The organism is Bradyrhizobium sp. ISRA442 (assembly GCF_038085055.1).
Taxonomy (GTDB): domain Bacteria; phylum Pseudomonadota; class Alphaproteobacteria; order Rhizobiales; family Xanthobacteraceae; genus Bradyrhizobium.
On record NZ_JALGCN010000037.1, the window covers coordinates 1 to 44,857 of the forward strand.

Annotated in this window: 35 protein-coding genes and 2 pseudogenes; 19 read left to right on the top strand and 18 right to left on the bottom strand. The window is 60.4% G+C overall.

Annotated elements, in window-relative coordinates; translation table 11 throughout:
- Nucleotides 1-263 precede the first annotated feature (263 nt).
- Nucleotides 264-617 (bottom strand): low affinity iron permease family protein, encoded by a 354-nt coding sequence (locus MTR72_RS38405; protein WP_280968588.1) that lies wholly within the window; start codon nt 615-617, stop codon nt 264-266.
- Between the two features lie 508 nt (nt 618-1,125).
- Between MTR72_RS38405 and MTR72_RS38410 the strand changes: the two genes are divergently transcribed.
- Genes MTR72_RS38410 through MTR72_RS38435 form a run of 6 tightly spaced genes read left to right on the top strand, consistent with a single transcriptional unit; the run spans nt 1,126 to nt 5,467 of the window.
- Complete coding sequence (locus MTR72_RS38410) at nt 1,126-1,467, top strand: Arm DNA-binding domain-containing protein (RefSeq protein WP_280968589.1); 342 nt, start codon at nt 1,126-1,128, stop codon at nt 1,465-1,467.
- Nucleotides 1,437-1,796: a phage integrase central domain-containing protein gene (locus tag MTR72_RS38415; protein WP_280968590.1), complete on the top strand. Its 360-nt coding sequence runs from the start codon at nt 1,437-1,439 to the stop codon at nt 1,794-1,796. The genes MTR72_RS38410 and MTR72_RS38415 overlap by 31 nt, the downstream gene beginning before the upstream one ends.
- 24 nt (nt 1,797-1,820) lie before the next feature.
- Complete coding sequence (gene nrfD, locus MTR72_RS38420) at nt 1,821-3,302, top strand: NrfD/PsrC family molybdoenzyme membrane anchor subunit (RefSeq protein ID WP_280968591.1); 1,482 nt, start codon at nt 1,821-1,823, stop codon at nt 3,300-3,302.
- Nucleotides 3,295-3,825 carry a DUF3341 domain-containing protein gene (locus tag MTR72_RS38425; RefSeq protein ID WP_280968592.1) on the top strand — a complete coding sequence of 177 codons (531 nt, stop codon included), beginning with the start codon at nt 3,295-3,297 and terminating at the stop codon, nt 3,823-3,825. Before nrfD ends, MTR72_RS38425 begins: the two co-directional genes overlap by 8 nt.
- Complete coding sequence (locus tag MTR72_RS38430) at nt 3,822-4,352, top strand: c-type cytochrome (protein ID WP_280968593.1); 531 nt, start codon at nt 3,822-3,824, stop codon at nt 4,350-4,352. The genes MTR72_RS38425 and MTR72_RS38430 overlap by 4 nt, the downstream gene beginning before the upstream one ends.
- Nucleotides 4,349-5,467, top strand: a complete 1,119-nt coding sequence (locus MTR72_RS38435) for a hypothetical protein (protein ID WP_341512204.1) — start codon at nt 4,349-4,351, stop codon at nt 5,465-5,467. The genes MTR72_RS38430 and MTR72_RS38435 overlap by 4 nt, the downstream gene beginning before the upstream one ends.
- On the opposite strand, the gene MTR72_RS38440 is transcribed toward MTR72_RS38435, so the two are convergent.
- Complete coding sequence (locus tag MTR72_RS38440; protein ID WP_280968595.1) at nt 5,403-6,290, bottom strand: SCO family protein; 888 nt, start codon at nt 6,288-6,290, stop codon at nt 5,403-5,405. The genes MTR72_RS38435 and MTR72_RS38440 overlap by 65 nt on opposite strands.
- Nucleotides 6,291-6,497: 207 nt before the next feature.
- Here MTR72_RS38440 and MTR72_RS38445 point away from each other — a divergent pair, with 207 nt between their 5' ends.
- Nucleotides 6,498-7,574 carry a flavodoxin family protein gene (locus tag MTR72_RS38445; protein ID WP_341512205.1) on the top strand — a complete coding sequence of 359 codons (1,077 nt, stop codon included), beginning with the start codon at nt 6,498-6,500 and terminating at the stop codon, nt 7,572-7,574.
- Nucleotides 7,575-7,617: 43 nt separating this feature from the next.
- Nucleotides 7,618-8,595, top strand: coding sequence for a cation diffusion facilitator family transporter (locus MTR72_RS38450; RefSeq protein WP_341512206.1), 978 nt, complete (start codon nt 7,618-7,620; stop codon nt 8,593-8,595).
- Between the two features lie 114 nt (nt 8,596-8,709).
- Here MTR72_RS38450 and MTR72_RS38455 read toward each other — a convergent pair whose 3' ends face one another.
- The gene (locus tag MTR72_RS38455) at nt 8,710-9,900 is read right to left on the bottom strand and encodes a cupin domain-containing protein (RefSeq protein WP_280968598.1); all 1,191 of its coding nucleotides are present in this window, start codon (nt 9,898-9,900) and stop codon (nt 8,710-8,712) included.
- A gap of 13 nt (nt 9,901-9,913) precedes the next feature.
- On the bottom strand, nt 9,914-10,705 hold the full coding sequence (locus MTR72_RS38460) for an NADP-dependent oxidoreductase (protein ID WP_280970854.1): 792 nt from the start codon (nt 10,703-10,705) through the stop codon (nt 9,914-9,916).
- Between MTR72_RS38460 and MTR72_RS38465 the strand changes: the two genes are divergently transcribed.
- The 3 genes and pseudogenes from MTR72_RS38465 to MTR72_RS38475 all read left to right on the top strand — a co-directional run bounded on the left by MTR72_RS38465 (nt 10,595) and on the right by MTR72_RS38475 (nt 12,642).
- Nucleotides 10,595-10,858, top strand: coding sequence for a hypothetical protein (locus MTR72_RS38465; RefSeq protein WP_280971192.1), 264 nt, complete (start codon nt 10,595-10,597; stop codon nt 10,856-10,858). The genes MTR72_RS38460 and MTR72_RS38465 overlap by 111 nt on opposite strands.
- A 455-nt stretch (nt 10,859-11,313) precedes the next feature.
- A complete protein-coding gene (locus tag MTR72_RS38470) occupies nt 11,314-11,538 on the top strand; it encodes a hypothetical protein (protein ID WP_445819686.1) in 225 nt (74 codons plus the stop codon).
- A 187-nt stretch (nt 11,539-11,725) separates the two neighbouring features.
- Nucleotides 11,726-12,642, top strand: a pseudogene (locus MTR72_RS38475) (c-type cytochrome).
- A gap of 11 nt (nt 12,643-12,653) precedes the next feature.
- Here the strand turns inward: MTR72_RS38475 and MTR72_RS38480 are convergent.
- The 8 genes and pseudogenes from MTR72_RS38480 to MTR72_RS38515 all read right to left on the bottom strand — a co-directional run.
- The gene (locus MTR72_RS38480; RefSeq protein WP_280968600.1) at nt 12,654-13,061 is read right to left on the bottom strand and encodes a c-type cytochrome; all 408 of its coding nucleotides are present in this window, start codon (nt 13,059-13,061) and stop codon (nt 12,654-12,656) included.
- On the bottom strand, nt 13,045-13,914 hold the full coding sequence (locus tag MTR72_RS38485; RefSeq protein ID WP_341512207.1) for a cytochrome c oxidase assembly protein: 870 nt from the start codon (nt 13,912-13,914) through the stop codon (nt 13,045-13,047). The genes MTR72_RS38480 and MTR72_RS38485 overlap by 17 nt, the downstream gene beginning before the upstream one ends.
- Nucleotides 13,915-13,922: 8 nt before the next feature.
- Complete coding sequence (locus tag MTR72_RS38490; protein WP_280971193.1) at nt 13,923-14,261, bottom strand: hypothetical protein; 339 nt, start codon at nt 14,259-14,261, stop codon at nt 13,923-13,925.
- Between the two features lie 2 nt (nt 14,262-14,263).
- Complete coding sequence (locus MTR72_RS38495) at nt 14,264-14,866, bottom strand: cytochrome c oxidase subunit 3 (protein ID WP_280968601.1); 603 nt, start codon at nt 14,864-14,866, stop codon at nt 14,264-14,266.
- Nucleotides 14,863-16,776 carry a cytochrome c oxidase subunit I gene (gene ctaD, locus MTR72_RS38500; RefSeq protein ID WP_280968602.1) on the bottom strand — a complete coding sequence of 638 codons (1,914 nt, stop codon included), beginning with the start codon at nt 16,774-16,776 and terminating at the stop codon, nt 14,863-14,865. Before ctaD ends, MTR72_RS38495 begins: the two co-directional genes overlap by 4 nt.
- Nucleotides 16,773-17,780, bottom strand: a complete 1,008-nt coding sequence (gene coxB, locus MTR72_RS38505) for a cytochrome c oxidase subunit II (protein ID WP_280968603.1) — start codon at nt 17,778-17,780, stop codon at nt 16,773-16,775. The genes ctaD and coxB overlap by 4 nt, the downstream gene beginning before the upstream one ends.
- Entirely contained in the window at nt 17,777-18,334 is a 558-nt protein-coding gene (locus MTR72_RS38510) for a c-type cytochrome (protein WP_280968604.1), read from the bottom strand. The genes coxB and MTR72_RS38510 overlap by 4 nt, the downstream gene beginning before the upstream one ends.
- A 193-nt stretch (nt 18,335-18,527) precedes the next feature.
- Nucleotides 18,528-18,599: pseudogene (locus MTR72_RS38515) on the bottom strand (hypothetical protein); the annotation flags it as partial.
- 697 nt (nt 18,600-19,296) lie between these two features.
- Here MTR72_RS38515 and MTR72_RS38520 point away from each other — a divergent pair.
- From MTR72_RS38520 to MTR72_RS38530, 3 genes are all read left to right on the top strand, one after another.
- Nucleotides 19,297-19,584, top strand: coding sequence for a hypothetical protein (locus MTR72_RS38520; RefSeq protein ID WP_280968605.1), 288 nt, complete (start codon nt 19,297-19,299; stop codon nt 19,582-19,584).
- Nucleotides 19,585-19,892: 308 nt separating this feature from the next.
- A complete protein-coding gene (locus MTR72_RS38525) occupies nt 19,893-20,045 on the top strand; it encodes a hypothetical protein (RefSeq protein ID WP_341512208.1) in 153 nt (50 codons plus the stop codon).
- Nucleotides 20,046-20,178: 133 nt separating this feature from the next.
- Nucleotides 20,179-20,985, top strand: a complete 807-nt coding sequence (locus MTR72_RS38530; RefSeq protein ID WP_280968607.1) for a hypothetical protein — start codon at nt 20,179-20,181, stop codon at nt 20,983-20,985.
- Nucleotides 20,986-21,444: 459 nt separating this feature from the next.
- On the opposite strand, the gene MTR72_RS38535 is transcribed toward MTR72_RS38530, so the two are convergent.
- The 3 genes from MTR72_RS38535 to MTR72_RS38545 form a co-directional block, all read right to left on the bottom strand.
- Entirely contained in the window at nt 21,445-23,169 is a 1,725-nt protein-coding gene (locus tag MTR72_RS38535) for a hypothetical protein (RefSeq protein WP_280968608.1), read from the bottom strand.
- Between the two features lie 165 nt (nt 23,170-23,334).
- Entirely contained in the window at nt 23,335-24,996 is a 1,662-nt protein-coding gene (locus MTR72_RS38540) for a recombinase family protein (protein ID WP_341512209.1), read from the bottom strand.
- Nucleotides 24,997-26,074: 1,078 nt separating this feature from the next.
- Entirely contained in the window at nt 26,075-26,296 is a 222-nt protein-coding gene (locus tag MTR72_RS38545) for a hypothetical protein (RefSeq protein ID WP_341512210.1), read from the bottom strand.
- A gap of 982 nt (nt 26,297-27,278) precedes the next feature.
- Here MTR72_RS38545 and MTR72_RS38550 point away from each other — a divergent pair.
- On the top strand, nt 27,279-30,383 hold the full coding sequence (locus MTR72_RS38550) for an efflux RND transporter permease subunit (RefSeq protein ID WP_280968609.1): 3,105 nt from the start codon (nt 27,279-27,281) through the stop codon (nt 30,381-30,383).
- A gap of 2,394 nt (nt 30,384-32,777) precedes the next feature.
- Complete coding sequence (locus MTR72_RS38555; protein ID WP_341512216.1) at nt 32,778-33,917, top strand: MFS transporter; 1,140 nt, start codon at nt 32,778-32,780, stop codon at nt 33,915-33,917.
- A 312-nt stretch (nt 33,918-34,229) separates the two neighbouring features.
- Here MTR72_RS38555 and fcl read toward each other — a convergent pair whose 3' ends face one another.
- Both fcl and gmd read right to left on the bottom strand, forming a co-directional pair.
- Nucleotides 34,230-35,207 carry a GDP-L-fucose synthase gene (gene fcl, locus MTR72_RS38560; protein WP_341512211.1) on the bottom strand — a complete coding sequence of 326 codons (978 nt, stop codon included), beginning with the start codon at nt 35,205-35,207 and terminating at the stop codon, nt 34,230-34,232.
- Nucleotides 35,188-36,273 carry a GDP-mannose 4,6-dehydratase gene (gene gmd / locus MTR72_RS38565; RefSeq protein WP_341512212.1) on the bottom strand — a complete coding sequence of 362 codons (1,086 nt, stop codon included), beginning with the start codon at nt 36,271-36,273 and terminating at the stop codon, nt 35,188-35,190. Before gmd ends, fcl begins: the two co-directional genes overlap by 20 nt.
- A 1,028-nt stretch (nt 36,274-37,301) precedes the next feature.
- Here gmd and glmS point away from each other — a divergent pair.
- From glmS to MTR72_RS38580, 3 genes are all read left to right on the top strand, one after another.
- Complete coding sequence (gene glmS, locus MTR72_RS38570) at nt 37,302-39,128, top strand: glutamine--fructose-6-phosphate transaminase (isomerizing) (RefSeq protein ID WP_341512213.1); 1,827 nt, start codon at nt 37,302-37,304, stop codon at nt 39,126-39,128.
- Between the two features lie 1,117 nt (nt 39,129-40,245).
- Nucleotides 40,246-42,210: a glycoside hydrolase family 127 protein gene (locus MTR72_RS38575; protein WP_341512214.1), complete on the top strand. Its 1,965-nt coding sequence runs from the start codon at nt 40,246-40,248 to the stop codon at nt 42,208-42,210.
- 453 nt (nt 42,211-42,663) lie between these two features.
- Entirely contained in the window at nt 42,664-43,491 is an 828-nt protein-coding gene (locus tag MTR72_RS38580; protein ID WP_341512215.1) for an Effector protein NopP, read from the top strand.
- Nucleotides 43,492-44,411: 920 nt separating this feature from the next.
- Here the strand turns inward: MTR72_RS38580 and MTR72_RS38585 are convergent.
- Nucleotides 44,412-44,837 (bottom strand): response regulator transcription factor, encoded by a 426-nt coding sequence (locus MTR72_RS38585; protein WP_341512217.1) that lies wholly within the window; start codon nt 44,835-44,837, stop codon nt 44,412-44,414.
- Nucleotides 44,838-44,857 lie beyond the last annotated feature (20 nt).

The following is a 44,857-nucleotide window of genomic DNA, read 5'->3' on the forward strand; positions in this document are numbered from 1 at the left end:
CAATTGCTTGGCCCGCCCAAAGGGCCAAGCACCTCCAAGCGGCCCCGGCCTCCCACCTCCTACCCAGGAAACCCCAAGGCCGGGGCCCATTCTTTGGTCGCTAATTGCATGGCGGCATCCCGCAGCCCCAGTCCGGAGAGGTCGCTTCGTGTGGGAATGCTCGACGAAGCCTTTGATGCGCTGCATCCGATCGGCTTTGGTCCAAACCCCTCCCGGCAGATATCAGGACAGGTCGCGCCCGAGGCGAGCGAACGGAAGCAATTCTATTTGCCTGCTACTTCTTTCCGCACCGACTTCAACTCAGGTTCGGGCTTCTCTTCGATTCCGATGACATCTCTCGGCGAGTTAGTGGATTTGATCAGCTCGTCTAACTTCAGTTGAAGTGCTTCACTATCTCTGTTTTGCGCGTTCTGAATGAGGAACACCATCAAGAATGTGACGATGCTGCTCAGGGTGTTCATCACCAACTGCCAAGTATCGGAAAAGCGAAACACTGGACCAGAGATCAGCCAAACCAACACGAACGCGGCCGCCAATGCGAACGCCCACGGGCGCCCGGCTTGCGTCGCGGTTTCGCGTGCAAGTCGGGAAAAGCGATATTCGTTCTGGCGTCGCATCTGCTGCTAGCGTTCTACAATACCTCCTCAATACGAAGACCCAAATTCGGTTCCATTACGGAGGCCTCTTGGTGCATCGTATCATTCTCACCGCGGCCTCGGCGCCTCAGCCAACTCTGATTTCGGCAGCCGGATGAACGTCCCGCTTTCATGCAGATCAAGCCAGCCCCGTTCGACAGCATGGCTTATGCCGCGCCGACCGGCTCTATGCTCTCTGCGAGCTCCACCAGCTTGCGGGCCGCGGCCTCCGGGTTCGCGTGTGGACGTTCGCCTGTCAGTTTCATTCGTTAGCGTTCTCCAGGCCACCAATGCGAGGCCGGATCGCTGACTGAGATCTTGGTGGCCCGCAAGGCGACCAAGTGGCTGCGCTTGAAAGGATAGCCCTGTAGTTCCGAGTATTGCCGGCAGCGCAAGTGCCGCTCAAGTTCGTGGACAGGAGTGCTCGGAGCGATCCACACTATGCCGGTGTGCAGATCCAAACCCCAGACCCCCGGGATCGGAGACAAGGATGAACACGAAACGGCTGGACGCCAAGAACCTGCATCTGCTCGCCAAGGGCAAGGAGCACAATGACGGCGGCGGCCTCGGGCTGCAGATCACGCCCAAGGGCTCGATGTGCTGGAAGTTTAAGTTCACCTATGGCGGCAAGGCCGAGAAGATGGGGCTCGGCGGCATCGGGGCGCGCTCGATCCACGAGGCCCGGGAGCTGGCCGCCAAGTATGGCCGGCTGGTGCGCGACGGCCACGACCCAGCAACGACCGCCCCGACGGCGTCACCGGCAATGGCCGCTCCTCGCCGCTGTTCAAGGACTTTGCCCAAATGGTGTGCGACGCCGCCTGCAAGGGCATGAAGAACGCCAAGGCCAAGGAGAAGTGGCAGCTCAACGTCACCGCCTATTTCGCGCCGCTGCACCATAAGCAGGTCCACGAGATCACCACGCAGGACGTCCTCGACGTGCTGCTGGCGATCTGGCTGTCCATCCCGTTCGCGGCCGGCGAGGCGCGCGGGCGGCTCCAGAAGATTTTTGACACTGCCGCCGCGCTCGGCCACCGCCCCAAGAACGAGCGCAACATCGCCGAGCTGGCGCTCTTGAAGCCGCTGCTGCCGAAGCAGCCGAAGAAGGGCAAGGTGCGCGGCGCGCACCCCGCGCTGCCGTTCAAGCTGCTACCGGCGTTCTGAGTCGAGCTGCGCAAGATCAACACCATGGTGTCCAAGACCCTGCAGATGGTCATTCTGACCTGCGTGCGCGCCGACGAGGGCCAGCATGTGTCGTTTGACCAGATCAAGCCCGCCGACGATGGCGGCATGCGCTGGGTGATCCCGGGCAAGGTGATGAAGAACAACCTTGAGGCCGACGTGCCGCTGACCGCGACGGCGCTCAAGCTGCTCGACGACATGCGCGAGCTGAACGCCCAGTTGTCGGGCGGCAAGGAGACGCTGGTGTTCCCTGGCGAGAGCCGCCCCGGCGTCTACGGCGTCACGCAGTCGGAGAACACGCTGCGCAAGCTGATCCAGACCCAGATGGGCTATGACGGCGGCGACAAGCCGAAGGCGACCACGCACGGCTTCCGCACCACCTTCCGCTCATGGGGCACACTGATCTCGGCCCTCTTGCTCCTGACAGGCAGCGAGTGGCGCAACTCGCTCAACCGCTTTGCCGAGACGATGACGTTGTTTGCCGTGGTTTGCGCGGGCATCTACCCGATCCTGCATCTTGGGCGGCCTTGGTACGTCTACTGGATGTTTCCATATCCAGCCACCATGGGCGTGTGGCCGCAATTCCGCAGCCCGCTCGAATGGGATATCTGGGCGGTGCTGACCTACCTGACGGTCTCGCTGGCATTCTGGTATACCGGCCTGATCCCCGACCTCGCCGCGGCGCGCGACCGAGCAACTCGTCGCGGCTGGCAGATCTTCTTCGGCATCACGGCACTCGGATGGCGCGGCTCGGCCAGGCATTGGCTGCGCTGGTCACAGGCGTACCGGCTGACAGCAGCCCTTGCCGTGCCGCTGGTCGTATCCGTCCACAGCGAGGTGTCGCTGCTGTTCGCGGTGGGACAGATCCCGGGTTGGCACTCGACAATTTTTCCACCCTACTTCGTGCTGGGGGCTGCCTTTTCCGGCTTTGCCATCGTTTCCATCATCGCCGTGGCGCTGCGCTCGTGGTTCGGGCTCGAGAACCTTGTAACCGACGATCATCTCGATGTGCTCGGAAAGGTCCTGCTCGCGACCGGCCTGATGACGGGGTATGGCTATGTCTTCGAAGTGTTCGACGCCGTTTATTCCGGGGAGGCTCATGAGCTCCAGACGCTGGCGGATCGTTTCGCCGGCGCTTACGCCTGGACCTATTGGAGCGCGGTCGTCTTCAACTTCATTCCGCTTCAGGCGTTGTGGTTGCGCACGGTACGACGAAGCGGATGGATGCTGCTGCTGATCTCCGTGTCTGTCGCGATTGGAATGTGGCTCGAGCGCTACATGATCCTGGTCACCAGTCTCTATCGCGACTTTCTCGTCTCGTCCTGGAGCCACTTCACGCCGACCTTTTGGGACTGGTCGACCTATTTCGGCACGATCGGGCTTTTCCTCGTGCCATTCCTCATCGCTATCAGGCTCATTCCCATGATCTCGATCTTCGAGAGCAAGGAGCTTCTCTACGAAGAGAAAGAGGAGCAGCAGCATGGCTGAGCCGCTCTACGGCGCACTGGCGGAGTTCAGGAGCCCTGACGATCTGCTGGCGGCCACGCGGAAGACGAGGGAAGCCGGCTACCGCCTTCTCGACGCCTTTACGCCCTTCCCGGTCGAGGGATTGGACCGCATGCTGCGGCTTCCGCGCCCCACCGTCTCGTTCGTCGGCCTGGCAGGAGCCATCGCCGGAGCGGGGACAGCGCTCATCCTGCAGTTCTATGTCAACTATGACTACCCGCTCAACGTTGGCGGCCGACCCATCTACGCGATCTCGGCATTCGCTGTCGTGACATTCGAGCTGACGATACTGTTTTCGGCGCTCGCCATGCTGATCGGGATGCTATGGCAGAACGGCTTACCGCGGCTCAACTATCCCGTGTTCGGCACCGGGCGATTTCACCGTGCCAGCAAGGATCGTTTCTTCCTTTGTGTGAGCGCGGACGACGCGATGTTCGAGGCGGGTAACACCCTGGCATTCCTGAGCGACGCGGGCGCGTTGTCGGTGGAGCTTGTGCCGGGATGAGCAGGGTGCTTCTCATTGTTGCGCTTGCAACTCTGCTCGCCGCCTGCGACCAGAACATGGACGTGCAACCCAGCTATAGCGAATACTCGAGCGCACCGTCGTTTCGTGGTAGCGTGCTGCGCCGGCCGCCGGCGAACACCGTGGCTCGTGATGATCTCGAACGGGAGAAGGTTGCCACCGCGAAGCCGGCGCTCTCGGCTCAACTGTTGGCGCGGGGACGACAGCGTTTCAGCATTTTCTGCTCGCCATGTCATGGCGCCGGCGGGGACGGGACCGGCATCATCGTCCAGCGCGGCATGCCGCGCCCGACGAGCTATCACAACGATCGGCTGCTTGCCGCGGACGACCAATACTTTTTTGATGTGATCACCAACGGCCATGGCGCGATGTATTCCTATGCCGCGCGTGTGCAGCCGGCAGATCGCTGGGCAATCGTCGCCTATATCCGTGCACTCCAGCTCAGCCGTCACGCGTCGCTCGACGACGTGCCGTCGGACGAGCGCGCCAAGCTCGAGAGCTCGCCATGAGAGTGCGTAGCGGCATAAGAGGCGGGGTGGCGGTGGTGTCGGGCCTGGTCCTGATCGCCGGATTTGTCGTCGACGCGCGGTCGGCCGTTGCCGCCTATCTCGTCGCTTGGATTGCCTGGGGCGCCGTTCCAATCGGCGCGCTGATTATCTTCATGACCAGCTATCTGGTGCGGCGACGCTGGACCGAGGCGTTGCATCCTATCTTCGTCGCGGCCATCGGCATTCTGCCGGTTGTCGCGCTGACGTTCATTCCGGTCCTTCTCTTCCTGAAGGATATCTATCCGGCCATCGCCGATGCGGCGTCATTGCCGCCATTCAAGGCGCGCTGGCTTGTGCCTTGGTTTTTCGTTTTGCGGACCGTGTTCTACTTCGTGGTCTGGATCGGGCTGGCCGAATGGCTACGGCGAGCCTGGCGCAATGACGAAGCCATGGTGCGTGCGGCATCGATCGGATCGATCGTGTGGACCCTAACCGTCTCATTCGCCGGGATCGACTGGATGGAATCGCTGGAGCCCGAATTTCACTCCTCGATCTATGGATTGATCTATCTCAGTTTCGTGCTGACGAATGGAACGGCCTTCGTCATCGGTGCCAGCCTGCTGTCGATGCGAAGGATCGGTCCGAGCCGCAGCTATAGCGGCCTGCTGCTCTCGGTTCTCCTGCTCTGGTGCTATCTCCACGCCATGCAGTACATCGTCATCTGGTCGGGAAACATCCCCAAGGAAGTCACCTGGTCTCTGGCGCGATCGGAAGGCGGCTGGCAGTTCGTGCTGGCGGCGCTCTCTTTCGGGCAGTTCGTGTTCCCATTCTGCGCGATGTTGAGCGCGAGGGTGCGATCGGACCCGTATTGGCTCTTGGCCTTGTGCGGGCTGACGCTGGCGATGCGGTGGCTCGAATCAGCGATCCTCATCCTGCCGGCAATTCGGGGGCTTTCCGTCGCCATGACCGGCGCAATGCTGATCGCCGCGGCGCTCTTTCTTGGCGCGGTGTTGTGGCTGGCGTTCGATGCTGCGCTCGTCGGGAAGGCGGAGGAGAGGGCGCCGACCGGCACTATCTGGTGGCGCACTCGCGCCGAAGCAGAAGCCAAATCAGCACAGCAAGAACGATCACGCTGATCGAGGAGGCAGCGAACAGCAGCCGCCGTGCCGCGAGCGTATAGGTGCCGCTCGTGGGATCGAAGCCGTAGCAGAGCAGGTGGACTTGGTCGGTCCAGCGCCCGATATGTCCTTGGCCCGCTTCGACCACGGCCAGACGCAGGCTCGTGGCATCGACCGCGAGAGCCGAGAGTGTGCGCGAGATCCGCCCGTCAGGCGTGACCACGAAGGCGGCGGCAGGATGGGCGAATTGGTCATGCTCGCGATCGCAGATCGTCCGAACTCCAAACGCGTCGGTCAACGAACTAACGTCCGTTGCTGCCGCCCGCAGGAAATAGCTCTGCCCGGGCAGGCCGCACCTTGTGCTGAGTTGCGCATTCTTCATGACGAGCGCTTGAGCGACGGTGTCCTTGGGATCAAGGCCGGCGACGATGAGCCGAAAGTCCTCGCCTGCTCTCAGGCCCGTATCGGCCAGGGCGTTCGACACGATCGATATCGCCGGCCCGCAAAGCGTTTCGCAGGTGTAGTCGGCGAGGATCCAGACGGTCGGGATGCCTGCAAGCCAGCTTTGCAGCGGCGCGGTGCGACCGTCCAAATCGTTCATTAGGGTCGAAAGTGGCAGTTGCGCGTTGTCGCGGGGCACGAGCGCGACTTGCTCAAGCTGCGAGGCGGTGACGGCCGCCTGCGCCATTAAAGGCATCGTGATGCAAAACATAAGGGTAGTGAGCCACCCCGCGACCAGAACGCGAGGTCGTTTTGCGGATGCATCAATCGATGGTTGGACGAGCAAGGGGGGCGCACGACGTCCAACCATCCCGCAATGCTCCGCCGCGCTCTGAAGCAAGCAGATAATCCCGCGACTGCTCGCTTCGCGGACGCGCTCGGCTGCGCTAGGGAGGGCCATGGCGAGGTCGCTTCGGTGTTTGCTGAGGAAATGGATATCAAACTCATCGCGCGATCGCGTGTTCCTCGGGGCGCCGGCTGGGCCTGAGGAACCGCGGCCGGACGCGGCACGTTGGTGCAACGAATACATGACCCCTCAGGAGAGACTATGGGGAAACCGGACATTCGCAAGGGCATGCCGCCCGTCAGACTGTCGCGCGGCGAGTTCGAAAGCCGCTACCGGAGCCAGTTCATCGATCCCGTTTTCGCGCCACTGAAGTGCGAACTTGATGCAATCGTTGCCGCCGCCTGGGACGCCTACAGCGATTCGCGCAAGGCGCCGGTGACGAGAAAGGCGGGCGCCGGCTTTGCCGATCCCGACTACAATCTCGCGGTGGACTGGCTCGACGCGCGCGCCGCGGTCCTCGAGGCACAGCGGCGGCACGACGATGCGGACGCCCCGCCGCGCATCCTGATCATCAATGGCTCGGCTCGCAGCGAGCACACCTGTCCCGGCGAGATGTCAAAGACCTGGCGGATCGTGAAACTCGCCGAGCCTGTGTTCGCCGAGATGGGTTTCGTTGTCGATATTCTTAATCTCTCCAGGCTGGCCTCGGAGTTCGGCAAGGCCATCCACCCCTGCAAATCCTGCGTCGCGACCTCGGTGACGCTCTGCCACTGGCCGTGCAGTTGCTATCCGAACTATGCGTTGGGACAGAGCGCAGATTGGATGAACGAGATCTATCCGCTCTGGGTGGCCGCGCACGGCATCCTGATCGTGACACCGGTGAACTGGTATCACGTGCCGGGCGGGCTCAAGGCGATGATGGATCGCCTGGTCTGCGCCGACGGCGGCAATCCTGATCCGACGTCGACGCACGGCAAGAGGGCCGACGAAGCCAAAGCGCTGGAGCTGAAGGGCTGGCCCTATCCGCGTCATCTCGCCGGCCGTCACTTCGGCTTAATCGTCCACGGCGACAGCGTCGGCGTCGAAGGCGTCCGCCGGACGTTGTCGGACTGGCTGACGGACATGCGCCTGATCTCGGCCGGCCGCTTCGCCGAGCTCGACGGTTATGTCGGCTATATGGAGCCGTACGCCACATCGCACCAGGCGCTGGACCATGATCGCGAGTTTCAGCAGGAGGTGACCAATACGGCCCGCGCGCTGGGCCGCGCCGTGAAGCTCGCGCGAAGCGGACGGTTTGAGGATCCGGGAGCAGGCCTTTCGGATCCGACTCCGAAGTGAGAAAGTGCAAAGCCGGTATGATCGTCGCGGCACAGGTTCGTCGATGCGAAGCGAGATCTCGGTGAGAGCGGCGGCACAAGGATCGTCGAAGACCATCGTCCGTGCTGCGCTCATCGGCAACATGCTTGTCGCGGCTACGAAGACTGCCGCCGCTTTCTGGACGGGCAGCTCGGCGATGATGAGCGAGGCCGTGCACTCGGTGGTCGATACCAGCAATGAGGTGCTGCTGCTCTATGGCTACCATCGTGCAAGCCGCCCGCCCGACGAATCCCACCCGCTCGGCTATGGGCGCGAGCTGTATTTCTGGAGTTTCATCGTCGCGCTGCTGATCTTCGCGCTCGGCTCCGGCGTCTCGCTTTATCAGGGATTGCTGCACGTCGCCGCACCCGAGCCGATTGAGGATCCCATCGTCAGCTTTGTCGTGCTCGGGCTCTCGTTCCTGTTCGAAGGTGCATCGTGGCTTTTCGCCCTGCGCCGCTTCCGCTCGGAGAGCGAGCGGTTTGGCTATTACCAGGCCTTCGTCCGCAGCAAGGATCCTCCAGCCTTTATGGTGCTGCTCGAGGACAGCGCGGCGCTGGTTGGCATCGCCATTGCGGCCGGAGCCACTGCGGCGGCGGTGTGGCTGGCCCAACCGGTCTGGGATGGTGTCGGCTCGATCCTGATCGGCATTCTCCTCGGAATTGCATCGATCGGACTCGCCCGCGAAAGCAAGAGTCTCCTGATCGGCGAGCCGGCGCATCCCGAGCTCGCGCGATCGATCCTCGCCATCGCGCGACGCTCACCCGGCGTGCTTCAGGCCAATGGCCTCCTGACGGCACAACTGTCGCCATCCGAGGTCGTCGCAGCGCTGAGCGTCGAGTTTGCGGACGACAAGCGCGCCGACGACATTGAGCAGTGCGTGATCTCGATCGAGACCGAGATCCGCAAGCAACATCCGAGCGTCGCGGCCCTTTTCATCAAGCCGCAAACCGACGCGCGCTACCGTACCGTTCGCGGCAGGCGCTTGGGCCTCTGGTCGTAGCGCATGAGCGGCTCCTTCTCCGGAGCGGATGACCATTGCCGATAGATTGGAGCCGAGGAGAAGGGCAGTACCATAGGCGACGTTCAGACTAACGATCGAACCTGAACGCCAAAGCTAAACGATCGGCCGCTTGTCCTTGCGCAATTGCTCAAGCACACTGCGATCGATGTCCAGGTGCGCCGCGACCAGCTCAGGCGGCGTCAGTGCCATCCATTGCGCGAGGGAAACGTCGATGAAGCGTGGCGCCTTGAACAGCTCGAGGAACCGCAGCGGCTCGCTGCCGGTGTTCTCGATGAAATGGCTCATCGACATCGGCACGTAGCCGACGTCGCCCGCCCGGTAGTCGAATGTCCGCGCCCGCGCCTCGGCCGCGAATACGGTCATTCTCGCCTGGCCGGAGATGTAGTACTGCCACTCGCAGTGCAGTTCACGCATGTGGCCGGGGTTGACCTCGAGCAATGCCGCAGCAACATCGGTCGAAATGGGAAAGTTGCGGGTATCGGCGATGCGGACGTTGCCGCCAGGCGACTGGGTCGGAGGCTGCTGCATCAGCCTGAAGACCATATCGAGCGGCACTCCGCCAAGGGGATTGCGAACAGCGTCCGCCTGTAGCTGTAGCGGCGGTGGTTCGGCTTGAAAGATGAAGCGTTCTTGCTTCGGAATGCGGTCGAGCGCCTTGACGTCGACGGCCAGATTTCTTGCCAGCACTTCGCGCTCATTGTGTGCGAATAAGTCGGTGATGGCAAAAGTGCTATCTTCCGAGAACTCGCCGTCCGGAAACGCCAGCAGGAACTCGCAGCCGTCGTCGGGCAGCCCTTGAATCGAGTGCGGAATGCCTGAGGGGAAGTACCAGAGGTCGCCCGGGCCAACATCGGCGATGAAATTGTGACCATCGTTGTCGACCGCCGTGATGCGCGCCTTGCCGGCCAGCATGAAAGCCCATTCGGCCTGCTTGTGCCAGTGCAACTCGCGGACACCGCCGGAAGTGAGGCGCATGTTCACACCGGCCATTGTGGTCGAGAACGCGAGTTCGCGCTGAGTGACTTCGCGCGACCAGCCGCTTTCGCGGATCTTCATGTGGGCATCTGCAAACGAGGACCGGAGGTTTGGCAGCGAACCATGGTCGGTGGACGGCGGTCGCAGGATATCTGGATTCTGACGCTCCCGGTCCGGGTTACGGGGGCCGATGATCGGAGCGCCCTTGCTGCCGGACACGGGCTCATTGCCTTGTTGCGCCGAGGCGGCCGCGGTAGCGCCAAGTGCGGCTGCGGCGGCCAGCAAAAATCGTCGGTTCGGAGAGTTCATGGCGTGATTCTCCTCAACCGCAAATCAGCACGATCTTGCCGGCGGTGTGGCCTTGCTCCACGGTGGCCAGAGCCTGCTTCGCCTGCTCAAGAGGGAATGTGGTCTGGATATGCGGCTTCAGCTTGCCGGCATCCACCAGTCGTCCAATCTCGGCCAACTCCTCGCCGTCGGGCTCGACAGTGTAGCGCATGGCGGTCACGCCGAGCGCATTCGCCCGATCTCGCGACGGCTCGGTCAATGTGGAGATCAGGCGTCCGCCCTTTCTGAGCAGCGCCCAGGAGCGTTCGCGTGTCTTTCCATCGATCAAGTCGAAGACCATATCGAGATCTGTGGCGACTTCTTCGAAGCGCTGGGTCTTGTAGTCGATGACAACGTCGGCGCCGAGCGTTCGCGCGAGATCGACATGTTCTGTGGAAACGGTTGTCAGCACACGGGCGCCCTTTGCCTTGGCGAACTGAATCGCGAAATGGCCGACGCCGCCCGAGCCGCCGTGGATCAGAACGGACTCTCCCGCTTTCAGCTTGCCGTATCGGAATAGGCCTTGATGCGCCGTTTGTCCCGCCAGCGGGACCGCCGCCGCATGGACATGATCAAGCCCGGCCGGCTTAGAGGCGACCGCTCGCTCTTCCAGGACCACCTGCTCGGCGTAGCCGCCGCCGAACACCGGAACCATTCCGAAGACCTCGTCGCCCGCTTGAAAGCGCGTTACTTGGGCGCCGCACCTCTCCACGATGCCGGAGACGTCTCTGCCAGGAGTGTAGGGCAGGCGATCCTCCTTCACGGAGGGATACTTGCCCGACCTGATCTTGAAATCGACGGGATTGACGCTTGCCGCACGGACCGAGACAAGGATCTGACGCGCGTCGGGGCCGGACTGTTCGAGGCGATCGACGCCGAGCGCGTCATTGTTGCCGAAATGATGAAATCGGATTTTGATGAGCTTTGCCATATCGGCTGACGCATCAGGGCGGAGCGCGTTCCTATTTGTGCAGCCGCGGGTATCATCTTTTCGAGAGGATAGATAAAGCAACCGCGGAGGTCGCGCTCATGCTCAACAGTCGGTCCCAGATGTTCGACTCTTGCCTCAAATGACACACTCGCTCCCAGGACGACCGTTGCCCAACAGGCGTCCAGCCAAGCGTCTTCATTCCAGGTGGCGTTCACTTCTTCTCGCATCAACTGTCGGTTGAGAGTTGCGATGAACAAGTTGGATGCTCGACGTTTGATGCGGTGGCCGCGCGGGGGGCGGTGCAAGAACAAATCCTGCTGGCCGGCGTTTCATGGCAAATAGCCCGACAATGGCGGACGCCGTTGTTCCACCTTTCCAGCGAGGGAGGAGCCAATGAGCGCAAGCCGCACCAGAACTAGCGACACCGAGGCGCAAGCGACCACCAGCCACGATATCATCCGCAAATGGGCGGAGGAGCGCGGCGTAAGCCTGCGACCGTCAAGGCAACAGTGGACGACGGTCATGCCGGCATCTTGCGTTTCGACTTTGATCGCAAAGACGAAGGGCTCGACCGGATCAGTTGGGACCAGTTCTTCCAAAAATTCGACGAGACCGGCATCGCGTTCCTTCATCAGGACCGCACCAAGGACGGTAAATTGAGCCGGTTCCACAAGTTCATGCGGCGCTAGGCAGGTCGCGGACAGGCGGCCGGGGCCGACGGCCGGACCGATGCAATGCATGTCGGCGATTTCCAGCGCGCTGTTACCGGCGGCCAGCGAGCGCGTCCGGTTGAGCCGGGAACGGCCAGCCGAAGGAACAGTGACGAACGCTGCCTGTTAGTCCGGTTGGGCAGGCTGTCGAGGAAAAAGCAAGTGGATGCGCGGCTGGGTCTGGGCGATGACCGGAGTTGGATCGGCCGCGCTGATCGCCGGCGTCATCTGGATGATCACCGCGCCCGATCTTTTCGCGAACGCTGATCTCAGCGGGATTTTCGAGGGCGCGGGCAACGCGGAAAGAGGCAAGCTCGTCTTTGCGGCCGGCGACTGCTCGTCCTGTCATGCCTCCCCAGGACAACCGGACCGTTTGCATCTCGGCGGAGGGCTGGCGCTCGCCTCTCCTTACGGAACGTTTCGCGCGCCGAACATTTCGATGGATCCCATCGATGGGATCGGCACGTGGACGACCAGAGATCTCGCCAACGCGCTCCTGAACGGTGTCTCGCCAGATGGAAGCCACTACTATCCGGTATTTCCATATGCGAGTTTCACGCATATGAGCGCCGCGGACGTGGAGGATTTGATGGCCTACTTGCGGACACTCGCGGTGGTGAGGGGCCGTCCTCCGGAACACGAGCTCAATCCGGTGTTCGGCATTCGCCGCTTTGTCGGTTTCTGGAAACTTCTCTACTTCAAGCCCGGTCCGCTTTCGCGGGACGCTGCGCGTGACGAGAAATGGAATCGCGGGCGCTATCTGAGCGAGGCGCTCGCCCATTGCGCCGAGTGCCACTCATCGCGCGACACGTTCGGCGGCATCGCATCAGCAACGCGCTACGCAGGTGGGCAGGATCCCGAAGGCGCGGGCTTCTACCCAATATCACGCCCGAGCGCATCGGTGACTGGTCGGAGCAGCAATTGGCGAACATGCTGAAAACCGGCACCACGCCGAACCACGGGCGCGTCGGCTCGTCGATGGCCGATGTGGTCACGAACACGGCCATGCTGCCGCAGAGCGATCGCGAGGCGATCGCAATGTTCATCAAATCACTGCCATCTCGGCCGACTGCCGCACCCTGAGCGCCTCGGCGCTATTGCGCATAGAGGTAGGCTGCAATGTCACGCGCCTCGGACTCGCTGATCCCGGTCACCGGCATGGCCGTTCGCGGCGAAAAGGTTTGCGGTGCGACGATCCATTGCACGAGATTGTCGGGCGAGTTGGTCGTGACGCCGGCGATATAGACGCGCCCCCGAATGCCGGAGAGCGAGCTGCCGACCTGCCCGTTCCCGCCGGGAACGCCGGGGATCGTATGGCACCCCACGCAGCCGTAGCGGCGCATGAGTACCGGTGCGCGGGATGGATCGCCCCCGGTGATGGCGCGGGCAACGCGATCGGCCTGCACTCGGGACTTCCAAGCGAAGCCACCGGCGCCAGCCGCAGCGATCAGGAGTCCGGCCACAGCGACGACTGAGCCACGCTTCCTAGACAACAAGGGCATCGGCTTGCTCGCGGTGTTTGCTGGCTCGCCTGATCCACAGCGCAATCAGCGCCAGGGCGGCGCCGGCATAGATCGTTCCCGCCGGCACCCACATGATGATGCCGGCCATCTGCTGGTCTTCGAGCGGCGTCAGGCCCCAGGCGGCCGCCGCAGCCACCTGCTCCTGATAGAGCAGGCGCGGCGCCAGCGCCATCAGGGCGCCCAGGATGGTCGTGTGCAGCATGGTCACGAACACGTGCCAGGCGGCCGTACCGGTCTCGCTGCGCCGAAATACAGACCACCAGAACAGGACAGCCGTCAGGAAGAAACTCAGATGCTGCAGTCGATGCATGGTGACATTGGTGATCGCTGCATCGAACAGGGGCGGAGCATGCCAGGTCCAGATCGCAACTGCATGCAGGAGTGTGGCATTGCGGCCAGCGCTTAGGAAGGACCAGGCTGCATCGATGGCCGAAAATCGCATCCAACGGCCGATCCGCACCCGCGCGCAGCGGGGCATGGACCAGAGCAAGATTCCGACCGGTCGTGCGATCACGATCAATGGCGCAGACACCGCCAGCAGGATCTCGTGTTCGATCATGTGAAAGCTGAGCAGCCGCTCGCCGAGCCAGTGCAGCGGCGAGGCCAGCGCCGCGATCAGAGACAACCAACCGGCCCAGCAGGCGGCAATCTGCCATATCCGGGCCGCGACGATTTGCGCCCGCCGTTTCAGCAGCACCAGCGCACCCATGCTGTACATCAGTCCGAACGCGAGGAGGGGGACGACGATCCATGGATCAAACGTCCAGCTTGGGCGCAACAGCTCTTGCGCGGGCCCATGCGCGTGCGCCGGACTCGCCAGCAGCAGGATCATCGTCGCCGCTATTTTTCGCATCCGCTCAGCACCATCGCGGCAATTCCCTGCATCAGGAGTGCAAAGGTGAAGATCGTGGCGGAGAGGGCACTGACCCCGCCTCCGAAGGAAACTGTGTTCGGCCTGGAGGAGGCGTCCGCCCCTAGTCGCCCCGCGCATCGCCATGAGACTATGCCGGACAGACTCGTGATGGCGGCTCCGAGAAACGACGTGATCGCCGCCGCATGCAGCGAGCGGCGGCAGTCGGTGTAGGGCAGGACCTGCCCTAGCTGCATGTTCACGGCCCAGATGAGCGGCGCAAGCCAAAGTCCGGCCCAGATCAGGAGGTGTGCGAGAGGTTTTGACATGCTCATAGCCGTGCGAGCCAATAGATGCAGCCATAGATCGGAAGCCAGGTCGCGACGACAAAGTTCCAATACATCGCGCTATCCTGGACGTCGCCGAGCCGCCGCGGATTGCGGCCGTGCCGCGTGAACATCAGCGCCGCGAGAACCAAGGTGTCGACGAGCTCCGTGATGATGTGCGTGGTGTGGAGGCCGAGCAGCGTCCAGACCACCGAGCCGTAGGCGTTGGTATCCCAACTGACCCTGAGCGCCGGGAACTCGAAGACACGCACGACCAGTGGCGCGATGCCGAAGATCGACATGATGACGATACCGGTCCTGACCTTGCGCAGGTCCTGCTGCCCGGCCCAGCGCGAGATCAGGATATTCGGGATGAGGCTGGCCAGGAGGATGAGCGTCAGCAGCGTGCCAGGAAGCAGGTCCGGCGGCGGCGCGTTGATCGGCCAGGTTGCAGCCAGGCTCATCAGATAGAGATAGACGGCGATGACCAGCGCGAAGCCAGTACCTTCGATCAGCATGAACGCGAGGGTGCCCCACCAGGTGACGCTGGCTGTGCCCAGGCCATGGAGCGGCAGCTTGCCGAGATCGAGCATGATCCGCTCCCTCATGCCTCGTCCTCCGGCGTGCCTTTGGGCCAGAACCAGCCGATCAGTGCAATCGCGACGGGGATCGAGCCCCAGACCACGGCCCAGGGCGAGAAGATCGACCAGATCAGCATCACGGTTGTGGCGAGCGCGGCCCAGAGCGGCCAGATCGAATGCTGCGGCGAGGCTTCGCGCACCTGCGGCTCGGAGGTCGCGAGCGAGGTCACAAGCAGTTCGCGGCGATCGCTGCGCAGGCCATCGGCGACGGAGAGCGTGTCGCGGTTTTCCCAGACCGGGTGCAGTCCGCCGACGACCGGGATCAACGCGAAATTGTAACTCGGGGGCGGCGAGGTTGTTGCCCATTCGAGGGTTGGTGCATCCCAGGGATTGTCCGACGCGGTCACGCCACCGCGCAGGCTGCTAATCGCGTTGACGAAGAAGAGCAGGAAGCCGATCGTCAGGAAGATTGCGCTCAGGCTGACAAACAGGTTCAGGCCATGCCACGGCAGGTCAGGCTGATAGGTGTAGATCCGGCGCGGCATGCCTTGAAGGCCGAGGATGTGCATCGGGAAGAAGGTCGCGTTGAAGCCGATGAAGATCAGCCAGAACGACGATCGCCCGAGGCTTTCGCTCATCATCTTCCCAGTAATCTTGGGAAACCAGTAGTGGATCGCACCGAGCAGCGGAAACACAGCGCCGCCAATCAGCACGTAGTGGAAGTGTGCGACGACGAAATAGGTGTCGTGGACCTGTGTGTCGAACGGCACGGAAGCCACCATGACGCCCGTGAGCCCGCCGATCACGAAAGTAACGATGAAGCCGATGATGAAGAGGAGCGGTGCCTTGAACACGGGCTTGCCGTCCCATAGCGTCGCCAGCCAGCAGAACACTTGGATGCTGGCGGGAATGGCGATGGCCATGCTGGATGCAGTGAAAAAGCTGTCGCCGAGCCGCGGCAGCCCGACGACGAACATGTGATGCACCCACAGGCCGAAGGCGAGAATACCGGTCGCGATCAGAGCCATCACCAGGGGGAGGTAGCCGAAGGCTGGCCGCCTCGCGAAGGGCTCGATCATGGTCGAGACCATGCCGGCGGCAGGCAGAAAGATGATGTAGACCTCAGGATGGCCGAAGAACCAGAACAGATGCTGCCAGAGCAGCACGTCGCCCCCTTCGGCCGGATTATAGAAGTGCGTGCCGACGAGCCGGTCCAGGATCAGGCTGCTGCTCGCGACGACGATCGCCGGCATCGCCATGATGACGAGAAATGACGTCACCAGCATCGCCCATACGAATACCGGAATGCGGTCGAGCGTCATGCCCGGCGCACGCTGCTTGAAGATGGTGACGATGAGTTCGACCGCGACGGCGAGCGCAGACAGCTCTGTGAAGGTGATCATCTGCGCCCAGATATCGGCGCGTTTGCCGGCGCCATATTGCGGGCCGGACAGCGGCACATAGGCGAACCAGCCGACATCCGGGGCCATGTCGAGCGCGAAGGCGATCCAGAGCAGCATGCCGCCGGCGAGATAGATCCAGTAGGAGAAGGCGTTGAGCCGCGGAAAGGCGATGTTGCGGGTGCCAACCATCAGCGGGACAAGATAGACCGCGACGGCCTCCATCACCGGGACAGCGAACAGGAACATCATGTTCGCGCCGTGCATGGTGAAGATCTGATTGTAGCGATCAGGCCCGAGCAGGCGCGCTTCGGGTTGCGCGAGCTGGATTCGCATTAGGGCCGCCAATACGCCGCCAAGCGAAAGGAAGATGAATGCCGTGAAGATGTAGCGCCGGCCAATGATCTTGTGATCAACGGTTGCGAGCGCGCCCAAGAAGCCGGACGGTGTCCTCCAAGTCTCGGCGAGCGCGCTGGTCAAGCGCGAACGTTCGAGCTCGATGTCGCGCGCATCGGGCGCCGTCGCGGGACCGCTCATTTGAGGCTCGCCAGATAGGCGGAGACGGCGCGCAGCTCGTCCGGCGTAAGCGGCACCATAGGCATATTGTTGCCGGGCTTGATCGTCTGGGGATCAGCAGTCCAGGCGGAGAGCGAGCCGCGCGTGGTCTCGAACAGCCCGGCTGCGATGGTGCGGCGGCTGCCGACATGGGTCAGGTCGGGTCCCGTGGTGCCGCCCGCCGCGGTACCACGAATGGTGTGGCAGGCCGCGCAGGGTTTTGCCAAGAATGTCTGCAAGCCCGCGGCGATCTCCTCTGCCGCCGGTTGGATCGCGTCCCGCCGCTGCGCATTCGCCCATCTATCGAAATCGTCCTGCGTCTCTACAAATACGAGCAGCGCCATATGAGCGTGCTGCATGCCGCAAAATTCGGCGCATTGACCGCGGTAGACGCCGGCGCGTTCGGCGCGAATTGTCAGCTCGTTCGGGCGACCCGGAATAAGGTCCTGCTTGCCCGCGAGGCTCGGCACCCAGAACGAGTGGATCACGTCGAGCCCTTCGAGCTTGAGACGCACGTTGCGGCCGACGGGAATATGAATTTCGTTCGCGGTTTCGAATCGCTGCGATGGATCGGGGCCGATGTATTCTGCGTCCCACCACCATTGCAGGCCGCGCACCCGGATGGTCAGATCGTCCGGTCCTGCGACGCTGAGCGCGCGCGTCGCGAAGAAGCTCATGATAGTGAAGGTGGAGATCATGAGCACGGTGGCGATGGCAGCGCCGGTGACTGCGATCGTCATACGGCGCTCGTTTTGCGGACCGGGTGACGCCGGGCTGTTGTCGCGATTGCGCCAGAGCGCAGCGATCAATGCGATCATCACGAGCATCCAGACCACGGAGCAGACGGCAACAATCAGGATGATGAGATGTCTCAGGCTGATTGCGGAGACGCCATGCGGTTCGAGCACGGATTGCCAGCCGCCGCATCCAGCGAGCAGTGCCGCAAGCACGGCGCAGTGACAGGCTGTTCGAACGTGCCGGATCACGGCGTCGGCCCCTGATCCGGATGGAGCGGCGTCGGCCCCTGATCGAAGAGGATCTTCGCCGGCGCGCGATTCTCGGCAGGTCGCGTCTGTTTCTCGTCGTTGCGGCTGGGCGCCGCCGTCTTGCCTTCATAGGATCCGATGGTCTGGACATAGCCTGCGAGCCGCCAGATCTCCTCGGTCGTCATCTTGTCGCGAAAGGCCGGCATGCCGTGCGGCCGGCCGTCGCGGATCGAGGCGAAGATCGAAACCATCTCGGGACCGTAGTACCACCAGCCGTCGAGGAAGCCCGGCCCGCTGCCGCCCTTGCCGTCGCCATGGCAGGCCTTGCAGCCAAACCAGGAATACAGCCGCTTGCCTTGGCTGAGATTGTAGGCGTTGACCTCGTAAGGTCGGCCGAGCGCGTAATAGACATTCGGTGGCGCGCCGCTGATGCCGTTCGGCATCAGCGCAATCTTGTCCAGCGCATCCGCGACCGGCGGATCGAGCCGCAATTGCCGTTCTTCGCGCTGGCATCCCGCCAAAGCGGTCGCAAGACCAAGGAGAAGGCCGGTCATCCGCTTCATCTGGTCGTCTAGGGGGCAGGCGAGCTATAAACGTCAATCGACATGTCCGGCCGAAGTTCCTGCCGGCTAATTGACATTGTCGTCCAGCATGTTGCGGAAGGCGGTCGCGACCGCGGCCGTGCCGGTTGCGCATCAGAGCAATCTCGCCTTGCTGCTCATGGCGGATGGCATGCGCCATGATGCGCAGGCGCGGGTCACCCCGGCTGTGCCACATCTGGTCAGCCATTTTCACCGCGCCCTTGTGAAGACGGCTCATCGTCTCGATGAAGACCGCGTCGAAGTGCTCGGGCGGCGCGCTCTTGCGGCATCTCGGCCGGCGTCAGAAAGGCCGGCATGACAGCGCGCTCCTCGGCGCTGCAATCCGGCGTCTCCGTATCGAAACCAGCTCAGCCACCAAGTCTCGAAAAATCCGTTCTTGCCGGTCTGGCTTGCGACCATCAGCATGGCGAGCTTCTGCAAATGCGGTGTGCGCGCTCGGCCGCGATCCGTACAAGCTCGATGCCTTGCGCATGATGTGGGGTCATGTGCCGGATTAGGCTTGGTCCGTGTCCGCTGGGGGAGCGCCAAGGCGCTAACTATCTGCACCGGCTAGACAATCTTCTTTTCGAAGACTTCGCAGGCTCTCGTGAGCCACCTTCAATGTACCCATCCGGTAAAGACCCTGGCTAGATCTGTCGTTTCCGTTTGGTCTGGATCTGGCCGCAAAATGGTTCTGGTGTTCAGTCCGGGGTTAGTGGTTCCCTTGGGGGGTCAGTTTGGGTCAATTCGAGCCGGATAGCTGTGATCGTGTCTCCATCGGGGTCCTTTGAGGTGATCGCGCAAGCGACCCCCGCGGGTTCGGCAGCGTGTTTTCCGAATTGTTCGTCAGGCCGGGAAAGATTGACGTCTATAGGGCCATAAGGACATTGAACCCGTTGCCAAATCTCTATTTTCCAAGCAGGAGATCTATCATTTTGAAGTCGACCCGCGAGAGTCCAAGCGGACCGGGACAGCCGAACGTCAGGCGGCGTGCGGTTCTGGAAACGGCACGGAAACTTGGTCTGCTCGGTAGCGAAAACCGTCGGATAGGCGGCCGCGTTTGCCGAGATCTGGTGGCAGCTGCGAAGAAAAAATCCGGCATAACGTCCGACACCGAGCTTGTCGAGTACGCGCTGGCGGAGGTGGCGCTCGAAGACGACTTCGGCACGAGACTCATCCGTCGCAAAGGTAGAGTCCCGAACGACGTCGATCTCGAGTTTTGATCCGCTCCGTGCGCTGCGGCGGATCAAGCCGCACCGCGACCGCGATTCACCGTCGCCATGCGAGTCGTGGAGACGACGCATCTCTGCGTGCGCCGAACTGCTCTTAGATATGTGCGTCTGCATCGATGTGCTTCGAAGTCGCCCTCGGCGTAGTATCCTGCCTTGCTGGCTGGCCGTGCGATGCAGCGGGGCGCACCTGCGGCCGAGCAGGCAGGGAATAATCGACCGCTGCGGGCGCTAGCCTATTGTTCTCCTCCAGGATGCATGCAGTATCCGGCTTTGGGCAAAATCATTTTCTGGGGGGCACGATGTGGCAGGGCATCCAGCGCCGCTTTTATTCGATGATGTACTATTTCGGTCGGACGCCGCCGACGTCCGCCGAGATTGATGCGGCTTTCGAAAAAATCGAAGCAGAGCGACAGTCTCGGCTGATGATGATCCATGGTGCGATTGCCAGGTGAAGGCAGGCTCCACCACCATTCAATGCAAGACCAGACGGACGTCGGCTTGCGAGGCGATGGGCGAGGTCAGGCGCGACGTGAACGCGATTCCGCACAAGGTGGGCTTCTGCAGAAGTGTGTCGGAGGGGTCGAGATGAGGGAGGCTGTGCGACAATGGAGCGGCTGGCTCTGGATCTCGCTTTCTGGCGTTTTGCTTTCCGGATGTGCGACGGTCGTTCCTAACTTCGATATTCCGGCCGATCAGAACGGACCGACCATCCATTCGATTTCGCGACGGGTGAGCTGCGAACTGGTGCAGTTGATCGAGCGGGGTGACGCGATGTCGGAGACCTTGCTCGGCGACGACATGGTCGTTGCCGTCCAGCTCAATCTGACGGTCAACGATACAGGAGGCCTCAGCCCATCTCTGACTTACGTCAACGCGCCCTTTGCGTTCGGTTTGGGCGGGGCGCTCAGCCAATCGCGCGAGCAAAACTTCACGCAGAAGTACTATTATTCGGTGCGGGCTCTGCGAAAGGAGGCGGCGGAGGTGAGAAAGCTGGGTGGCAATCTGGCGGAATGCTGGCCGACCGATACAAATCTCGCAGGCGAACTCGGTCTCAAACGAACCGTCGAGCTCGCCCTGACTGCGCAGCACGTGGCTTGGGACAAGAAGCTTTCCGACGACGGTGGCGTCTTCGGGGGGTACGTCAATTTCGTCGTCACGAAAAATGTAAATGGTGGTCCGATCTGGACGCTCACCAGTTTCGTCGGACCCGGAAGCACTCTTGGATCGTTCTCGGAGGTCAACACGGACAAGCTGACTTTCGCGTTTGCGCGCGGCGACAAGGCCGGCACGCTGTTCCGGGAGTCCGGTCGGGTGAAGGCGGATCGGCTCATCGAGCAGATCAATATCAATCAGCTGACGACCCAGTTGTCAGGAGTTCGTCCATTGAGATGATCGTGGTGATCGAGATCGAGCGATGAACGACATCTTTTTCACCTCGTTAGGGCCACGCCGAGGATCGCAGATTCGGCGGGTTGCGGGCGGAACGCGCCGCGGCAGAGCGACCGTGGCTGGGAGATCCAGGCGCTCGGGACCGACGCATGGACATCGATCGACCATGCGCCGAAAACCGGCGTGGCGGCGGCATGAGGAGGCTGGCAATCCTGGTCCAGATGGACGAACCGAACTTCAAATCCGATCGTCTCATTCGTCGCGGAGTGGACGGTCCCGGTCCCGCCCGCCGTCGCGGAACACCGGACCTGTATCATAGATTGCGCAGGCTGACATGTGAGATGGGTTACGATTCAAGGTTTTGCTGTGAGTGACATGGAGTTTGCGCCACGGACAACGCGGCGTCTGGCCGATCACAGATCGCCGGGATCCATGGAGCCCGGCCCGATGCCGGCGGTCGGCTCAGGCCTTGCGGAGCAGGTCTCGGCCTTGTTGCCGCTGCCGCCGCTTCGCCGGCGGTGAGGCGGGTTTGCGGCGAGATCTCGCGGCGGTCGTGCCACGATCCTGCGAACCGAGCGAGGGGCGCAGCCGCGCATCAGGGATCCGCGGCAGCTTCGGCTGGGGCCAGTTCAGCTTCTCCTTGTCGTTCTCGTCGACTTCGTGCGGCATGGGCAAGGTGCCTCCGGCCCTGACATAGGCGTCGAGCACGGCGTCGCTCCACAGCTTCATCGCCTGGGTCTTCAAGGGCATCTCTTGGCTGGTGAGGTAGAACTCCCGCGTGACGGCCGACATCTCGTCGTCCGCCTCGTTGCGGTCGCGCGGCAGAACGTGGCCGAGCAGGGCCGACACGGCGGCCCCGGACACCTTGTCGGGTTGCGCCTTCATGAAGTCCGTCGCAATGGTTCTCACGAGGTGCGGCCAGAAGCGCGGCAAGCCTTCGAGATAGTTCTTCGTGCGCTCGCCTTTGCGGGTCTTCTTCCGGCCGCCCATGGCGCGCAGATGTCCGTTGAGGCTGCTCGGAAACAGTCCAGGATCCGAGTTGTCAGGGTGTCCGCGGCGACTCTTCCTGCGCGAGGAGGCAAACAGCCAGCCGCTGATGCTGCGCAGGCCGCGCTTCCTGGTGACGATCACCTCAAAGTCGCGCTGGCAACACCGCACGATGTGAAGCAAGAACGGCGGGATCGGGAGCATGAAGCGGCGCTTGTTCTTGACGCCCTCGGCCGGCCATTCCGCCGTGCCCCATGGTTGAGCGGCCGTGGACAAAGGGTTGAGCGGATCTTGGTACTTCAAGTCGTCGCGCTTGAGCTGGCTGCAGGTAAACTTCCGGTTCAGCGTGAAGATCAGCCACCAGAGGCCGGCCCGGACCGCGGGCGAGACCTTCCGGTTTCCGCTCCGCTCGGCGCAGTACCGTTCGTGGATCACGAGCAGCTTGCCGAGCGCGTCGATCTTGAACGCTTCCCGGGCAGCGTTGAAATCGCGGTCGCGTTGCTCCATCTGCTCGATTTCAGCGGCCGACGGCTGCGGGGGCCTGATCTCCTCCCACCACGGCACGACGCCGACGAGTCCGCTCTCGATGGTTCGTTCGGAACGGGCCCAGGTCAGCGTGGCCCGAACCCAGGCGAGCGTCTTGCAGCAGGCGCCGTGCCCTCGCTCGCGGTGGACGGCATCGAGCAGCTCGATCAGGTCGACGTCGGTCAGATTGGAGAGCCTCTTGGCCCGCCAGGCGGCGAACTGGGGCTTGTCGAAGCAGCCCGCGATGTCCTTCAGGGTGGCTGGCGCCGGCGGCCTGACGCGCTTGCCTTTCTTGCGCTTGACCTGGCGCGAGGCCTGGAATTCGCGGTCAAGGTCGGCCCAGCTCCACCCCTTTGTGTGCGGACGTCTGCCCGATCGCATCGCATAGTAGCGCGCGCCGGCGCTGTCTCGGGCCTTCGTCACAGTGAGATAACTGTCGTCGCCGGGCTCGCGTTTGGCGTTGCCGATCCGCTTCATCTGGCCGTTGACGCGGACGAACCAGCCGACGCGGGACCCGCGCTGGCGCAGGACCAGGTAGCGCAACTGTGTGTCGCAGTAGTCGTAGAACTCATTCGAGTCCTTGGCGCGCGCCGCACGGGCCAGCGCCTCGGCCACGATCTCGGCGGTGATCAGAACCCGCGTCGACTTCTCAGGCGATTTGCGTGAGCGTGACATGGCCCACCTCCGTGGCCCCGTAGCATTATCGTAGCATGGAGGGGCGGCGAGGGGACGGAAAATCGCCCCTGCAAGTGCCTGACCGGGTGGGGGTTTCCCGGGCATTTCGGCCCGGGTCGGCGCAAAAGTCCCGCGCCAAGGACTCAAACCGTTAGAGCACGGGAATCATAATCCTGGGGTCGGGGGTTCGAGTCCCTCCCCCGCTACCACCTTTCCCCACACTCCTTTGACTTGGTTGGGATAGGCCTTTTCCCCGAGCAGGGCATTTAGCCGGCCTGCTATCTCCACGGCTACACCACCTGGGCGCGCTGGATCGCGGAACACAGTGACCGTCTCGACCAGGTCTCTGATGGCTTCGGCGGCCTCTCCGTCGCCTGCACTGGCACCTTTTGCTAGCGCTTCTTCAAGCCGACCGAGTTGCTCCTCGTATCGTTTGAGGATGGCCGGATGCAGCGCGACTTCCTTCGGGGCGAGCGGTTCACTCTGCAACTCCTCGGATATCCGCTTTCGTTCGGCATCCAGTGCGGTTGATCGCGGTCCGAGAACAGACGGATCGCCATGTCCTTTTGCAATCGCATCCACCAGTCGTTCGATTTCCCGGTTTAATTGCCCTAGCTGCTGCTCAAGGCGCTGCCGCTTTGCATTTGATGTAGCTGCGAGGCGCTTCCGCTCCTCTAGATATGTGCGCACGTACTCCGAAAGAACCTTCGGCGCGCGCAATTCGGTCTTTAGCCCGCTGAGGACTGCACTCTCGACCGTGTCTAAATAGAACGTCTTGGCGTCAGGACACATGCCACTTTCGGTGGCCGCCGAGCAGCGAATCCGAACGCGCCCCGATTTGTCCCGTCCATTCGTTGCCATACCCGAGCCGCATGAACCGCAACGGAGTAAGCCAGATAGCATCCGACGGGCCCGACGTTGATGGCTGGGGTGGCCGTGGCTGCGCTCCCCTTTGCGTTGCTGGGCAGCTGTGAACAACTCTGGACTGACAATTGCAAGATGCGGCACTTCAGCAATCTGCCAGTCACTCCTCGGATTCGGTCGTGACAGGCGCTTTCCCGAGTCGGGATCTTTCACCATCCTGACCTTGTTCCAGACGAGGCGCCCCACATAAAGCTCGTTCTGCAGAATTCCGGCGCCACGCTCAACGTTGCCATTGATAGTTGAAGCATTCCATGCGCGCCCTCGCGGAGGTGATACCCTTTCCTTGTTGAGATCGTGTGCGATCTCGCGAGGCGTTCGACCGTCCACGTATTCCTGAAAGATGCGCCGGATCACTTGTGCCTCGGCCTCGAGGACGACCCGTTCGCCGCTTTTTCCGGCAACCGCGGCGTATCCGTATGTCAGGCCACCTCCAGCCAAACCTTGCTTGACCCGCCCTGCTTGGCCACGACGTACCTTGTGAGCGTTGTCTTCACGATAGAGTTGTCCGACCAAGCCGCGAAGGCCGACCAGCACGGTGTTGACAACACCTTCGTGAACCGCCCGGATCTCGATTCCGAGAAAAGACAGCCGCTTATGGATGCCTGCGAGATCTTCCATGTCGCGAGAAAGACGATCGAGCGCTTCGACGATTATTACGTCAAAGGATCTCTCCCGCGCTTGGTCCAACATCCGAAGAAGGCCTTCGCGTCCCATGACTGAGCCACCCGAACGGGCCCGATCCTCATAGGTGCTGATAACGGTTAAGCCTTCCCGTTCGGCATAGCTTTGACAAAGCGAAAGCTGATCTTCAATCGAACGTTCATTCTGAAGATCAGATGAGAATCGAGCATAGATCGTCGCTCTCTTCCTTGTCGTCTCTTCGATTGGCGAGCTCTCTTTCATGATCTTCCCTCGCGGCCACACGAGCAAGTACGCGCGCGAGGCGTAAGATCGCCTTGTCTGGATTCGTCTGCAAGGACAATTTGCGATGTGTGTCCCGCACGATTGAACCTCTAGGCCATTGCGCAGCTCAACGAGGTGCACGCACCAGCGCTGGCGGCAATCGATAAGAGGTGGGGGGAAGTGATCATTTCTAGCATCATGCTCGGATGGTGCCTAAGCGCAACTGTCGCTACGAACTCGTCGTGCAATCGGGTGCCCCGGCGAACAAAAGAGAGGAGCCAACGGCTTCGCTCCCGCCGAAGTGATGCTGTTGGGCGGCACACCCTTTGCATCTGGCGATTACCTGGATCGAAACTGCCGGGCCCGTCACGAGGAGGACTCCAAGTTATCGATTTCGCTGCCAGTTCGTCCTGAATGGAATCCGTAGTTAGCCCGTATGATCGAGGCGGTGTTGGAGGACTCAAGTGTCCCTGGACAGGTGGTCGATCCAGGCGAGCGGGACATGGTCTCGGCGGTTCTGGCGACGACCAGACTGACCAAAGCATGCTTTTTGCCTGTGTGACCGCTATGGCTCCGACCTATGCGCCTGGAGATTGCGTAAAGCCGGCGGAACCGGAGGAGAGCAGGCAGCCTGGCCGCGGAGATCTTGCTCGCTTCGTTGCAAATCAGTCTTTAGACATGGATCCGTCCGAGCGGCGACCCCGTGGTTTCGGTCGGTTCTTCCTGTAGGCGCTGGGCGTCTCCAGCCTCGCCGAGCCGTCGCGCCCGAAGCTTTCGCCTAACCTGGCAGTTCCGCCAGTACGTGATGGAGTCAAGCTCGGATCCGGAACGATACCATGCGGTCCGGTTACAGCTTCCAAACGGCATCTTGCTCTATGGACCGGACCCACGCGGTCGACACGCTCGTCGCCGTCCTCCGGAGACCACTTCAGGTTTGACCTGAGCGAATTCGGAGGCCCCCTTCGCCATCAGACGACTGTTTCGATGAGACTGGCGTCGGACCAAGCGAAGCGCAGCGCGTCGTCGCTGCTGATCTTGGAGCAGATCGATGCCTTTCGCCGGTGCGCGGACCCTTGGCTCACGACCGAAAGGTGGAGGAACTGACGGAGATCCACCGGATGGACAGTACAATCCTCTTGCCCTCGTAGCTGCTGAAGGGATCGCAGGCCACATATGAGTAGCGTCCGAGTAATGAGTGTTTTGCTGCGCTGTCGAGAGCTTGATGTGCGAGACGTCGCATCGCCGTGACCGGCTCGACCAGCGCAATTCGCGGACGTGCATCAGGCTTACGAGCCGACATCCCCCAACGCCGCGAACCGAAGCTCTCGCATTGGTCGTACCCGCTCGATCGATTCTTTGCAAAGATCGTGCGCCCTTATGGGCGAGCTCAGCATCATTCTCGAATTCATCGCAAACAACGGGTCGATGTCATTACCAAGCTGATCGGCCTTGCGGTTGCGCGCGATCTCGAGCCGGCGTGCATGTGGACGCGTAAGAACGGAGAGTCTTGTTCTTGGCTGTGAATAGGACGATGCGGCGAACCATGGCTGGCTATGGCTCGTGTGAGATGAAGGCTGATCGCAGGGCTATCATGGCGAATGCGTAGCCAAACCGTGCGCAGCATATTCAGCTGGAAGAAGTGCTCAAGGCAACTTTTCCGGCAGACCTATCGAGCTGGTAGCAAAGGCCGAACTCCGATCCGACGTTGTTCAGCGGGTTAGCGATGCAATAGGGGGTGCTTGCGGAATATTGTGGGACCGAGAACTTTGCGTCTGGTAACCTCACAAGTTTCGCGCGGCTGCGACCAGCGCCCATTTCGACAAACCTTAGTATAGGTTTTGCAGCCCATACCATATTGCCCAATTACCTTTGTAGGGTTGAGCACTCGTCAGGTTGTTTGTACTTTCGATCGACCCTGATCGATGGGGCGGCGCGAGGCCTGAACTGATGCCTTGCTTGAAGTCGTTGCGTTCCAATCAGGTGTGAAGGCGAACATCCTGAGTCGGACCTTTGGCCGATTGCAAAAGGGCAGGGGCTTTATCTTAAGACACTATTCGAGATCGCGATCAGCGATCAGAACGGCGGAGCCAATATTCATTCGAGCGACGAGGATGGAAAAGCGGAGGATTGGGCGCGTTATGCTCAGGAACGCGTGAGCTCTTAGAGTAGCCGATAACGCTTCCCTCATACTACGGGCTTTAGCGCAGTCGCCGCATTGACGATCATTGCCGTAGCGCAAGTTGCTGGCGAATTTGCATCCCCCTCTTGAAATGCGAGTCGAGATGGCATTTACCGAGCTTTTCATCAAACGTCCGGTATTGTCTATCGTCGTCAGTTGCCTGATCTTACTGATCGGCTTTCGCGCGGCCACCGTACTGCCGATCCGGCAATATCCCAAACTATCTAATACGGTCGTCAATATCACGACTTCCTATCCTGGGGCCTCCGCTGACATGATCCAGGGGTTCATCACCACTCCCCTGGAGCAGGCAGTCGCTTCCGCCGAGGGCGTCGACTACATTAGTTCCTCATCGGTGCTCGGTACCTCCACGATTCAAGTCTACATCAAGCTCAATTTTGATCCCAACGAAGCGCTCACCGAGGTGCTCTCCAAGGTCAACTCAGTCAAATACTTGATCCCGAAGGAATCAAACGATCCGGTCGTCACTAAGTCGACCGGTCAGGCCACCGCTGTCATGTATATCGCCTTTTCCAGCGAGGAACTGGCGGCCAGCGCGATCTCCGACTACCTCTCGCGCGTTGTGCAACCCGTTATGTCAACCGTCGACGGCGTCGCAGCGGCAGACATCCTGGGCGGCCAGAGTTTTGCGATGCGGCTATGGCTCGATACCGCGAAAATGGCAGGGCACGGCGTGTCGCCGGCTGAAGTTTCGGCTGCAATCGCCGCTAACAACTTCCAGGCCGCGGCCGGCCAGACCAAGGGCTATTTCACTATCTCCGATGTCACGGCAAACACGGATCTGCGGAGTGTCGATGACTTCAAGCGCATGATCGTCAAATCCAATGACGGGGGCTTTGTGCGCATGGAGGACATTGCGATAGTCGAGCTTGCCGCGCAGACCACAGACACTAGCGTCGCAATGAACGGCGAGCACGCGGTCTTTATCGGCGTTCGGGCAAGCCCGCAAGGCAATCCGCTAAACATAGCGCGAGGCGTTCGGGCGCTGTTTCCAGAAATGGAGCGTAACCTGCCGCCGTCACTGAAGATGAAAGTGGCCTACGACTCCACCAAATTCATTCAATCGTCGCTCGATGAAGTGGAGAAGACGCTCATCGAGGCCGTAGTGATCGTTGTGGTGGTAATCTTCCTATTCCTGGCCTCGCTGCGGTCGGTCATCATTCCTGTGGTCACTATTCCGTTCTCGCTCGTTGGTGTCTGCAGCATGATGCTGGCGCTGGGGTTTTCATTCAATCTCCTGACTTTCCTTGCGATGGTTCTCGCAATCGGTCTCGTGGTCGATGACGCGATCGTTGTGGTAGAGAACATTCATCGCCATTTAGAAGAAGGTGCGCCGCCTCTACAGGCTGCTATAAGGGGCGCGCGCGAGATCGTCGGCCCTGTTGTCTCCATGACGATTACCTTGGCTGCGGTATATGCCCCAGTCGGGTTTCTCGGCGGCCTCACTGGTGCGCTGTTCCGCGAGTTCGCGTTTACGCTAGCGGGAGCGGTGATCGTGTCGGGCGTGATCGCTTTGACGCTGTCGCCGATGATGTGCTCGGTCTTCCTGAGGCGCGCTGAGGAGGGGCGGTTTGCAAGATTTGTGAACCGCGGCTTCAGCACCATGACACGATGGTACGGCCGCAAGCTCGACCGCTCGCTCGACTATCGTCCGATTACCGGCCTGTTTGCGCTGACCATGCTGGGCCTCGTCGGCTTTCTCTATATGAACACTTCCAAGGAACTCGCACCCGAGGAGGATCAAGGTATCGTATTCGCTCTAACCAAGGCGCCGAGATACGCCAATATCGACTACCTCAACTATTACGGCGCCAAGCTCGAACACGCGTTGCAGAAATTTCCAGAGACTGATTTGAGCTTTGTGCTCAATGGCGTTGGCGGCCAGCAGAGTGGCATGGCCGGAATGTTGCTCAAGGCATGGGACGAGCGCAAGCGATCATCGATCGTGCTAAAGTCCCTTGTCCAGGCCGAGCTGTCCAAAATCGAAGGCATCAACGCGTTTGCCTTTAGCTTGCCGCCACTTCCGGGCGGTTCGGATGGCCTACCAGTGCAAATGGTGATCAATTCGACGCTTGGCTTCCAATCCATCTACGAGCAGATGTCGAAGCTGAAGGAAGCCGCGCGGAAGAGCGGTCTGTTCATGGTGAGCGACTCCGACCTCGAGTTCAACCAGCCGGTGGTACGAATCAAGGTTGATCGATCCAAGGCCAACGAGCTTGGCATCACCATGCAGACCATCGGAAACGCGCTCGCCACCTTACTTGGCGGAAACTACGTCAACCGCTTCAATTTGCAGGGCCGCTCCTACCAGGTGATCCCCCAGGTGCCACGCGAGGAACGCCTGGCGCCGCAAGCAATCGGGAGCTATTATGTGAAGACTGCGGCGGGCTCGATGCTCCCGCTGTCCACCGTAGTCTCCATCGAGACTGCAACCGATCCGAACGCGCTCACCCACTACAACCAGCTCAACTGCGCGACCTTTCAGGCTGTGCCGATGCCCGGCGTCACAATCGGTCAGGCTGTGGACTTCCTGGAAGCGGAGGCGAAGAAACTGCCCGCAGGCTTCAGCCACGACTTCCTTGCCGACGCGCGCCAATATGTGCACGAGGGCAACCAACTGGCCATTGCCTTTGCATTTGCACTTATAATCATATTCTTGGTGCTCGCGGCACAGTTCGAAAGTCTGCGCGATCCCCTCATCATCCTAATCAGCGTGCCGATGGCAATCGTCGGCGCCTTGATCCCGCCATTCTTTGGCTGGGCGACGATGAACATCTACACCCAGATCGGACTGTTGACACTGGTCGGGTTGATTTCCAAGCACGGCATCCTGATGGTTGAATTCGCCAATGAGCTGCAGCTCAAGGAGAGACTTGACCGTCGCTCGGCTATAGAGATGGCGGCGCGTGTCCGACTGCGTCCAATCTTGATGACCACTGCGGCGATGATCACGGGCTTCATACCCTTGATGACCGCAACGGGAGCTGGCGCCGCGAGTCGCTTCTCGATCGGGCTCGTGCTCGTCGCGGGCATGTCTGTGGGCACGCTGTTCACGCTCTTCGTGCTGCCGGCGGTCTATGTCGCGATCGCGTCCGATCATCGTGCCGATGCGAGCTCCGGCCGCGCGAAGATCGCTGCCGAGCTCGACCTCAGCGGCGCTGCTGATGCCCAGATGGCCAAGCAATGATGAAAAAATCAATCCAGGTTCGCTCAGTGTGGTACGCGAAGGAGCCTGCGACCGCTTCACGCTCCCTTACGCATCGAGATCTTCACGCCGGTGGTGCCGAGCTTGGCGACCATCAGGTGCTCGGCGAAGAGCAACGTCGGTGATACGCGGCTGCTAAGGTGAATTGTACCGGACTTCACGGCAGCGGAGCGCGAAAGCTCGACCTCGCCGGGGGGAAGTAGAATTCATACTCTCCTGTAAGAGATGGCGTTGCCACTTATGCCAAGGGCTCTTGAAGGACAGCTATTTGCTTCCGTCTGACGCGCGTCCGCGTTGCTACCTAAAAAGGTAACGCTGGTTTGAACCGCCTTAGGATTGATCGACACGAGTTCAATTCCGTGGACGAACGCGTCGAGGACGGTCGTTGTCATGAACCCCCCGCATACATGACCGACGCACTTACGGCTTTCGACACGAAAAACCATTGATCGACAAACCGAACAACAGACTGACACGTAATGGCTGAGTGATCGTAGTCAGGTACTGGGAAAAGCAGCACCGCTTCTATTGTACGACCGAAGTTGAGAGTAGGACCAACTGCTGAACCTCTGCAGTTGGGGACGGCCACTGCCGTTGTGACGGCGGTGGAGCTGGTAAGCGAATGGTCAGACTCTGCCGCAATCCTGATGACCAATGGCGACGCTGGTTCCCTGACGCGTGACCCGACGCCTCCGGCGTGGGAAACTTAAGGAAATGCCTGGGTTTGAGGCTGCTATGCGGTTCTGGCCGCAACGACGTGTTTTGCGGCCTTTGTAAATGGAGCCATCGACAACGGCTTTTCGTCGCTCACTGTATCCCTTCCGCTGGTGTTCTACATCAATCGGATTCTCAACTCCGCCATTGTGATCATTGCTTCCCGTTTACGTCCTCCTCGTCAATCTGAAGGCGTGCCGATGGTTGGAGACGAGTGTTTCCCATGTTGCCTGTCTTGCCAGGCGTTGCGCCCGGCGGCCATGCCTTGACCTCGCTCCAGCCGGACTGGATCAAATTCGCCACCTACACGATCATTTTGCCCGGTGATCCTGCTGCAAGCTGCGGGTTGACGCCGCCCTATCGAAGCAAGTTGGCTGATCCGCCTGCCATTCGGGTGGATGCTGGGTGTCCTCTCGTTCGGTGACGACTACCTCCGGGCCGTCCGTTAGCGATGCGGTTTGACAATCAGGGCCTGGTTAAACACGAATTTCGCGCCGGCCTAGCCCTGGTTCGCGTGGCGGAATCCAGCGTGACCGCCTTCGTCTATTATCACCTCGGCTTGTTCCCGAATGCGGCAGCTCGCTCTATGTTTTTATACGTAGTGTCACGCTCGACATCGTGCTGGGGTCATACCGCATGCGCCAGCTTGATCCGGACATATTTTGACGCATCTGCATGAGCTTTGATGCGGGCGTCGGTTCACTGGTGCTGATCGAGCTCGATCTAGTGCAGAGCGCCTGGGCTTTTAACGTGAGGGGGCGGCGATACTGATGGATCTGTGCCTGCTACACTTGCTCCTTACCACCCAAAGTCCGATTTGGTCATCGCGACGGTCTCGGCGAACTGGGAAGATAAGCGCTTGAACGATGCCGGCGGGCACCTCGGTATCGAATGCGCGCGCGCAGTGGACCTAAGCGACGCCGCCCTCTTCCGCGGCGCTAATAATGGCATAGAAATCTGGTTGATTGCTCCAAGACAGCCCAGCGCACCGGCGCCCGGAATTCGGGATCCCAGGACAGCCCTAAACTTTTGAAATTGTCGCCAAGTCACTCGCCGCAGCTGTGGTTGCCGCGGCAAGCGCTAGTTCAGACAAACGGATGACTCGAGACACGGCACAGCGAGCGCGGCGCAGGGAGCTTTCTGGCCGCCGGAAACCAGGAATAATTCAATATAAAGGTATCGGGCCACATTGACGGCTTGCGCGTGATAACGGTCTTGTATTGATCTCGTGAGTCAGCGCCGTTACTTGCGATGAGAACTCCCGATTTTGCAAAAGCTGTCGGAAAACCTAGAGCGGTGTTCGCGCCAAGTACACAGTGGCGTCGGGGGTGCCGTTGGCTTTGCAGGGTTTGTAGGCTTTGCGACAAAGCCATAGTGAGCGTTGCGCCTCCGGTTGTCGCAGACCAGCAAAAGTTGTCGCCCCTCTTATGGCTCGCTCATCCGGGAAGGATTACCCGAAACACCGAATCCACGGGCTCGACGATCACCCCAATTTGTCGCTCGCCCTGTGACGTAGTCCAGTTTTTGTGACGGCATTGCATTTGCAGGGATACAGAATGTCAACTTGAGGCCAACATCGTCGAGCCGTGGGCCGCTTGCAGCCGACGCACGCAGGATGAGGGGCGCCGCGCTCACGAGCCCGTTCTCTCAGGAGCGCCCGTGATACCATCTGCCAATTGGTCTGCCGGCCTGCTTGGGACGCGGCTCGCATTTTTTGTGGCCGGATTCGGCCTCGCGGCATGGGCGCCTTTGGTGCCACTCGCCAAGGAGCGGCTCGCGGTGGATGACCGCATGCTTGGTCTTCTTCTGCTCTGTCTCGGAACGGGATCCGTCGTCGCTATGCTTTTGACCAGCGTGTCGAATGCGCGGTACGGCAGCAGGCCCATTATCCTCGCGGGTGGACTTGGACTCGCGATCATCCTGCCGTGGCTTGCAATTGCCGACACACCTCTCGGGCTCGGTGCCACGCTGTTTGCTTTCGGCGTTTCACTCGGCTCGATCGATGTAGCCATGAACATTCATGCGATTGACTTGGAGCGCGCCACCGGCCGTCCATTGATGTCTGGCTTCCACGCCCAGTACAGCATTGGGGAATTCACCGGCTCTGCCGCCGTGACCTCGTTCCTCTCGCTACAGCTTGGCGCGCGTTCTTCGACGTTGGTCTGCTCAGCGGTAATGACGATCGCGATTGTGTCGGCCTGGCCGGGCTTGCTCGCGACGGGTTCGAGGCAGCAGGGGCCATTGTTTGTCTTGCCTCATCGCAGTGTGTTGCTAATAGCTGTGCTCGCGGCTATTACCTTTCTTGTCGAAGGTGCAATGCTCGATTGGAGCGCTTTGCTTCTCGTTGGGCGAAATCTTCTCGCGGAGGCGCACGGGGGCATCGGTTGTATGCTCTTTTCAATCGCAATGACCGCAGGGCGTCTCAGCGGAGATGCCGTGGTGGCGCGAATCGGGGACCGTGCCACATTGATGCTTGGGACACTGCCGATCGTGACAGGCTTCTTGGCTGTGGTGGCCGCGCCCGTCGCGTTGATTGCTATGGTGGGGTTCCTGCTTATTGGATTGGGTATTTCAAATGTTGTACCCGCACTGTGTCGCTGTGCCGGCAAACAGAAAGTGATGCCAGCAGGCGTTGCGATCGCGGTCATCACGACAGGCGGCTACGCGGGTATACTCGTCGGGCCCGCTGGCGTCGGGCTCGTCGCCTACATCTTTGGCTTGCCCTTGGCGTTCGCGATGTTAGGCGCGCTCATGTCCATCGTTACGCTGTCGGCGAGGATGATAATGACAGACCATCGTTAACCCTTTGTCGAGAGGAAAGGGACACCAGCACGATTCCGGCTAATGACGGTCCCCGGTCGGCGTTTAGCGGCTTAGAGTCGATGAGCTCTCAACTTGGTGGCAGCAAGTTCGATCATGGCCATTCTCCTTTTCCTGCAAGTGGTTGGCCACCTCGTAGCTAGGATACGGCGCGTCACTCGGGTTCTTGACGTCCGACTGAGCTTGGTTGTTGACAATGAACGCTTGTCACGTGCGAAGCAAAGTAGGTCGTTACGTGAGCGGCAAGTCCGCTAGGCTGGACATTCACCGCCGATTGATACCTAGGATTGGCCGTTATCCCGGAACAGGCAGATCACTCTGGTGCCGTCCATCGCTGTCGGCGCGATACGCCCGGTATGCCAGCTGAATGCCGTCCTCAAGCGAGGTCGTGGCGCGCCAGCCGAGCCCGGACAGCCGCGCGACGTCGAGCAGCTTGCGCGGCGTGCCGTCAGGGCGCGACGTGTCGAAGCTGATCTCACCGCGAAAACCGATGGCGGCCGCGACCATGAGTGCTAACTCGGCGATGGTGATGTCCTCGCCGGTGCCGATATTGATCAGCTCGGCCCCCGAGTAGGTCTTCATCAGGTGCACGCAGGCATCGGCCATGTCGTCGACATAGAGGAACTCGCGGCGCGGCGTGCCGGTGCCCCAGACCACCACGCTTCTCGCGCCCGCGAGCTTGGCCTCGTGGAAGCGCCGGATCAGGGCGGCGACCACGTGACTGTACTCGGGATGATAATTGTCGCCGGGCCCGTAGAGATTGGTCGGCATCACGCTGATGAAGTCGCTGCCATACTGGCTGCGATAGGCCTCTGCCATCTTGATGCCGGCAATCTTGGCAATCGCATAGGGCTCGTTGGTGGGCTCGAGCGGGCCGGTCAGCATCGAGTCCTCGCGCAGCGGCTGGCTCGCGAGCTTCGGATAGATGCAGGAGGAGCCCAAAAACATCAGCTTCTCGGCGCCGCTTTGATGCGCGGCGTGGATCACGTTGGCCGCGATCGCGATGTTGTCGTAGATGAACTCGGCGCGCAGCGTGTCGTTGGCGGCGATGCCGCCGACCTTGGCGGCGGCGAGGAACACCACCTGCGGCCGCATTTTCGCGAACCAGGCGAACACGGCGGCCTGGTTGCAGAGATCGACCTCGCGCCGGTCCACCGTGACCAGCTTGACGTCCTCCCGCGCCAGCCGGCGCACCAGCGCGCTGCCGACCATGCCGCGATGGCCGGCGACGTAGACGCTCTTGCCCTTCAGCTCAAACGGTGCGTTTGCCATTTGCGACGTCCCGTTTGGCCTCGGCCAGATCGCTCGCCATCATCTCCTCGACGAGCTGGGCAAACGGCCGCTTCGGCTTCCAGCCGAGCTTGTCGCGGGCCTTGCTGGCATCGCCGATCAGGAGCTCGACCTCGGTGGGACGGAAGTAGGTCGGATCGATCCGCACCACGGTCTTGCCGCTCTTGGCATCGACGCCGGTCTCCTCCACGCCCTTGCCGCGCCATTCGATGCGGCGGCCGACCTGCGCGAAGCAAAGCTCGACCATCTCGCGCACCGAGCGCATCTCGCCGGTGGCGAGCACGAAGTCGTCGGGCGCATCGGCCTGCAGGATCATGTGCATGCCCTCGACGTAATCCTTGGCATGGCCCCAGTCGCGCTTGGCCTCGAGGTTGCCGAGATAGAGCGTGTCCTCGAGCCCGAGCTCGATGCGGGCGACGCCACGGGTGATCTTGCGGGTGACGAAGGTCTCGCCGCGGATCGGGCTCTCGTGGTTGAACAGGATGCCGTTGGAGGCGAACATGCCGTAGGCCTCGCGGTAGTTTACGGTGATCCAGTAGCCGTAGAGCTTGGCGACGCCGTACGGCGAGCGCGGATAGAACGGCGTGGTCTCCTTCTGCGGGATCTCCTGCACGAGGCCGTAGAGCTCGGAGGTCGAGGCTTGGTAGAACCGGGTCTCCTTCTCCATGCCGAGGATGCGGATTGCCTCGAGCAGCCGCAGCACGCCGACGGCGTCGGCGTTGGCGGTGTATTCGGGGCTCTCGAAGCTGACCGCAACGTGGCTCTGGGCGGCGAGATTGTAGATCTCGGTCGGCCGGATCTGCTGCACCAGGCGGATCAGATTGGTCGAGTCGGTCATGTCGCCGTAATGCATCATGAACGGCACGTTGCCGACATGCGGGTCCTGATAGAGATGATCGACCCGCGCGGTATTGAAGGACGACGAGCGCCGCTTGATGCCGTGCACGACATAGCCGAGCGACAGCAGATGTTCGGCGAGGTAGGCGCCGTCCTGGCCGGTCACGCCGGTAACCAGCGCAACGCGCCGCTTTGAGTCCTGAGCCGCCATGGTCTCCCTTGGTTGCGCCGCAAAGAGCCTCGCTTTGAAACACAATTGCGAAGCCATTTCTCGAAAAATCTAGATGCGCACGCGCGCTCCACCCGCAATTAAAGGAAAGCGATCGTTAGCTCCAGTCATACAGATCGTGCAGGAATGCACACTATATACATTGATTTATATTTGTACTGAAGGATGCCAACACATTGAGCCTCAAAAATGAAGCCTACTAACCCTAGCAATGCGATAATCCTAAGCAGGCGAGATGGATGGCAAAACGCCGTTACGCGCGCCCGGGGTGCGCTTGCCCCTGGGCGATATTTCCAATGAGATAGAAGCGACGGTCTGTGCTCCTTATCTATCCTCAGGCGCATGTGTGCATTCGCGTGGTCTCGTCATGGCGTGGGAGAGCGACGAGCTGAGGCCGCATTCGTCAATGCATTTGTCGGAATGACGACATGCAAGCCAGCACACGGCCAAGCCTGCTCATAGAGCCGAGTCTACAAAGCGCTGTTAACTTCCGAACAGAACACGCAGTCTTGCAGGTCGACTCATCAACCATGATCAGCGCCGTTGCCAATATCCAACTCGCGGCAGGCAGTGGATGGTCGACGCGAGACAAAGTGAGAAAGAGTAGCAAACGTTGGTATAGTTCGTCGAACGTTTCGATATCGAGAGCTTACTTTCGTACAATGGAGCTTCGACGCTAATCCTTTAACCTTGACCGAGCGTAAGTTGCCTCGGTTCGAGTATGATAAGTCTCTTAAACCCGCGCCGGAAAAATGTCTCCAGTAAGACAGGACAATTCAGGCTAGAGCTGCTGCGCGGTTTGTACTCGATCGGCAGCCGAAAGCGGAATGTAGCCGGGCGAAGCGATATGGCTGAAAGAGATCTAACTCACGCTTGTGAATGCGGCGGCGATACAGGCGGCCGCGAAAAATCCCGAACTTGACACCTGTTAGCATCGGGCAAGCGAATTTCATGACCGGGTTCCTGTAGGGGGACGTCGGAATCCTTAAACTTGGGCTGCATTGATCGATATGTGTGGAATTGTTGGCATTCTTGGGCGTGGTCCGGTCGTTGGGCAGTTGGTCGCGTCGCTCAAGCGATTGGAATATCGCGGCTACGACTCCGCAGGCCTCGCGACTCTCGAAGGTCTCCGTATCGAGCGCCGCCGCGCTGAAGGTAAGCTGAGAAACCTTGAGGAGCAGCTGCGCTATTATCCTCCGTCGGGTCATACCGGCATCGGTCATACCCGCTGGGCGACACATGGAAAGCCGACCGAGAGCAATGCTCACCCGCATGCGACGGAGAACGTCGCGGTCGTTCATAACGGGATCATTGAGAATTTCCGCGAGCTGCGAGCCGAACTGGAGCGGAATGGGGCCCATTTTAACTCAGAGACAGACACGGAGGTGGTGGCGCATCTCGTCGAATCTTATCTCAAGAAGGGCTACTCGCCGCAGGATGCGGTACAAGCGTCGCTGCCGCGGCTGCGCGGTGCCTTCGCACTGGCATTCCTTTTCAAGGCCCACGACGACCTTTTGATCGGTGCGCGTAAGGGGTCGCCCCTTGCGATTGGACATGGTAACGGCGAAGTGTATCTAGGATCGGACGCGATCGCGCTCGCGCCTTTGACCGACACCATCACCTATCTTGAGGACGGCGACTGGGCCGTGCTTACGCGCACGATGTGCGTGATTTATAGCTCAGACGGATCTGTCGTCCAGCGGGAAACATCAAAGTCTGGCGTATCGTCACTCCTTGTAGACAAAGCGAATTATCGCCACTTCATGGCGAAGGAAATCCACGAGCAGCCGACAGTGGCCGGCAAGACATTGGCGCATTATCTCGACATGGCGGCCAAGCGCGTCGCCCTGCCGCTCACATTGCCGTTCGACTTTAAATCCCTTCAGCGCATCTCTATTACCGCGTGCGGCACTGCAAGCTATGCCGGACACATCGCCAAATACTGGTTCGAGCGGCTGGCGCGCTTGCCTGTCGAGATCGATGTAGCGTCCGAGTTCCGCTACAGGGAGGCGCCTTTGCGCCGGGGCGATCTCGCGATCGTCATCTCGCAGTCGGGCGAAACCGCTGACACGCTAGCTGCGTTGCGATACGCCAAGGACCAGGGCGTGCACACGATATCTGTGGTCAACGTCCCGACGTCGACGATTGCGCGGGAGAGCGAATCCGTTCTGCCGACGCTGGCGGGGCCAGAAATCGGCGTCGCCTCCACCAAGGCGTTCATCTGCCAGCTGATGGTATTGGCGGCGCTTGCCGTCGCAGCGGGAAAAGAGCGCGGTAAGCTGTCTGAGATCGATGAATCGAAGCTTGTGCGTGAGCTTATCGAAGTGCCGCGGTTGATTGCTGCGGCGCTGTTGATCGAGCCGCAGATCGAGAAGCTCGCGCGTTATATCGCCGATACAAGGGACGTGCTCTATCTCGGTCGTGGCACATCGGCCCCCCTGGCGTTGGAGGGCGCACTCAAGCTGAAGGAAATTGCCTATATCCACTCAGAAGGTTATGCCGCCGGCGAGCTCAAGCACGGACCGATCGCACTGATAGATGAGACAGTGCCTGTTGTGGTGATCGCGCCTTATGACAAGGTCTTCGAGAAGACCGTCTCGAATATGCAAGAAGTTGCGGCTCGGGGCGGCAAGATCATCCTGATCACCGATTCGAAGGGTGCTTTGGAAGCGACGGTGGACACACTCATGACCATTGTGCTGCCGGAGATGGTCGCAAGCTTTACGCCGATGGTCTATGCCATTCCGGTTCAGCTCTTGGCTTACCATACCGCCCTCGTAAGGGGCGCGGACGTGGATCAGCCGCGTAATCTAGCAAAATCGGTGACTGTGGAATAAGGCGGCAGTGCTATATCGGAGCATTGAGGCCACTAATGGAGTGGGCGAGCTCAAGGAGGCGGTCGCAGTATCAACAGGTCAATCATAGGCCGATCCAGCTCGATGAGCAGAGTCAGTCTTGCTTGCGTCATCATCGTCAACCGACTAACGCCAATGGGAGCGAGCGTTACCTTCCTGTTGTCAAGCGGACCGGTCGATAACAAGTGGGAATCGCGGACAATTGGGAGATCCAAGTCGGCTCTCGGTTACCCAGCCTGCTATCTGCTTTGCGGGGCCAAATCAGCCTGAAGCTCGGTGCACAAAAGATACTCTCTAACTCATCCTCCCACCTTGCCGAAGCCGACGAGCAAGTCGGTGCACACAACAGCTTCGGGTCGCTCCGTCGTGGCTTATTCACTGGCAGCGCATACGCGCGACAACTGACTTTTCCTGATTGCCAGCATCCGCCCCATGTCGGGCACGTTGAGCATGCACTTCGACCCCCCGGGGACGATAGCTTAGGATTAGCAGTTCGGTTTGTCGCTTAGATCGCGCGTAGCAGCGGCTCACGCAATCCGGTTGGACCATACGCGCTACCGCGGCCCTCCCAGCTGCTACGTGTCATCAAATGGATTGTTAGAAACCTGACATTCCCGCGCAAGTTCGAGGGCCTAAAACCGAGTGCAGGGCGGCGCCGCACCGGAAGGACGCGGCGCCCCCGGCTGTAGCGGCAGGAGAGTACTATTAGTCATTATATACTCCAGCGGCCGACCCGCTCGTATAGCAGGATCTACCAGCCTAGCTGGCGACGCGGGATTTAGCACGACTGGCAACTCCGGTTGGTGGGCCAGCGATCGCATCCGGTTCCTACCGAGGAGCCGCGGATCTGGTTGACCAGAATAACCGCTCCTCATTCTGGGCACGGGATTTGCTGTCCCGCTCCTCGAACGTGCTGTCAACGCATGTCTGGGAGGACCGCGCCTTAGGGCAGCCTCTCCATTTCTATCGTTTTGAAGCCTCGCACCGAGATTACGAGTGTGCAGCTGCAAATCTCAGGGCGACAAGCTCAACAGCGCAATCGTGGTGAGGTGGCTTGCCAGGCTAGGTCTCCGCTCGCCACACTCCAAGGAGGAACGCGATGAATGATCGCAATGTGGCCGAAGTCGATCTTCACAACCTACAGGTCTCGGATCCACTGATTGGGCAATGCCAGCAGTTGGTCAGGGAAGTGGCAATTCCCTACCAATGGGAGGTACTAAACGATCGCAATCCCGAGGTGATACCGAGTCACGCGGTAGAGAACTTCCGCCTTGCTGCCGGACGTGCGAGGGGCGAGTTCCATGGCACGGTTTTTCAGGACAGTGACGTCGCAAAATGGCTTGAGGCGGCTGCATGGTCGCTGTGCCAGGCACCAAATCCAGACCTGGAGAAAGCCGTCGATGAGCTGATTGAATTGATTGCGGCCGCCCAATGCGGCGACGGTTATCTCAACACTTATTTCATACTGAACGCGCCTCAGGAGCGCTGGACCAACCTAACGGAGTGCCACGAGCTTTATTGCGCTGGCCACTTGATTGAAGCGGGTGTCGCATTCTTTCAGGGGACTGGCAAACGGCGATTGCTGGAGGTCGTTTGCAGGCTTGCTGACCACCTCTGCACAGTTTTCGGCCCAGAGCGCGATCAGTTGCACGGCTATGATGGCCATCCGGAAATCGAACTTGCGTTGGCACGCCTCTACGAAGCGACAAAGGAGCAGCGATATCTCACGCTAGCCAATTATTTCTTGGAGCAACGTGGCACGGAGCCACACTTCTACGACATTGAGTACGAGAAGCGCCAGCAATCCTGCGTGCCCAAATCCGATGGCACGCCTTGGATGATAAAGAACAAAGCGTATAGCCAAGCGCACTTGCCCCTTTCGGAGCAGCGGACTGCAACCGGTCACGCGGTTCGTTTTGTATACCTCATGACGGCAGTAGCTCATCTCGCGCGTCTGCGCCAGAACGAGGAGCAGCGCCAAACTTGCCTACGGCTATGGCAAAACATGGTCCAGCGCCAGATCTATATTACCGGAGCCATCGGCTCGCAAGGCGCCGGCGAAGCGTTCAGCAGCGATTACGATTTGCCAAATGACACGGCATACGCGGAAAGTTGCGCGTCGATTGGCCTTATGATGTTCGCGCGCCGTATGCTGGAGATGGAACTGGACGGTCGCTATGCCGACGTGATGGAGCGTGCGCTCTACAATACCGTTCTCGGCAGTATCGCGTTCGACGGGCGTCACTATTTCTATGTTAACCCGCTCGAAGTGCATCCCAAAACGCTGAGGTCTAATGGCATCTACAATCACGTCTCGCCGGTGCGACGACGCTGGTTTGGCTGCGCGTGCTGTCCACCGAACATCGCACGCCTTTTCACATCGATTGGTCATTACATCTACACGCCCAGCACCGACGCGCTCTATGTAAATCTCTACGTTGGTAATAGGGTGGCAATATCCGTCGACGGACATGCGCTGCGGTTGCTCATAAGCGGCAGCTATCCCTGGAGAGACGAGGTGGAAATCGCCGTCGAATCTGCGCCGCCAATTGCCCACACGCTCGCCCTGCGCCTGCCGGAATGGTGCAGCGCGCCGCAGGCGAGCGTGAACGGCGAGCCTGTGAATTGCGAGCCGCGCAAGGGCTATTTGCACATTCACCGAACCTGGCGGCAGGGAGATCGCGTCAAACTATCGCTGCCAATGCAAGTGCGTCGCGTATACGGCCATCCACAACTTCGCAATTTGGCCGGCAAGGTGGCCATCCAGCGTGGCCCCTTAATTTATTGTCTGGAGGAGGCCGACAACGGGAACGAGTTACACAACGTTTGGCTTGGTGCAGACAGTCAGTTTTCCCTTATCGAAGGAACTGGTCTCTTTAGTGGCAAGATCTTGCTGCAGGCCGGCGGGGCGCGGTTGCAACACACGCATTCTGAAGAAGCGGCGCTTTATCAATACGACAAAATGCCTGGACAGCTAGAACCGCAGCGGCTGACATTCATTCCGTGGTTCAGCTGGGCTAACCGCGGCGAAGGCGAAATGCGGATTTGGGTAAATGAGCGTTGACGCCGAACGCGCGGTCGCGCTTCCACGAGTCGACGTTAGGCTATGTTTCTGGGGCAGGCGATATCGTTGCTCAAAGTCTGGAAATCGGCCAATCTATGGAAGGCGGTCCGCGAGCTCCACTGGAACGTCGAAAAGAAAACCTGGATATGAGGCGGCCGCGGCGGAACTCCGAAAACAGTACGATCCGATTGGCGTCAGCAGGTCAATCAGCGATCAACCAAATTCCTAATAGAGGCGCTTCCTCGGAGCTGTTCGCGGCCTCTCATCAAAACCTGATGAATGCCAATGGCACGAGCGTGTGCCGCCGTGTCGTTCAGAAGGAAGCCCTATGACAAGCCAACGTGAGGGCGGCCACGTCAGGTTTTGGTAAGCCAAGCTCCCTATCAGCGCCGCTGGGCTTAACAAGCCTAAGCTAGATGCGGAAATGTATGTCCGACGGGAGCACCAATCGCCATGTATAATCGGATCAATGGCTCGTCCTACCTCCAATCCTCTCACTTTGCCGAGACTGATGAGCAAATGGACGCAGACAACTTTGCGGATGCGTTCGCCAATATGCGCTTAGCCGAATCTGGCTCGAGTGGCAGTTCATCTTCGGCAACAAGACCGTATTCGCTCGTTTCAACCCCTCCCATCATAGAGTTCAGGGATCGTCAGTCATTCCGAAAAGCCGCGGAGGCCTATCACGGCGACGAAATCAATTACATCGCCGACAACCCCCAAGAGTACTCCGACTTCGTGTCCGCCAAGGCAAGGCGAACTGCAGAAGTTGCCAAAGACTACGGGACAACCCGAGATTCCGAGAATGCGCGATACTTCAGCTACCAATTGGGCAACAAGAGTGTCGGACTTCTAAGAATGGAAGGCGGTGACAGCATGACCGAGTTCGACGTCAAAAGGTGGAAGAAGCTATTTCCTGGACGCCACGGGACTACCTCTACTGTGGATCTTCAAGTCGTTCATCCGCTTGTCGAGAACGCTGGCGATATCCTCCTCGAGCATCAGCTTCGAATAGACGGCGAACAGCCGCTGCTGAATTTGCGTCCGGCCAATCCCGAAGCAAGAGCCCGTGCGGCAAAGATGGGATTCGTCGAGGTTGACGCCGACAACATGGTTCTCGACCCAGAGAAGTCAGACAAGTGGGTAAGGAATAGCGACGGCGACTGGCAGCGAAAAGGCACTGCCGCGCGGTATCTTTCCAAAGCTGACGACAGTGAAGGTAGTGATACCGAGATCCCAGCGAGCCCCTCAACGTACGATTATGAGGATGATTTTATGTGACCATGGGATCACCGGTGATTGGGCCCGATGGAGTAGACTAATCTAGCCTGCTCCGGGCTCCTCTGTGTTTATAGCCTTTTCGGCTGAGAGTTCCTCTGAGTTGGGTCAGAAGACTGCCAGTGCTCCTTGGCTTAGCGGTTGCTGAGTTGTTTGAGCGTTGGAAGTAGGGGCTCACTGCGCAAGCAATTGCGACAATGCTCGCTGCGGCGAGGACCCGCATCGGGTGCCACCAAAGTGCGCCCGGCCGCCGAGGGGCCGGGTTGTTGCGCCGAGCACGTTGGACGGCTTGGAGGCAGAAGTCTTCTACAGATGACGGCCTACGAAGTGGTAAGGGCATGGGAGCCTGCCGTGAGTCGGTGGGCAAGGAAATGCACCGCGAAGCGGCGCCCGATGGACAAGACGACCGGCATGCGTTAACGGACATAGCGACGCCGTGAGCACGAGCGTCGTGCAGAGCTCTTTCGCCAGAATAGCCTCAACACAAGACGCGAGGCGGTTGTGCTGGGCGAAGCTGCGTTATCATCGTCACTGCAGTCGGGCTGCGAACAGCCACTCTCTTGTTTTGTCGAGGGCTCTCGCGCCAGCTCCATTCTGGAATGGAGCATATAGCCGTGATCCAGACGAGTTAAGAAGTGCTTAGGGTCGTCGATTGCTTTGGGTGAGCATTACCTTGAACGTCGACCTACAGTATGAGTCGAGCTGACTGCCCTTCCGGCCCTCGCAGCGATAAAGTTGTTCTACACCACGGTAGCCGCCCGGCGATAGTCGGTAAAGCATCGATCAGGCAACAATTGGCAATTGGCCTCTCGCTCGCGTTTTCGAGCAAGTAGCGTGTTTGACTGCGAAAAGCTAGACCGGCGGCGAGATCGACGCGTGGACCGTTTAGATCGGACATCAACTCAAGCCGCAGGTTGATTGCATCAGATGCCGCCTCGGCCGTCATACGCGTTCAGCGCGGTGTCGAGGCACTCGATTAACGCTCGTCCGGCAAAGGGCTTGGCGAGGAAGCCAATCGCTCCGGCGCCCAGCGCTGACGCGCGCACGCGGTCGTTGGGGAAAGCCGTAATGAAAATGAATGGTGCATCGTAACCACGTGTCCGCATCTCTGCCAACAGCTCCAGACCGCTCATAGCCGACATCTGCACATCGGTAATGACACAGGATGTCTCATTCAATTGCGGGGACCTCAGGAGTTCCTCGGCCGACGCAAATATTTGGGCGATGTAGCCACGCGATTTCAAAAGATTCTCTGTCGCCGCACGGACTGAGGCGTCATCGTCAACGACGGAAATCAAAGGCGTGGGCAAGACGAGCCCTCCTGAAGGGGGAATAGCGGCTGCAAGCATTAGCCACCTTCGGCGAAAAG

Coding starts and splice junctions, on each gene's coding strand:
- MTR72_RS38405 (WP_280968588.1), bottom strand. CDS start 617: ATGCGACGCCAGAACGAATATCGCTTTTCCCGACTTGCACGCGAAACC.
- MTR72_RS38410 (WP_280968589.1), top strand. CDS start 1,126: ATGAACACGAAACGGCTGGACGCCAAGAACCTGCATCTGCTCGCCAAG.
- MTR72_RS38415 (WP_280968590.1), top strand. CDS start 1,437: ATGGTGTGCGACGCCGCCTGCAAGGGCATGAAGAACGCCAAGGCCAAG.
- nrfD (WP_280968591.1), top strand. CDS start 1,821: ATGGTGTCCAAGACCCTGCAGATGGTCATTCTGACCTGCGTGCGCGCC.
- MTR72_RS38425 (WP_280968592.1), top strand. CDS start 3,295: ATGGCTGAGCCGCTCTACGGCGCACTGGCGGAGTTCAGGAGCCCTGAC.
- MTR72_RS38430 (WP_280968593.1), top strand. CDS start 3,822: ATGAGCAGGGTGCTTCTCATTGTTGCGCTTGCAACTCTGCTCGCCGCC.
- MTR72_RS38435 (WP_341512204.1), top strand. CDS start 4,349: ATGAGAGTGCGTAGCGGCATAAGAGGCGGGGTGGCGGTGGTGTCGGGC.
- MTR72_RS38445 (WP_341512205.1), top strand. CDS start 6,498: ATGGGGAAACCGGACATTCGCAAGGGCATGCCGCCCGTCAGACTGTCG.
- MTR72_RS38450 (WP_341512206.1), top strand. CDS start 7,618: ATGCGAAGCGAGATCTCGGTGAGAGCGGCGGCACAAGGATCGTCGAAG.
- MTR72_RS38455 (WP_280968598.1), bottom strand. CDS start 9,900: ATGAACTCTCCGAACCGACGATTTTTGCTGGCCGCCGCAGCCGCACTT.
- MTR72_RS38470 (WP_445819686.1), top strand. CDS start 11,314: ATGGGCGGAGGAGCGCGGCGTAAGCCTGCGACCGTCAAGGCAACAGTG.
- MTR72_RS38480 (WP_280968600.1), bottom strand. CDS start 13,061: ATGCCCTTGTTGTCTAGGAAGCGTGGCTCAGTCGTCGCTGTGGCCGGA.
- MTR72_RS38485 (WP_341512207.1), bottom strand. CDS start 13,914: ATGATCCTGCTGCTGGCGAGTCCGGCGCACGCGCATGGGCCCGCGCAA.
- MTR72_RS38490 (WP_280971193.1), bottom strand. CDS start 14,261: ATGTCAAAACCTCTCGCACACCTCCTGATCTGGGCCGGACTTTGGCTT.
- MTR72_RS38495 (WP_280968601.1), bottom strand. CDS start 14,866: ATGAGGGAGCGGATCATGCTCGATCTCGGCAAGCTGCCGCTCCATGGC.
- ctaD (WP_280968602.1), bottom strand. CDS start 16,776: ATGAGCGGTCCCGCGACGGCGCCCGATGCGCGCGACATCGAGCTCGAA.
- MTR72_RS38510 (WP_280968604.1), bottom strand. CDS start 18,334: ATGACCGGCCTTCTCCTTGGTCTTGCGACCGCTTTGGCGGGATGCCAG.
- MTR72_RS38525 (WP_341512208.1), top strand. CDS start 19,893: ATGTGGCAGGGCATCCAGCGCCGCTTTTATTCGATGATGTACTATTTC.
- MTR72_RS38530 (WP_280968607.1), top strand. CDS start 20,179: ATGAGGGAGGCTGTGCGACAATGGAGCGGCTGGCTCTGGATCTCGCTT.
- MTR72_RS38535 (WP_280968608.1), bottom strand. CDS start 23,169: ATGTCACGCTCACGCAAATCGCCTGAGAAGTCGACGCGGGTTCTGATC.
- MTR72_RS38540 (WP_341512209.1), bottom strand. CDS start 24,996: ATGAAAGAGAGCTCGCCAATCGAAGAGACGACAAGGAAGAGAGCGACG.
- MTR72_RS38545 (WP_341512210.1), bottom strand. CDS start 26,296: ATGTCGGCTCGTAAGCCTGATGCACGTCCGCGAATTGCGCTGGTCGAG.
- MTR72_RS38550 (WP_280968609.1), top strand. CDS start 27,279: ATGGCATTTACCGAGCTTTTCATCAAACGTCCGGTATTGTCTATCGTC.
- fcl (WP_341512211.1), bottom strand. CDS start 35,207: ATGGCAAACGCACCGTTTGAGCTGAAGGGCAAGAGCGTCTACGTCGCC.
- gmd (WP_341512212.1), bottom strand. CDS start 36,273: ATGGCGGCTCAGGACTCAAAGCGGCGCGTTGCGCTGGTTACCGGCGTG.
- glmS (WP_341512213.1), top strand. CDS start 37,302: ATGTGTGGAATTGTTGGCATTCTTGGGCGTGGTCCGGTCGTTGGGCAG.
- MTR72_RS38575 (WP_341512214.1), top strand. CDS start 40,246: ATGAATGATCGCAATGTGGCCGAAGTCGATCTTCACAACCTACAGGTC.
- MTR72_RS38580 (WP_341512215.1), top strand. CDS start 42,664: ATGTATAATCGGATCAATGGCTCGTCCTACCTCCAATCCTCTCACTTT.
- MTR72_RS38585 (WP_341512217.1), bottom strand. CDS start 44,837: ATGCTTGCAGCCGCTATTCCCCCTTCAGGAGGGCTCGTCTTGCCCACG.